The sequence below is a fragment of the Sphingopyxis sp. MC1 genome (genome assembly GCF_000371385.1).
GTDB lineage: Bacteria > Pseudomonadota > Alphaproteobacteria > Sphingomonadales > Sphingomonadaceae > Sphingopyxis > Sphingopyxis terrae.
Genome location: NZ_AOUN01000005.1, coordinates 114,837 through 171,583, shown reverse-complemented (window position 1 = coordinate 171,583; position 56,747 = coordinate 114,837). Strand labels below are relative to the sequence as shown.

At 65.0% G+C, this 56,747-nt stretch carries 49 protein-coding genes, 1 tRNA gene and 1 pseudogene (2 of these 51 cut by a window edge); 24 read left to right on the top strand and 27 right to left on the bottom strand.

Features of this window, described 5'->3' with window-relative positions; all coding sequences use genetic code 11:
* Positions 1-2,509, bottom strand: partial view of a DNA gyrase subunit A gene (gyrA, locus tag EBMC1_RS09070; protein ID WP_231292888.1) — the 5' portion only. Its footprint begins 185 nt before the window's first position; only the first 2,509 of its 2,694 coding nucleotides appear in the window; its start codon is at positions 2,507-2,509; the stop codon falls past the left edge of the window.
* A 116-nt stretch (positions 2,510-2,625) separates the two neighbouring features.
* Between gyrA and EBMC1_RS18645 the strand changes: the two genes are divergently transcribed.
* The 4 genes from EBMC1_RS18645 to EBMC1_RS09055 are packed head-to-tail and all read left to right on the top strand — an operon-like array spanning position 2,626 to position 6,371.
* Complete coding sequence (locus tag EBMC1_RS18645; RefSeq protein WP_196795404.1) at positions 2,626-2,769, top strand: hypothetical protein; 144 nt, start codon at positions 2,626-2,628, stop codon at positions 2,767-2,769.
* 41 nt (positions 2,770-2,810) lie between these two features.
* Entirely contained in the window at positions 2,811-4,025 is a 1,215-nt protein-coding gene (locus EBMC1_RS09065; RefSeq protein WP_003043882.1) for a hypothetical protein, read from the top strand.
* A gap of 58 nt (positions 4,026-4,083) precedes the next feature.
* On the top strand, positions 4,084-4,998 hold the full coding sequence (locus tag EBMC1_RS09060; RefSeq protein ID WP_003043880.1) for a hypothetical protein: 915 nt from the start codon (positions 4,084-4,086) through the stop codon (positions 4,996-4,998).
* Positions 4,995-6,371, top strand: coding sequence for a sensor histidine kinase (locus EBMC1_RS09055; protein WP_003043876.1), 1,377 nt, complete (start codon positions 4,995-4,997; stop codon positions 6,369-6,371). Before EBMC1_RS09060 ends, EBMC1_RS09055 begins: the two co-directional genes overlap by 4 nt.
* Here the strand turns inward: EBMC1_RS09055 and trpC are convergent.
* From trpC to EBMC1_RS09025, 6 genes are all read right to left on the bottom strand, one after another.
* Complete coding sequence (trpC, locus tag EBMC1_RS09050) at positions 6,368-7,153, bottom strand: indole-3-glycerol phosphate synthase TrpC (RefSeq protein ID WP_003043873.1); 786 nt, start codon at positions 7,151-7,153, stop codon at positions 6,368-6,370. The genes EBMC1_RS09055 and trpC overlap by 4 nt on opposite strands.
* On the bottom strand, positions 7,150-8,148 hold the full coding sequence (trpD, locus tag EBMC1_RS09045) for an anthranilate phosphoribosyltransferase (RefSeq protein WP_003043870.1): 999 nt from the start codon (positions 8,146-8,148) through the stop codon (positions 7,150-7,152). The genes trpC and trpD overlap by 4 nt, the downstream gene beginning before the upstream one ends.
* Positions 8,145-8,735, bottom strand: coding sequence for an anthranilate synthase component II (locus EBMC1_RS09040; RefSeq protein WP_003043867.1), 591 nt, complete (start codon positions 8,733-8,735; stop codon positions 8,145-8,147). The genes trpD and EBMC1_RS09040 overlap by 4 nt, the downstream gene beginning before the upstream one ends.
* A 68-nt stretch (positions 8,736-8,803) precedes the next feature.
* Entirely contained in the window at positions 8,804-9,865 is a 1,062-nt protein-coding gene (locus EBMC1_RS09035) for an alpha/beta fold hydrolase (RefSeq protein ID WP_003043864.1), read from the bottom strand.
* Positions 9,866-9,901: 36 nt separating this feature from the next.
* Entirely contained in the window at positions 9,902-11,419 is a 1,518-nt protein-coding gene (gene trpE / locus EBMC1_RS09030) for an anthranilate synthase component I (RefSeq protein WP_003043862.1), read from the bottom strand.
* Positions 11,420-11,424: 5 nt separating this feature from the next.
* Entirely contained in the window at positions 11,425-13,371 is a 1,947-nt protein-coding gene (locus tag EBMC1_RS09025; protein WP_003043859.1) for a peptidylprolyl isomerase, read from the bottom strand.
* Between the two features lie 180 nt (positions 13,372-13,551).
* Here EBMC1_RS09025 and tpiA point away from each other — a divergent pair, with 180 nt between their 5' ends.
* The 4 genes from tpiA to EBMC1_RS09005 all read left to right on the top strand — a co-directional run bounded on the left by tpiA (position 13,552) and on the right by EBMC1_RS09005 (position 17,289).
* Positions 13,552-14,304 carry a triose-phosphate isomerase gene (tpiA, locus tag EBMC1_RS09020; RefSeq protein WP_003043856.1) on the top strand — a complete coding sequence of 251 codons (753 nt, stop codon included), beginning with the start codon at positions 13,552-13,554 and terminating at the stop codon, positions 14,302-14,304.
* 100 nt (positions 14,305-14,404) lie between these two features.
* Entirely contained in the window at positions 14,405-14,836 is a 432-nt protein-coding gene (gene secG / locus EBMC1_RS09015; RefSeq protein WP_040589980.1) for a preprotein translocase subunit SecG, read from the top strand.
* A gap of 110 nt (positions 14,837-14,946) precedes the next feature.
* Positions 14,947-16,578: a CTP synthase gene (locus EBMC1_RS09010; protein ID WP_040589978.1), complete on the top strand. Its 1,632-nt coding sequence runs from the start codon at positions 14,947-14,949 to the stop codon at positions 16,576-16,578.
* 24 nt (positions 16,579-16,602) lie between these two features.
* Positions 16,603-17,289 carry a Crp/Fnr family transcriptional regulator gene (locus tag EBMC1_RS09005; protein WP_003043848.1) on the top strand — a complete coding sequence of 229 codons (687 nt, stop codon included), beginning with the start codon at positions 16,603-16,605 and terminating at the stop codon, positions 17,287-17,289.
* A 275-nt stretch (positions 17,290-17,564) separates the two neighbouring features.
* Here the strand turns inward: EBMC1_RS09005 and EBMC1_RS18385 are convergent.
* The 3 genes and pseudogenes from EBMC1_RS18385 to EBMC1_RS08980 form a co-directional block, all read right to left on the bottom strand.
* Positions 17,565-18,295 (bottom strand): annotated as a pseudogene (locus EBMC1_RS18385) (IS5 family transposase).
* Between the two features lie 496 nt (positions 18,296-18,791).
* Positions 18,792-19,316, bottom strand: coding sequence for a group I truncated hemoglobin (locus tag EBMC1_RS08985; protein ID WP_003043839.1), 525 nt, complete (start codon positions 19,314-19,316; stop codon positions 18,792-18,794).
* Positions 19,317-19,325: 9 nt separating this feature from the next.
* Positions 19,326-20,210: a DUF3034 family protein gene (locus tag EBMC1_RS08980; protein WP_003043836.1), complete on the bottom strand. Its 885-nt coding sequence runs from the start codon at positions 20,208-20,210 to the stop codon at positions 19,326-19,328.
* Between the two features lie 92 nt (positions 20,211-20,302).
* Between EBMC1_RS08980 and EBMC1_RS08975 the strand changes: the two genes are divergently transcribed.
* The 5 genes from EBMC1_RS08975 to EBMC1_RS08955 all read left to right on the top strand — a co-directional run bounded on the left by EBMC1_RS08975 (position 20,303) and on the right by EBMC1_RS08955 (position 25,299).
* Positions 20,303-20,920: a hypothetical protein gene (locus tag EBMC1_RS08975; RefSeq protein ID WP_003043833.1), complete on the top strand. Its 618-nt coding sequence runs from the start codon at positions 20,303-20,305 to the stop codon at positions 20,918-20,920.
* Positions 20,917-23,232 (top strand): putative bifunctional diguanylate cyclase/phosphodiesterase, encoded by a 2,316-nt coding sequence (locus tag EBMC1_RS08970; protein WP_003043829.1) that lies wholly within the window; start codon positions 20,917-20,919, stop codon positions 23,230-23,232. The genes EBMC1_RS08975 and EBMC1_RS08970 overlap by 4 nt, the downstream gene beginning before the upstream one ends.
* Before the next feature lie 168 nt (positions 23,233-23,400).
* Complete coding sequence (locus EBMC1_RS08965; protein ID WP_156001093.1) at positions 23,401-23,919, top strand: sigma-70 family RNA polymerase sigma factor; 519 nt, start codon at positions 23,401-23,403, stop codon at positions 23,917-23,919.
* Positions 23,912-24,709: a hypothetical protein gene (locus EBMC1_RS08960; RefSeq protein WP_003043823.1), complete on the top strand. Its 798-nt coding sequence runs from the start codon at positions 23,912-23,914 to the stop codon at positions 24,707-24,709. Before EBMC1_RS08965 ends, EBMC1_RS08960 begins: the two co-directional genes overlap by 8 nt.
* Positions 24,706-25,299, top strand: a complete 594-nt coding sequence (locus EBMC1_RS08955; RefSeq protein WP_003043820.1) for a fasciclin domain-containing protein — start codon at positions 24,706-24,708, stop codon at positions 25,297-25,299. The genes EBMC1_RS08960 and EBMC1_RS08955 overlap by 4 nt, the downstream gene beginning before the upstream one ends.
* 449 nt (positions 25,300-25,748) lie before the next feature.
* Here EBMC1_RS08955 and EBMC1_RS08950 read toward each other — a convergent pair whose 3' ends face one another.
* Both EBMC1_RS08950 and EBMC1_RS08945 read right to left on the bottom strand, forming a co-directional pair.
* Positions 25,749-27,449, bottom strand: coding sequence for a putative bifunctional diguanylate cyclase/phosphodiesterase (locus tag EBMC1_RS08950; protein ID WP_003043817.1), 1,701 nt, complete (start codon positions 27,447-27,449; stop codon positions 25,749-25,751).
* Between the two features lie 242 nt (positions 27,450-27,691).
* On the bottom strand, positions 27,692-28,690 hold the full coding sequence (locus tag EBMC1_RS08945) for a GlxA family transcriptional regulator (RefSeq protein WP_003043814.1): 999 nt from the start codon (positions 28,688-28,690) through the stop codon (positions 27,692-27,694).
* Positions 28,691-29,066: 376 nt separating this feature from the next.
* Between EBMC1_RS08945 and EBMC1_RS08940 the strand changes: the two genes are divergently transcribed.
* On the top strand, positions 29,067-30,098 hold the full coding sequence (locus EBMC1_RS08940) for an IS110 family transposase (protein WP_003043811.1): 1,032 nt from the start codon (positions 29,067-29,069) through the stop codon (positions 30,096-30,098).
* A 288-nt stretch (positions 30,099-30,386) separates the two neighbouring features.
* Here the strand turns inward: EBMC1_RS08940 and EBMC1_RS18380 are convergent, their stop codons facing one another.
* From EBMC1_RS18380 to EBMC1_RS08905, 9 genes are all read right to left on the bottom strand, one after another.
* On the bottom strand, positions 30,387-30,815 hold the full coding sequence (locus tag EBMC1_RS18380; protein WP_156001091.1) for a hypothetical protein: 429 nt from the start codon (positions 30,813-30,815) through the stop codon (positions 30,387-30,389).
* Positions 30,816-31,000: 185 nt separating this feature from the next.
* Positions 31,001-31,549 (bottom strand): hypothetical protein, encoded by a 549-nt coding sequence (locus tag EBMC1_RS18375; RefSeq protein ID WP_156001089.1) that lies wholly within the window; start codon positions 31,547-31,549, stop codon positions 31,001-31,003.
* Entirely contained in the window at positions 31,546-34,215 is a 2,670-nt protein-coding gene (locus EBMC1_RS08935; RefSeq protein ID WP_003043809.1) for a hypothetical protein, read from the bottom strand. The genes EBMC1_RS18375 and EBMC1_RS08935 overlap by 4 nt, the downstream gene beginning before the upstream one ends.
* A 103-nt stretch (positions 34,216-34,318) precedes the next feature.
* Positions 34,319-34,837, bottom strand: coding sequence for a hypothetical protein (locus EBMC1_RS08930; protein WP_003043805.1), 519 nt, complete (start codon positions 34,835-34,837; stop codon positions 34,319-34,321).
* Positions 34,818-35,300, bottom strand: a complete 483-nt coding sequence (locus EBMC1_RS08925) for a hypothetical protein (protein WP_003043802.1) — start codon at positions 35,298-35,300, stop codon at positions 34,818-34,820. The genes EBMC1_RS08930 and EBMC1_RS08925 overlap by 20 nt, the downstream gene beginning before the upstream one ends.
* Before the next feature lie 17 nt (positions 35,301-35,317).
* On the bottom strand, positions 35,318-35,788 hold the full coding sequence (locus tag EBMC1_RS08920) for a hypothetical protein (protein WP_003043799.1): 471 nt from the start codon (positions 35,786-35,788) through the stop codon (positions 35,318-35,320).
* Between the two features lie 28 nt (positions 35,789-35,816).
* Positions 35,817-39,179 carry an outer membrane protein gene (locus tag EBMC1_RS08915; RefSeq protein ID WP_003043795.1) on the bottom strand — a complete coding sequence of 1,121 codons (3,363 nt, stop codon included), beginning with the start codon at positions 39,177-39,179 and terminating at the stop codon, positions 35,817-35,819.
* A gap of 77 nt (positions 39,180-39,256) precedes the next feature.
* Positions 39,257-39,703, bottom strand: a complete 447-nt coding sequence (locus tag EBMC1_RS08910; RefSeq protein ID WP_003043791.1) for a hypothetical protein — start codon at positions 39,701-39,703, stop codon at positions 39,257-39,259.
* A gap of 39 nt (positions 39,704-39,742) precedes the next feature.
* On the bottom strand, positions 39,743-40,441 hold the full coding sequence (locus tag EBMC1_RS08905; protein ID WP_003043788.1) for a hypothetical protein: 699 nt from the start codon (positions 40,439-40,441) through the stop codon (positions 39,743-39,745).
* Positions 40,442-40,637: 196 nt separating this feature from the next.
* Here EBMC1_RS08905 and EBMC1_RS17825 point away from each other — a divergent pair, with 196 nt between their 5' ends.
* The 6 genes from EBMC1_RS17825 to EBMC1_RS08880 all read left to right on the top strand — a co-directional run bounded on the left by EBMC1_RS17825 (position 40,638) and on the right by EBMC1_RS08880 (position 46,715).
* On the top strand, positions 40,638-43,010 hold the full coding sequence (locus tag EBMC1_RS17825) for a serine/threonine-protein kinase (protein WP_003043785.1): 2,373 nt from the start codon (positions 40,638-40,640) through the stop codon (positions 43,008-43,010).
* Between the two features lie 84 nt (positions 43,011-43,094).
* Entirely contained in the window at positions 43,095-43,694 is a 600-nt protein-coding gene (locus EBMC1_RS08895) for a hypothetical protein (protein ID WP_156001085.1), read from the top strand.
* 3 nt (positions 43,695-43,697) lie between these two features.
* The gene (locus tag EBMC1_RS08890; RefSeq protein WP_003043779.1) at positions 43,698-44,672 is read left to right on the top strand and encodes a hypothetical protein; all 975 of its coding nucleotides are present in this window, start codon (positions 43,698-43,700) and stop codon (positions 44,670-44,672) included.
* 72 nt (positions 44,673-44,744) lie between these two features.
* Complete coding sequence (locus EBMC1_RS08885; protein WP_003043776.1) at positions 44,745-45,269, top strand: ECF-type sigma factor; 525 nt, start codon at positions 44,745-44,747, stop codon at positions 45,267-45,269.
* Positions 45,270-45,493: 224 nt separating this feature from the next.
* Positions 45,494-46,159 carry an Arm DNA-binding domain-containing protein gene (locus EBMC1_RS18085; protein ID WP_003043773.1) on the top strand — a complete coding sequence of 222 codons (666 nt, stop codon included), beginning with the start codon at positions 45,494-45,496 and terminating at the stop codon, positions 46,157-46,159.
* Between the two features lie 34 nt (positions 46,160-46,193).
* Positions 46,194-46,715, top strand: a complete 522-nt coding sequence (locus tag EBMC1_RS08880; RefSeq protein ID WP_040589968.1) for a tyrosine-type recombinase/integrase — start codon at positions 46,194-46,196, stop codon at positions 46,713-46,715.
* Positions 46,716-46,877: 162 nt separating this feature from the next.
* Here EBMC1_RS08880 and EBMC1_RS08875 read toward each other — a convergent pair.
* Positions 46,878-46,953: transfer RNA gene (locus tag EBMC1_RS08875), tRNA-Lys, on the bottom strand.
* 341 nt (positions 46,954-47,294) lie between these two features.
* On the opposite strand from EBMC1_RS08875, the gene EBMC1_RS08870 reads away from it, so the two are divergent.
* From EBMC1_RS08870 to EBMC1_RS08855, 4 genes are read left to right on the top strand one after another with little or no spacing between them, the layout of a single operon-like run.
* Positions 47,295-48,719: an efflux transporter outer membrane subunit gene (locus tag EBMC1_RS08870; protein WP_003043768.1), complete on the top strand. Its 1,425-nt coding sequence runs from the start codon at positions 47,295-47,297 to the stop codon at positions 48,717-48,719.
* Entirely contained in the window at positions 48,716-50,020 is a 1,305-nt protein-coding gene (locus EBMC1_RS08865) for an efflux RND transporter periplasmic adaptor subunit (RefSeq protein ID WP_003043764.1), read from the top strand. Before EBMC1_RS08870 ends, EBMC1_RS08865 begins: the two co-directional genes overlap by 4 nt.
* Positions 50,017-50,739, top strand: a complete 723-nt coding sequence (locus tag EBMC1_RS08860; protein ID WP_003043762.1) for an ABC transporter ATP-binding protein — start codon at positions 50,017-50,019, stop codon at positions 50,737-50,739. The genes EBMC1_RS08865 and EBMC1_RS08860 overlap by 4 nt, the downstream gene beginning before the upstream one ends.
* Complete coding sequence (locus EBMC1_RS08855) at positions 50,739-51,938, top strand: ABC transporter permease (RefSeq protein ID WP_003043759.1); 1,200 nt, start codon at positions 50,739-50,741, stop codon at positions 51,936-51,938. The genes EBMC1_RS08860 and EBMC1_RS08855 overlap by 1 nt, the downstream gene beginning before the upstream one ends.
* 25 nt (positions 51,939-51,963) lie before the next feature.
* Here EBMC1_RS08855 and rodA read toward each other — a convergent pair whose 3' ends face one another.
* The 5 genes from rodA to EBMC1_RS08830 form a co-directional block, all read right to left on the bottom strand.
* A complete protein-coding gene (rodA, locus tag EBMC1_RS08850) occupies positions 51,964-53,070 on the bottom strand; it encodes a rod shape-determining protein RodA (protein ID WP_003043754.1) in 1,107 nt (368 codons plus the stop codon).
* Positions 53,067-54,974, bottom strand: coding sequence for a penicillin-binding protein 2 (mrdA, locus tag EBMC1_RS08845; protein WP_003043752.1), 1,908 nt, complete (start codon positions 54,972-54,974; stop codon positions 53,067-53,069). The genes rodA and mrdA overlap by 4 nt, the downstream gene beginning before the upstream one ends.
* A 61-nt stretch (positions 54,975-55,035) precedes the next feature.
* Positions 55,036-55,557, bottom strand: a complete 522-nt coding sequence (locus tag EBMC1_RS08840) for a hypothetical protein (RefSeq protein ID WP_003043748.1) — start codon at positions 55,555-55,557, stop codon at positions 55,036-55,038.
* Positions 55,554-56,453, bottom strand: coding sequence for a rod shape-determining protein MreC (mreC, locus tag EBMC1_RS08835; RefSeq protein ID WP_003043746.1), 900 nt, complete (start codon positions 56,451-56,453; stop codon positions 55,554-55,556). The genes EBMC1_RS08840 and mreC overlap by 4 nt, the downstream gene beginning before the upstream one ends.
* A 17-nt stretch (positions 56,454-56,470) precedes the next feature.
* A protein-coding gene (locus EBMC1_RS08830; RefSeq protein ID WP_003043744.1) for a rod shape-determining protein crosses the window boundary here: on the bottom strand, positions 56,471-56,747 show its end. The gene runs 770 nt beyond the window's last position; only the last 277 of its 1,047 coding nucleotides appear in the window; the start codon falls outside the window, past its right edge; the stop codon is at positions 56,471-56,473.

The following is a 56,747-nucleotide window of genomic DNA, read 5'->3' as shown; positions in this document are numbered from 1 at the left end:
GCAGGCTGCCGAGTCCCATGCGAATGAGCTTCGCCTGATCGGTCACCAGCATCAGTTGATGTGCCTGCGTCGCCGGGAAGCTTGCCACGACGGGGCCATTACGGCCGATATTGTCGATATTGGTGATCCCCTGGCCGCCGCGGCCGGTGCGGCGATATTCATAGGCGGAGGACAGCTTGCCATAGCCGTTGGCGCAGATCGTCAGGATGAACTGTTCGCGTGCGGCGAGCTCCTCCATCCGGTCGGCCGGCAGCGTCGGCGCGTTTTCATTGTCCTTCCACGGGGCCGCGCGCAGATAGGCTTCGCGCTCCTCGCTGCTGGTGCCGACGCGGTGGAGGATCGAGAGCGAGATCACCTCGTCGCCGTCGGCGAGGCGCATACCGCGCACGCCGGTCGAATTGCGGCTCTGGAATTCGCGTACATCGTCACCGGCGAAGCGGATCGCCTTGCCCTGCCGCGTCGCGAGCAGCACATCGTCGCTTTCGTCGAGCAGCGCGACGCCGATCAAGCGATCGTCTTCGTCATCGCCTTCGAACTTCATCGCGATCTTGCCGTTCGAGGGCACGTTGGTGAAGGCGTCCATGCTGTTGCGACGCACGCTACCCTTCGCGGTCGCGAACATGACGTGGAGCTTGCCCCATTCGCCCTCGTCCTCGGGCAACGGGAGAACGGTCGAGATCGTCTCGCCCTGCGCGAGCGGGAGCAGGTTGATCATCGGGCGGCCGCGCGTGGCCGGCCCGCCTTCGGGCAGGCGCCATACCTTCATGCGATAGACCTTGCCCGCGGTGGAGAAGAACAGCACCGGCGTATGCGTCGAGGTGACGAACAATTCGGTGACGACATCTTCGTCCTTCGTCGCCATGCCGGCGCGGCCCTTGCCGCCGCGACGCTGGGCGCGGAAGGTGTCGAGCGGGGTGCGCTTGATATAGCCGTCGAGGGTGACGGTAACGACCATCTCCTCGCGCTCGATCAGATCCTCGTCGTCGATGCCATCGGCGGCGGGGGCAACCAGCGTCTTGCGCGGGGTGGCGAATTCGTCGCGCACCGCGACCAGCTCTTCACGCATCACGCCATAGAGTTTGACGCGGTCGGCGAGGATCGAAAGCAGTTCCTCAATCTCGCTCGCCAACTCGCCGAGTTCCTTGCCGATTTCGTCGCGACCGAGCGCGGTCAGACGATGCAGGCGCAGGTCGAGAATCGCCTTCACCTGTATTTCGGAAAGACGATAGGTCGCGGCGTCCTCCATCTCGCCCTCGATCGCTTCGACGAGGCGGATATAGGGCGCGATCTCGCCGATCGGCCATTCGCGCGCGAGCAGCGCTTCGCGGGCCGCAGCGGGCGAGTTCGAGCCGCGGATGATGCGCACAACCTCGTCGAGATTGCTGACCGCGACGACAAGGCCGAGCAAGATGTGCGCGCGGTCGCGCGCCTTGGCGAGTTCGAATTTGCAGCGGCGGGTGATGACCTCTTCGCGGAAGGCGATGAAGGCCGAAAGAATATCCTTCAGCCCCATCATTTCGGGGCGGCCGCCACGGATCGCGAGCATGTTCGCGGGGAAGCTCGACTGCGCCGGGGTGTGGCGCCAGAGCTGGTTCAAGACGACCTCGGCGGTGGCGTCGCGCTTCAGCTCGATAACGACGCGCACGCCCTCGCGGTTCGATTCGTCGCGAATGTCGGCGACGCCCTCGATGCGCTTGTCGCGCGCCGCCTCCGCGATCTTCTCGACGAGTCCGGACTTGCCGACCTGAAAAGGAATGGACGTCAGAACAATCGATTGGCGGTCGTTCCTGCCTTCCTCGATGATGTGCGTAGCGCGCATCATGATCGAGCCGCGGCCGGTGGCATAGGCGTTGCGCGCGCCGCCCTGGCCGAGCATCATCGCGCCGGTCGGGAAATCGGGGCCGGGGACGATCGCCATCAGTTCTTCGAGGGTGATGTCCGGGCCGCCCTCGAGCTGGCGGTCGATCATCGCGAGCGTCGCATCGACGACTTCGCCAAGGTTGTGCGGCGGGATGTTGGTCGCCATGCCGACCGCAATGCCACCCGCGCCGTTGACGAGCAGGTTCGGGAAACGCGCCGGGAGCACCGTGGGCTCGTCGCGGCTCGCGTCATAATTGGGCTGGAAGTCGACGGTATCCTTGTCGAGGTCGTTCAGCAGCACCATCGCGGTCTTGGCAAGGCGCGCTTCGGTATAGCGCATCGATGCCGGCGGATCGGGGTCCATCGAGCCGAAATTGCCCTGGCCGTCGATCAGCGGCACGCGGAGCGACCAGTCCTGCGTCATGCGGGCGAGAGCGTCATAAATCGCGCTGTCGCCGTGCGGGTGGTAGTTACCCATGACGTCGCCGACGATCTTCGCCGATTTCTTGTACGGGCGGCCGGGAATGAAGCCGCCTTCCTGCGCCGCGTAGAGGATGCGGCGATGCACCGGCTTCAACCCGTCGCGCACGTCGGGCAGCGCGCGGCTGACGATCACGCTCATCGCGTAATCGAGGTAAGACGTCTTCATTTCGTCGACGATGTTGATCGGCGAAATGCCGTCGTCGGACGGCGGCAAATGCGTATTTTCTTCGGTCAAAGCCCGGCCTTCTGTTGCGCTATCGGGAGATGCTTCGGGCCTAGCCCATGACCGGCGTCTTTGCCAGCGATTCGGTGGCTTTCGGCGCGATTTTTTCCCGGCTCGGCAAGGCTTTTGCGCGGGGCGGGAAGGATGACGTCATGACGGCGGTTCGGAAGATGATCGCTTGCCAATCGGCCCTTCGCGCCTAAAGGTCGGCGGCGATGATCTGTGCTGCAAATGGGGGGCGCCGATGGCCTTGATCGCGCTGGTCGGCGCCAGCGAAATGCTGCCCGACGGCGGACTGCGCGCGCTCGTCGCGATTGCGGGCGAGACGCTGATCGAGCGGCAGGCGGCGCGGCTTGCCGACGTCGGGGTTACGCATATCGCCGTGGCCGTCGCGGCGGTGCCGGCCGATCTGCTGGCGACATGCGACCGTATCCGCCGCCGCGGGATGAAGGTGACGCCGGTGCGCGAGGCGAGCGACCTGATGGCGCTGGTCGAGGGCGACGATCGCATCATCCTGGTCGCCGACGGTTTGCGTGCGGGCAGCGCCCATTATGCGGCGATTGCCAAGCCGGGTTCGCCGGCGATCCTCGTCACCGCCGACACGCTGCTGACGCAGGGGTTCGAACGCATCGACGCGACCCGGCGCTGGGGCGGGCTTGCCTGTATTTCGGACGCGATGGTGCGCGATCTGGCCAATATGCCCGGCGAATGGGACGTAATGCTGACGCTGCTGCGGATGGCGGTGCAGACCGGCGCGCGCCGCCTCTATTGCGAACCCGCGCTGTTTGAGCAGGGCGACATCGCGATCGTCGCCGACCGGCCGACCGCGGCGCTGATCGAGCAATCGAGCCTGCAGCAGGTCGATTATGGCGGCATGGGGCTCGGCCGCTCGGCGATCATGATGCCGTTGATCCGGCTTGCGGGGCCGCTGCTCGTGCGATCGCCCAAAACCGCGCGCTATCTGCCCTATGTCACCGCGCTGCTCTGGATCGGCGTTGCGCTGCTCGCCGCAAGCGGGCTGGCGGCGGCGGGCGCGCTGGTCGCCGTGCTTGGCGGCCTCTGCCTCGCCGCGATGCGCTTTCTCGCCTCCTTTCGCGCCCAGAGCGCGGCGCACGACCGGGTACGCGCGATCATCCGCAGTTTTGCGTGGCTGTTGCTGGCGGCTTTTCCCTGGCTGCTCTCGCTCGGCGGGGCGGCGCACGCGATGCCGCGCTTTTCGGAAGCGGCGCTTGCGCCATGCCTTGCCGCGACGATCCTGCTCGCGCGCCTGCTCTATGAAGATGCGGGCGAAAAGCGCCGCTTTCACTGGCTGCTTCCCGACGCCGATCAGGCATGGATCATGCTCGCGCCGGCGTTGGTTTTCGGCGTGGCGCCGCTGATGTTCGCGATCCTGCCGCTGTTGGCGCTGTTCCAGATTTTGCTCTGGATGCGCCTCGCGCGGCGACCGGAAGCCAAGTAGAACAAAGGCCTTCAAGGTTTAATGCCTATTAACGACATGCTGCTATCCGCGAGCGTGCATGGCTGAATCCTTCCCCTCGACCGGTCCCGATCTGCCGTCGCCGACGCTGTCGGCGCGGCTGCGCGAACTGGCGGCCTATCTGGCGGCGCCGACCGCGGGGCATCTGACCGAGGAACAGCGCGCGCTGTCGCTGGGAATTGCCCGGCGGCTCGTCACGACGCTGGCGGCCGAACTGGATGTCGGGATCGATGTTACGGCGCTGTGGGACGACTGGCTCGCGGGCGGAATCCCCTCGGCCGAGCGCTTGGCTCCGGCCTGTTTCGCGCGCGGGGAAGAACATCGCTGGCGGCAGCAGTCGGCGCAGAGTGCGCCGACGGTGTCGCCGGGCACAGCCGAAACCGCCGACGGTCCGCCGGCAGCCGGCGAAAGCGAGCTCAGCGATACCGATCGGGCCTTTCTTGCGCTGCGGATTGCCGACCGGCGCCGCTTTGACGCGCTCGGAAACCCGGCGATCGCGGTCGCCGATCTCGATCCGGACCTGCTTCGCGCGCTGCTGCTTGATATTGCGGCGTGGTGGCTGGCGCGGGACAAGGGCGACGGCAATCGCGCGGCGGCGCTCGGCGACGCGGTACGAACCACCGGCGAGGCACAGCAGAGTGCAACGGGAATCGACGCCGAGGCAAAGGCTTACCACGCCACACTGATCGCGAATGGAGATTTGTCCGCGGTGGCGGCGGGAGCCATCGCGCGGCACGACTGGACGACGCTTGTTGCGCTTGCCGCGGCGGCGGGCAAGCGGCGTTATGCCGACATGGCACTGGCGCTGATTACTGCCGAGGCGGCCGCGTTGCCGGTCCTTCTTGCACCGTTGCGGCTCGATTCGGCTGCGCTGGCGCCGCTTGAGGCGTCGCTGGCGATGCTGCCGGCGCGGGCGCTGGCTGGCGATGATGCCGGTTCGGGGGCCACGGCATGAGCGGCGAACGCATCATTCGCGGCCGCGTCGATGCTGGCGGAGCGCTCGTCAGCGCCGATCCGTCGCTGCTCCGCCTGCAACAGCGCGCCGGGGCGGGCCTTGGCCGTCCGCTCGCGCTGCCGCAACTCGCGCGGCTCGTCGCACTTGCGCAGCGGCTTCAGCGCGACATCAGCCGGCCGCTCTATACCGCCGACGATCATAGCGACATTCACGCGCTGGTACGCATCGCGCCCGATGCCGATGGCGCGACGATCGTGATCAGCGACTGGCGCACACGGCCCGTCGTGATGCCGCAGACGCCGCCGGTCGCCGACGTGGGGATTGTGCCGCACGGATGGGCGTGGGAATGCGACCAGCATCTGCGCGTCGTGGCGCTGCGCGCCGGGGCGGAGGCTCCGTCGATCCCCGCCGGTTGGGAGGGGCGGTCGCTGTCTGAATTGTTCGAGCTTCAACCCGATGCCGACGGGCGCTTTGCCGTGCTGCGCGCGCTCGCGCGGCAGGCAAGCTTCGAGGGGCAGCGCGTGCGCGTCGAGATCGGCGGCACGCCGCTGACGATGACCGTGGCGGGCGAGGCGCTGTTCGACGCGACGGGGGGCTTTACCGGTTTTCGCGGCATTGCGGTGCGCGATCCCGAAACGACGGGCGCTGCGCCGACATCCGGCACCATCGATCCCGCCTTTGGCTCGCTGCCGCTGTCCGACCCGCAATTCGGGCGCCGGATCGACGGTGCGCTGCGTGGGCCGCTCAGCCGCATCATCGCGACTGCGGAGACGATTCATGGTCAGTTCGACGGCCCGATCCGCGCCGACTATGCCCGTTATGCCGGCGATATCGCGCATGCAGGCCGGCATTTGCTGGGACTGGTCGATGATCTTGCCGACTTGCAGAATATCGAACGCCCGGGGTTCAAGGCGGCGCGCGATGAAATCGACCTGGGCGATCTGGCGCGCCGCGCAGTCGGCCTGCTTGGCATGAAAGCGGAGGAAAAGGGCATCCGTATCGACGCGCCGCGTACCGACGACCGGATGCCCGCCTATGGCGAGTTCCGCCGCGTGCTTCAGGTGCTGCTCAATCTGCTCGGCAATGCGATCCGCTATTCGCCCGAACAGTCGCAAATCTGGATTCGCGTCGACCGCGAAGGCGACCGCGCCATGGTGACGGTCGCCGATCAGGGGCAGGGGATTGCCACCGACCAGCAGGCTGTGGTGTTCGAAAAATTCGAACGACTTGGCCGCACCGACAGCGGCGGATCGGGGCTTGGCCTCTATATCGCGCGCCGCCTGGCGCGCGCGATGGACGGCGACCTCACCGTCGACAGCGCCCCCGGCCAGGGCGCCCGCTTCACCTTGAGCCTGCCCGCGCGCGAAGCTTAGCCGAGCAGCAGCGCCCTGGTTGCCGCTTCGACATCGGCGTGGCGCATCAGGCTTTCCCCGACCAGAAAGGCGCGAACGCCGCTCCGCGCAAGCCGTGCGCAATCGGCGTGGCTCGCGATGCCGCTTTCGCCGACGAGCAGGGTTCCGGCGGGAACAAGTTTCGCCAGCCGTTCGGTGACGCCGAGATCGGTTTCGAAGCTGCGCAAGTCGCGGTTGTTGACGCCGATGAGCCGCGACCTGAGCTGCGTCAACGCGCGGTCGAGTTCGGCCTCGTCATGCACTTCGACCAGCACATCCATGCCGCGTTCGACCGCCGCCGCCTCGATCTCGCGCATCGCGCCATCATCCAGCGCCGCGACGATGATCAGGATCGCATCGGCGCCGATCGCCCGCGCTTCGGCGACCTGCCACGGATCGATCATGAAATCCTTGCGCAGCACGGGTAGCGCGCAGGCGGCGCGCGCGGCGACCAGATAATCCTCATGCCCCTGAAAATAGGGCGCGTCGGTCAGCACCGACAGGCAGGCCGCGCCGCCGGCGGCATAGGCGCGGGCATGGTCGACGGGAGAAAAATCTTTGCGGATCAGCCCTTTGGACGGTGATGCTTTCTTGACTTCGGCAATCAGGCCATAGCCGCCCGCGTCGATCTTGCGGCGCAGCGCGGCGGCAAAGCCGCGCACCGGGCCGGCATCGACGGCATCGAGATCGGCGAGCATGCGCTGCGCGCGGCGCGCGGCGACTTCGCCGGCCTTGGTTTCGAGGATCTGGGTGAGCTTGTTCATTTATACGCGATCCAGCAGTTGAGCAGCGCGTTGGCGAGCCCCTTGTCGATGGCTTCGGCGGCCTCCTCGACCCCCTCCGCCAGCGTGTCGACCGCGCCCGCGACCATGAGCGCTTCGGCGGCATTGTAGAGAACGGCATCGCGATAGGCGCCGGTTTCCCCCTGGAGCAGCGCGCGCAGCGCCTTGGCATTATAGCTTGCGTCACCGCCACGGATCGCCGCGACCGGATGCGTCGACAGTCCGGCGTCGGCGGCGCTGCTGCGCTGCATCTGCACCCCGGCGCGTGTGACCACCGCCACCTCGTTGCCGCCCGCGAGCGACAGTTCGTCGAGCCCCTCGTCGCCCGATACGACCCGCGAATGATCGGTGCCAAGCTGGTGCAGCGCGCCGGCATAGACAGGGACATAGGCGGGACGCGCGATGCCGACGAGCTGGCGCGTGACGCGGGCCGGATTGGCGAGCGGCCCCATCAGGTTGAAGATGGTGCGGCGGCCGATAGCCTTGCGGATCGGCTGGATACGCGCCATCGCGGGGTGGTGGTTCGCCGCGAACAGGAAGCAGATGCCAAGGTCGGCGAGCTGCGCCTCCGCCATCCGGCCCGCGCGCGCCATGTCGAGGCCGAGCGCCTCGAGCGTGTCGGCCGCGCCGGCTTTCGACGAAGCGGCGCGATTTCCGTGCTTTGCAACGGGCACTTCGCATGCTGCAACCACCAGCGATACGGCGGTGGAGACGTTGAGCGTGTGGTGGCCGTCGCCGCCGGTGCCGCAGACGTCGATGGCGTCCTTGGGCGCGGCGATCGGAATCAGCCGGTCGCGCATCGCCTGCGCGGCGGCCGCGATTTCGACCGTCGTCTCGCCGCGGTCGGACAGCGCAACCAGAAAGGCCGCGACCTCCTCGTCGCTGCCGCCGCCATCGAGCATCGTCGCAAAGGCGTGCGCCGCCTCGTCGGGCGCGAGCTGTCCCGTCGGGTCGGGAAAGGGACCGAAGCGGCTCATGCCGCCTGGCGGGCGCGAACCGGCAGCCCGGCGATCGTGAGAAAGTTGGCGAGCATCGCATGACCATGCTCGGTCGCGATGCTTTCGGGGTGGAATTGCACGCTATGGATCGGCAGGTCGACGTGCCGGAACCCCATCACCGCCCCATCGTCGCTCGTCGCATTGATCGCGAGGCAGTCGGGAATGTCGACGACCTCTAGGCTGTGATAACGGGTCGCGGTGAAGGGCGAGGGCAGGCCGGCGAACAGTCCCGTGCCATCGTGGCAGACGGGCGAGGTCTTGCCGTGCATGAGATGCCCGCGCTGGACGGTCGCGCCGAAATGCTGGCCGATCGCCTGATGCCCCAGGCAGACGCCGAGCAGCGGTCGCCGGGCGGCGGCGCAGGCGGCAACGAGGTCGAGACTGATCCCGGCTTCGTTCGGCGTGCACGGCCCCGGCGAGATCAGCATCGCTTCGGCGCCGGTCGCCAGCGCCTCGGCGGCGGTCAGATCGTCGTTGCGCACCACGCGCACCTCGGCACCGAGCTCGATCAGATAATGAACGAGGTTGAAGGTGAAGCTGTCGTAATTGTCGATGACCAGGATCATGGCGCGGCCCTAATGCTTTTGCGTAGCGGGGGGAAGGGATAGAAGCTTCGGCGGCCCCAAAGCGGGCTTTATTCGGCCATCAGCTTCGCGAGATCGTCCTTCCAGAATTTCGCCCAGCTATGCGTGCCATGCCCCTTGGTTTCGGGTGACGCGGGGATCAGGACATAGCGGGCCCTGGGCATGCGTGCGGCCGCCTGTTCGGCGATGCCATAGCCCGGCGGATTGATGAAATCGTCAGCCGAATTGACCCACAAAAGGGGCACGTCGATCTTTTCGAGCCCCGCCCAGGGATTATAGGTTCGCGAGGCATCGAACTGATAAATAACGTCATTGGCATCGTTGCGGCCATAGCTGCGCGCAAAGGCGGCATCCTTATAGGCTTCGGCGGCGGCGCGGGTCGGATATTGCGCCTGCAGCGCATAGGGGTTCGATCCCGCAATCAGGCCGATCGAGGCGGCGGTCCGCAGACCCGCGGCAGGCTGCTGCGTGTAATTGCCTCCGTTCCACGCCGGGTCGGCCTTGATCGCATCGATGATCAGCGTCCGCCACATCCGGTTTTCGCCCGCTATTTCGACGGGCAGGCAAGCGAAGGGCGCAAGCCGTTTTGCAAAGCCCGGCCAGCTTTCGCCCCAGACAAAGGCGTGCATGCACCCCATCGAGGTGCCGAGGATGAGCTGGAGCTCGCCGATTCCCAGCTTTTCGGTGAGCAGCCGGTGCTGCGCTGCCACCATGTCGTCATAGTCATATCTGGGAAAAGCCATGCGCATTCCGTCGCTCGGCTTCGACGATCCGCCATGACCGATATTGTCGGGCAGGATGATGTAATATTTTGCGGCGTCGAGCGGTTGGCCGGGACCGAATAATTCGCCCGCAAATTGCGGCTGGAGAAATTGTTTTCCCGTGCCGCCGGTGCCGTGGAGGATCATCACCGCATTGACGATTGCGCCACTCGCGTCGCGCTGCGGCTTGCCGAGCGTCGTATAATGCATCCTGAGTTCGGGTAGCTTTTCGCCCGAACGGAAGGTGAAATCCTTCAGTATTGCATCGCCGTCGGTTGCCCCCTCGACCATCTGGGCCTGAGCGGGAAAAGCGGCGAGCAGCAGGGCGAGCGGGAGGAGGCGTTTCAGCATGAGCGCGACGCTAACGCACCGCACCCGCCGGTCAAGCTATTGTCCGTAACCTGGCGTGCCGGCCAGCTTCACCGCCTCGCGCGCGGCGGCGAACAGGGCGCCGGCCTTGGCCTCGCATTCGCGCTGTTCATAGGCGGGATCGCTGTCGGCGACGATGCCCGCGCCGGCCTGCGCATACATCGTTCCGTCCTGCACGATCGCGGTACGCAGCACGATGCAGCTGTCCATATTGCCGTCGGGCGCGAAATAGCCGACGCCGCCGGCATAGGGCCCGCGCGCTTCGGCCTCGAGTTCGGCGATGATCTGGCACGCGCGCACCTTGGGCGCGCCGCTGACGGTTCCGGCCGGAAAGCCCGCGAACAGCGCGTCGATCGCATCCTTGTCGGGCGCGATGCGGCCGATGACGTTCGACACGATGTGCATGACGTGGCTGTAGAATTCGACGCTATAGCTGTCGGTGACGGTCACGCTGCCGCCGACCGCGGCGCGGCCGACGTCGTTGCGGCCGAGGTCGAGCAGCATCAGATGCTCGGCGCGCTCCTTGGGATCGGCGAGCAGGCTTTCGCGATTTTCGGCGTCTTCGGCGCTGGTCCGGCCGCGCGGACGCGTGCCCGCGATCGGGCGAATGGTGATCTCGCCATCGCGCACGCGCACCAATATCTCGGGCGACGAACCGATCAGCGCAAAGCCCGGCAGGTCGAGAAAATAGAGGAAGGGCGATGGGTTGATGCGCCGCAACGCCCGGTAGAGATCGAAGGGCGGCAGGTCGAAGGGTGTCGAGAAACGCTGCGACAGCACCACCTGAAATATGTCGCCCGCCGCGATATATTCCTTCGCCGCCGCGACCATTTCGGCGAAGCGCTGGGGCGTCGTTGCGGGCTGCGCCGCGACCATGTCGGGGATCAGCGCCGTTTCTGCCTTCGCGCCGTGCGCGCTCGCGCTCGACAGGCGGGCGGCAATGGTGTCGAGCCGGTCCTGAGCGCCGTCGATCATCCGGTCGATCGGCGCGTCGGGATTGGGCCAGATCGGCGCGATCAGGAACAGCTCGTCGGCCAGCCGGTCGAAGACGAGGATCGTCGTCGGGCGCACGAAAACCATGTCGGGCAGGTTCAGACCCGCCCCCGCGGCGCGCGGGATCCGCTCGACGAGGCCGATCGTTTCATAAGCGAAGAAGCCGACGAGCGTCGCAAGCGCCTTTGGCAGCGCTTCGGGAACGTCGAAGCGACATTCGGCGACCAGATCGCGTAGCGCTTGCAGCGCCCCCGCCTCGACCGGGCGAAAGGCCTCGCGGTCGTGGCGCCAGTCGCGGTTGATCCGCGCCGTGTCGCCGGTGACTTCGAAGAGCAGGTCGGGGTCGAGGCCGATCAGGCTGTAGCGTCCGCGCGTCTCGCCGCTTTCGACCGATTCAAGGACCCAGTCGCCGCGGCCCGGCTCGATAAGCTTGAGCGCAGCCGAAACCGGGGTTTCGACGTCGGCGATCATCCGTTGCCAGACGACGGCGCCGCGCCCCGCGGCCAACGCTTCGAGCGCGGCGGCCCTGCCTTCGAGCGCCACCGGGGTTATTCGCCGACCGGCGACGCGCCGGTCAGCTCCCTGGTGAGCTGGGTGACGAGATCCTTGTTGATCTTCACGCCGACGCGGCGCTTCGCCTCGGTAGCGAGCTGTTCGACCAGTTCGTTGCCGAAGGCCTGCGACAGCGGCTGCGCCATCGCGGCGACGCGCGCGGGTTCGATCTGCTTGGGATCGGGGCGGTTCACCTCGGTCAGCGACAGGACCATCCAGCCGCGGTTGCCGGGGATTTCGAGCGTCTTGACGCTGCCCTTCGCCATCGAGAAGAGCAGGGCGAGTTCGGGCGGCACTGGCTTGCCATCGCGGCCCATGTCGCCGCGCAGCCCGCCGATGGTCTGGACATTGCCCAGATTGGGGCCGGCGGCGCGCGTTGCATCGGCCAGACTCTTGCCGCCTTCGACCGCCTTCACGATCGCGCGGGCCTTGTCGCGCGCGATCTTCTGGCCTTCGGACAGGCGCCATTCGGCGAGCAAAGCGCTGCGGATCTGGTCGAAGGGCGGCGGTGCAGCGGCGACGACCGACTTCACCGAATAGACGGCGAATTTCTCATTCTCGACCAGCGTCGCAAGTTGCGATTCGCCTTCGCCGGCGACCTGGAAGGCCTGACCGACCATCGGCGCCAGTTCGGGGGGCAGCGCGAAGCCGGGTTCGTTCGGCGCACGGCCGCTCGGCAGGATGGCGGGCGTTTGAACCAGCTTCAGCTTGCGGTCTGCGGCGATCTCCTCGATCGACGCACCGCTGTTCACGGCGTCCTGGACCTGGTTGTAATAATCAACGATCGCTTCATTGGCCTTGTTCTTCGCCAGTTCCTCGCGAATTTCGGGGGTCGCATCGGCCAGCGTGAGCGCGGGCTTGGCAATCACATCCTCGACGCGCAGCACGGTCCAGCCAAGCCCGGTCTGCAGCGGCCCGACGATTTCGCCGCGCTTGGCCGCAAAGGCCGCCTTGGCGATCGCGTCCGACGTCGCGCTGGTGAAGGCGGCCAGCGTCTGTTCGCCGGTTGTCGAAGCGGCGAGGCCCGAACCCTGAGCCGCCGCCGACAATGTGGCGCCGCCGCGGGCCTTCGCCGCGATGCTGTTGGCAGTCGCCTGATCGGGCGCGATGACCTGCGCAAAGCGCCGCGTCTCGCTCGCTGCATATTGGGCGGCATTGGCCTTGTAAGCGGCGGCGATTTCGGCGTCGGTGACCGCCGGAACTGGGACCGCACCACGGTCGAACAGCGCATATTGCAGCACGCGGCGTTCGGGCACGGTGAATTTGGATTTGTTCTGCGACAGGAAGGCCTTGAGCGCGGCATCGCCGGGGTCAGCGGTCGGCGCAAAGGGCGCAGAAGGGATATAGACGGCCTGACCGGCGCGCTTTTCGAGCAGCAGCGCGGCATAGGGCTGCGCGACGCCCGGCGCGATCGTCGGCAATTTGCCGATCGGCGCGCCCAGCTGTTCGAGCAGCAATTGCTGTTTGATCTCGGTCCGCACCTGCGCCTCGCTCAGATTATTCTGGCGCAGGAAGGCTTCGTAACGGGTCTGGTCGAACTTGCCCGACACGCCGGCGAAGGCGGGAATATCGGCAATGCGTCCGTCGATCTGGCGCTTGCTGACGCCGAAGCCCAGCTTGTCGGCGAATTGTTCGAACGCCAGACCGTCGATCATCTGGTTGAGCACCTGATCGACCGCGCCCGATTCGACGAAGCCAGCCATGGTCAGCGTCGGCTGCTGCTGGCGCGCCTGATTATAGGCGTTGCGAACGCGCTCGCGCAGTTCGCCGATGCCGATATTTTCCTTGCCCACGCGCGCGACATTGGCGCCGCCGAGGCCGCCGAAGCTCGAATTGCCGGTCACATCGGCAAGCGCAAAGCCGACGCCGATGAGGATGACGAAGCCCAATGCGAGGGCCTTGCCCAGCCGGGATCCGAAAAGGCGACGGATTGCGGTAATCATGGAGGAACGTTTCTTTCGGCGTGGCGCATCGCGCGCGGTTTCGGCGTTGCTTTAGGCGGGGAGGCGGCGGGCATCAAGGCGGGAAAGTCCCTTTTCTCGCCGGGGTGCAGTGCAGCTTGCCTTTCGATCCCCACCGCCGCTAGGGCTCGGCGCAACGGCTCGATCGCAGGAGAGGAAACGATGGCACGGCGCAAATATGTGGTCGGCAACTGGAAGATGAATGGTCTTGCGGCTTCGATCGACGAGGCGCGGGCGATTTTCGACGGCGCGCGTGCGCATGGCGCGGTCGATGTCGCGCTGTGCCCGCCCTTTACGCTGGTGGCCGCGATGGCGACGGCAACGCCCGAGGGCGCAGTCGGCGGACAGGATTGCCACAGCGCGGCAGCGGGCGCCTACACGGGATCGGTGTCAGCGCCGATGCTGGCCGATGCCGGGGCCGCACTCGTCATCGTCGGCCATAGCGAACGCCGCGAGGGGTTCGGCGAGAGCGACGCCGATGTCCGGGCCAAGGCCGAGGCGGCGCTGGCGGCCGGACTTGCGGTAATCCTGTGCGTCGGTGAACCGCGCGGCGTGCGCGAATCGGGCGGTGCGATCGACTATGTGCTGGCGCAGGTCGCGGGGTCGCTGCCCACCGAATTCGATCCGGCGCGGCTCGCTATCGCCTATGAACCCATCTGGGCGATCGGCACCGGGCTGGTGCCGACCGTCGGCGATGTCGCCGCGATGCACGGCGCGATCCGCGCGCAGCTCGATGTGCAGGTCGGCGCCGATGCGGCGGCGGCGATGCGGCTGCTCTACGGTGGTTCGGTCAACGGCGACAATGCCGCCGAACTGCTCGGCGCGGGCGACGTCGATGGCGCGCTTGTCGGCGGGGCGAGCCTGGCCGCGGAGAAATTCCTGCCGATCGTCGCGGCGGCGGCGACGCTCGGCTGACGCGCGGCGCACGCTGTGGGTTGAAGCGGAGGCGCTTCGTCTCTATGTGCGCCGCAAGCACGGCCCATCCGGCGCCAACCAACGCTTTCGGGAAAATTCGATGTCCAGCCTCTTTACCTTTCTGCTCGTCGTTCAGGCGCTCGTCGCCGCCGCGATGATCGGCGTCATCCTGATGCAGAAGTCGGAAGGTGGCGGCCTGGGTGTCGGCGGCAGCCCGGCAGGCCTGCTCTCGGCCCGCGGCGCCGCAGACTTCATGACCCGCGCGACGACGGTGCTGGCGACGCTGTTCGTCGGCCTTTCGATCGTTCTGGCCGCCATGGCGTCGGTCGGCAGCGCCGGGACCACGGCGCTCGATACCTCGCTGTCGAAGACCGCGCAGCAGCCGAGCGGGGGCGCTGCGCCGCTGACCGGCCCGGCGCAGCAGCCCGCTCAAGGTGCTCCGGCCGCGCCGGTAAGCGACGATCCGCTTGCCGCCGCCGCCGCCGCTGCAAATCAGAACGCTCCGGCCGAGCAGGCTCCCGCCAAGAAATAACCGGAAGCTCCGGCTTCCAGCTTCGTCCCCGCATGCTGCGGAATTTTTTCCGCGGGATGCGATTCGACGGCTTGCGCCGTCACCCACCCTTTGAGTAAGTCTTTCCTCCCATGGCGCGGTTCATTTTTATCACCGGCGGCGTGGTCTCCTCCCTTGGCAAAGGTTTGATGGCGGCTAGCCTTGCGGCTCTGTTGCAGGCGCGGGGTTATCGCGTCCGCATTCGGAAATTCGATCCCTATCTCAACGTCGATCCGGGCACGATGTCGCCCTATCAGCACGGCGAGGTCTATGTGACCGACGACGGGGCCGAAACCGACCTCGATCTCGGCCATTATGAACGCTTTACCGGCGTTGCCGCGCGGCAGAGCGACAATGTCACCTCTGGCCGTATCTATCGCGACATCATCACCAAGGAGCGCCGCGGCGACTATCTGGGCGCGACCGTGCAGGTCGTCCCGCACGTCACCGACGCGATCAAGGCCTTCGCGCGCGCCGAAACCGACGATCTCGATTTCGTGCTGTGCGAGATCGGCGGCACCGTCGGCGATATCGAATCGCTGCCGTTCATCGAAGCGATCCGCCAGCTTCGCAATGAAGAGGGGCGCGACAAGACGCTGTCGGTGCATGTCACGCTGGTTCCGTATATTGCCGCCGCGGGCGAATTGAAGACCAAGCCGACGCAGCACAGCGTCCGCGAACTCGCGTCGCTCGGCGTCCAGCCCGACATCCTGCTCTGCCGCTGCGAAAAGCCGCTGCCCGAGGGCGAGCGTGCGAAGATCGCGCAATTCTGCAACGTGCGGAAGGAAGCGGTGATTCCGGCGCTCGACGCCGACTCGATCTATTCGGTGCCGGTGCAATATCATGGCGAAGGGCTGGACAGCGAAGTGCTGCGCGCGTTTGGCCTGCACGACGTGCGCGAACCCGACCTGACCGCCTGGTACGACATCATGGACCGCAAGCGGCACCCCGAAGGCGAGGTGACGATCGGCGTGGTCGGCAAATATGTGTCGCTGCCCGATGCCTATAAATCGCTCAACGAGGCGCTGGCGCATGGCGGCATGGCGAACCGGGTGAAGGTCAATATCCGCTGGCTCGACGCCGAAATGTTCGAACGTGGCGACGATCTCGCCGCGCAGCTCGAGCCGATGCACGGCATCCTCGTGCCCGGCGGTTTCGGCGAGCGCGGTTCGGAAGGCAAGATCGAGAGCGTCAAATTCGCGCGCGAGCGCGGCGTCCCCTTCTTCGGCATCTGCCTGGGCATGCAGATGGCGTGCATCGAGGCGGCGCGGAACACGAGCGGGATCGAAAAAGCCTCGAGCACCGAATTCGGCCCGACCGACGAACCCGTCGTCGGCCTGATCACCGAATGGATGAGCGCCGAGGGGCTGCAGAAGCGCGGCGCGAACACCGATCTTGGGGGGACGATGCGGCTTGGCGCCTATGAGGCGAAGCTGTCGCCCAACAGCCATGTCGCGACCATCTATGGCGCGAACGACATCAGCGAGCGTCACCGCCACCGTTACGAAGTCAACGGAGCCTATCGCGACCGGCTCGAAAGCGGCGGTCTCGTCTTTTCTGGCATGTCGCCCGATGGCATGTTACCCGAAATCGTCGAACGTCCGGACCATCCGTGGTTCATCGGGGTGCAGTTTCACCCTGAACTGAAGTCGAAGCCCTTCGATCCGCATCCGCTGTTCAAGGGATTCATCGAGGCCGCGGTAAAGCAGAGCCGGCTCGTCTGACGGATCAACAGGGGAAGGGGGCCCATGGATCACGCGAAACTCGCCGAGCTTCAGGGGCCTGACAGCATCTTTTCCGGCCTGTCGCTGGAGGACTGGTCCGATATCGCCAGCCGCGCGGTGCAGATCAACTTTGCGAAGGGCAAGGAACTGCTCGTCCAGGGCGATCCCGGCGACATCATGCTGATCCTGACCGAAGGCACCGCGCGCGTGTCGATGCTGACCGCGGGCGGGCGCGAGATCGTGCTGGCCTATGCCGAGCCGGGTGCCGTCCTGGGCGAGATCGCGTTGCTCGACGGCGGCGAACGCACCGCGTCGGTCGTCGCGACCAGCGCCGGCAGCGCGCTGCAACTCGGCCGCAACGCGATGCGCGATTTCGCCGCCAGCCATCCCGACTTCGCCTGGTCGCTGCTCCAGCAGCTTGCGCGCCGCCTGCGCACCGCCGACCAGACGATCGAAAGCGATCGCGCCTATGCCTCGGGACCGCGCCTGGCGCGCTACCTCAAGCGCCTGATCCGCAAGGACAGCGTCGATGCCGAGCATAAGGTCGAACTCAGCCAGACCGAACTTGGCAATTTCGCTGGCATGAGCCGCGAACATATCAACCGCCAGCTCCGCAGCTGGGAGGAATCGGGGATCATCGCCCTCGAACAGGGGCGCGTACGCGTCCTCGACGCCGATCTGCTCGAGGACATCAGCGAAAGCGAAGGCTAGCGTTCAGCGCCCGGATCGTCGCCGGAGCAATATATGCGGAGAGGGCTACGTCGGGAAATCGGTGTTCGGTTTATAGCTCTACCGGCGGCGTTCGGACGATATCGCGCGCCGGCACCCGGTCAAACTTGGCAACCGACAATGAAGGCTCCTTGCCCGCGCCGAGGAACCTAATGCTTGCCGTTGCCCATTCGGAACAGACTACAAGCCAGCCCGCGACAGGCGGGTTAATTTCCTATCAAGTGTCTGGAAAATGGTGGACGCACTAGGGCTCGAACCTAGGCGGCGTGGACAAATTTGAGCCAGTATCTGGCGGTGGCGATATGGACTATGCCGAGGAAGCTGTTGGCAAGCTGGTCGTAGCGCGTGGCGATGGCGCGGTTGATCTTGATGTGGCCGAACATGCGCTCGATCCGGTTGCGTTGCTTGTAGAGCGTCCGGTTGTGTTCGATCTTCACGCGGCGGTTTGAACGTCCGGGAATGACGGCTTCGATATTCCGTGCGGCGAGGTCGGTACGCATGGCATCGGCGTCGTAGCCCTTGTCGGCGAGCAAAGCGTCAGGTGCGCGCTCGGGCAAACCTATGAGCGCATCATAGGCTTTGCAGTCCGCCGCTTCACCGACCGTTAGATGGAAGGCGAGCGGTCGTCCGAGGGCATCAGCCAGGCAGTGAAGCTTACTGGTGAACCCGCCCCGCGAGCGGCCAAGAGCGCGTCGATGAGTCCCCCTTTTCCGCCCGCTGCCGAGACGTGGGCGCGAACGGTGGTGCTATCGATACTATAGTGGTCGCAGTCCGCCATGGTCTCGGCCAGCGTCACGGCGACCGTCTCCCATACCCCGGCTTCACTCCATCGTCGGAACCGCCGATAGATGGTGTTCCAGCTGCCGTATTTGGGCGGCACATCTCGCCAAGGAGCACCGCACCGAAGCCGCCAGAGGATGCCGTTGATGATGGAGCGGTTCTGCTCGGGTGGCCTGCCAGGGCCACGGTTCTCGGCGTCGATGGGCAAAATGACCTTCAGAACCCGCCATTCCGCTTCGGTGAGATCGCCCCGGCTCAAATCTGCCTCCCAAAAGACAGCCTTGAATCAATCCTGAGTGATCAGGTCAATCAGGTTGCGAATGAAACTTCGAAGAAGGAAGGTTTTCGAATCCGCCGTTTGCGGCTTCAGTGAAGTTCCGCCCCGCAGGTTTTGTGACGACACATGTCCCAAGTCACAACGCCAGTTCTGCAATACTCGATATGCGAACCGCCGTCTTTCAGCAGCCTGTCACCGCAATTCCAGCACCGCAGGCGGGCGAGTGGGATCATTGATAGAAGCACGAACGCGCCCCAGCCTATGAACGTTTCGCGGGGACAGAAGGGTGTCAGGACGAACATGAGCAACGCAGCGCCATAGAACGTGAGGCGTAAGCGCTTTGACCGCCGAACGAATGTGGACTTCTCGACCATTCATCGACCTTACTCCGCCGCCCTTTCACCGCAACGGAATTTGTCCACGCCGCCTAAGGCGTGATGACATCGCCAGACATCGGCGCGAGCTTGCTGAGAAAGCGGCTTTGCGCCGCAAAGGGTATTTTTTCCTCGCGCATCGCGGCCTGCAGATTTTCAACGAGCGCGTTCATGTCGCGCATCCGGATGCCGAGATCCTTGTGCGAAGTCGCCATGTCGCGGCCGCTGTAATAGCATCCAGCGTTCAGGATATAGCAGAATTGTTCGAACAGGGTGCGCTTTAGCCGGACCATGTCATGCGATACGAAAATCGCGGCGATGCGCAGGTCGGCTTCCGACAGTTCGACGGTCCGGTTGGCGATGCGCCTGATCCCGTCCTGCCCGCCAAAGGCTTCGGCCATGGCCGAGCCCGAAAAAGGCGTCGCGCCGGCGTGGCGATTGTCCCGGACATAGGGATCGACCGGAAACTCCCCGGTCACCGGATCGCGCACCTTTTCCTCGATTCCGAATTCCTTGTCCCAATCGGTTTGGGGCTCGATGGCGGGTTGGATGAGAAGGGCGGCAGCAAGCAGGAACATGGCGGACCCCTAAAAGGCGAATTGGGCGGACAGCATGCCGCCGCGTTGCTTGTGGAAAGTGGCGATCGAGCCGAGATCGACATAGGCGGCGGTGACGGTCAGGTTTTTCGTAAGCGCATAGGCCGCGAACAGGTCCAGCCAATCATCCTCGCGCGCGAACGCAAGATTGTCGGGCTTGGTGCGATATTCGGCGCCAATTACCGCGCGGCGCGACAGTTGATAGGCGATCGATCCTTCGAACTGCAGTGAGTGATCGTCCTTTCCCGCGGCGCCGAAGCCGAGCAGACCGGTCTGGTTCGCCTTGGTCAGCCGAGCGGTCGCATTGACCAGAACGCTGTGCGAAAGGAAAAGTTTGGTGGCGCTGATCGTCACGTCCGTACCCTTTCCATGGGCCGCCCCGACCGCGAGCGCCACGGGCGTGTCGCGGTTGCGCTTGTGCTCGATGCCAACGCTGATCTGCGGGAGGAGAGGATCGCCATAGACGACGTCGCCCAGCAAGCGGACCTTCGCCGCGAAGATGTCCTGGTTCAGCGTATAGCCTTCGCCAAGGCCAAGCGCGGCGCCGACGTCGCGGGTATCGAAATTCTGCCGCGCATAGCTCAGCTCGATGCGGTTCGCGATACCGACCGCAAAACCATGGCTCTGCCAGCCATAATCGGGAAGCTCGATCAACGTGACATGCCCTGACAAGCCGATACCGCGATCGGTCTCGCGCCCAGTGATCGTCGACCAGGTGGCGACGCCGCCGCCGCTCGTTCCCTCGATTGTTGCCACGCCATTGGTGAGCAGCAGCTTGCCCCCGTCGATCAACGGCGTGTCTTCGGCCTGTGCCGGAGCGGCAGTGGCGAGCACGAGCAGCAGCGCTGCAGAGAAGCGAAGAAGAGGCTGGTCCATAGTGGCGCAATCGCAGCAAAACGCAAAGATTGTGTTAACCATGCATCTGAAAACTTGAGAGAATATTAAGCTCTGTCCCGTAGCCGGACAAAATGCGGGGACCAATTCTCATTTCGACGGCGTTCGCGCTGGCCGTGCCGCTGGCCGCCTCTTGGGCGGCCGCGCCCGCGGTCGTGCAGGTGCAGGTCGTCGACGAACGCGGCCTGCCGGTTCGCGACGCCGTCGTCGAGTTGACGCCTAATGGCGGATGGCGCGGCGGCGCAATCCGGTTCGGCTGGAAGTCGGCGATGGCGCAAAAAGGCGTCGCCTTTGTCCCGGGAACACTGGTCGTCGCCAAGGGCACGGCGGTTGCCTTCCCCAATCTCGATAGCGTCCGGCACAGCGTCTACAGCTTCTCCAAGGCGGCGCGGTTCGAGATCGATCTCTATGGGCGCGACCAGACGCGCTCGCAGAATTTTCCGATCGCGGGCACGGTGGCGGTCGGCTGCAACATCCACGACCAGATGCGCGGCTATATCCGTGTCGTCGACACGCCATTCGCGGGCAAGACCGACCAGAACGGCATCGTCCGCCTGACCGGCATGGCGGCGGGCGGCTATCAATTGACCGTCTGGCATCCCCGGGCGCGAACGCCGGGTGGCGAACTCAAGCGTGCGCTCGCGGTGGGCGCCGGCCAAGGCAACCAGAAGATTGCGTTGAAACTGAAATGACGAGAATCCCGTCCTGGCCCGCACAACTTCGCTTCCGGTCGCTCAAGCTGCGGATCGCCGTGGTCTATGCCGCGCTGTTCGCCGCGATCCTCGCCGCCGTGCTTTTGCTTGCCGGCAACGGCATCGCGCGCTTCGGCGAGGACAGCGCCTCGCGCGACCTCGCCGCCAATGCGCGCGTCTTTGACGAAATCATCGAACTGCGCGCACAGCAGATGCGCGGATCGGCCGACGTGCTGTCGCGCGACTTCGGGTTTCGCGAAGCCGTTGCGACCGGTGACGAGCCGACGATCGAGAGCGCACTCGTCAGCCTGCGCGAACGGTCGCGCAGCGATGCGGCCTTCGTCGTCGGCCTCGACGGCGTAATGATCGGATCGGCGGAGGCGGCGCTGCCCCCCGTCGCCGAGCTATGGGACGCGCTCGAGGGTGGACAAGAGCATGGCATCATCCGGATTGGCGACAAGCTGGCGCTCGCAGCGGCCTCTCCGATCGAAGTTCCCGATACGATTGGCTGGCTCGTCCTCGCGCAGCCCCTCGACGCGGCCGAGATGCAGCGGCTGAGCAAGCTGGCCGCGGTCGATATCGATGCACGGGTCCTGCGCGCCCGACAACTCCCCACCGGGCTGAAGAGCGCGTCGCTCGGGAAGGTGGTCGAAAGCGGCGACAGCGAACGCGTCCTCCATCATGTGACCGCGCTCCCGGCGCTTCAGCAGGGCCTTCGCCCGCGGCTCGTTCTCGATCACTCGCTCAGCAAGGCGCTTGGCGAATATTCGGGGCTGCAATGGCTGCTCGCGGCACTTGCCGCCGCCGGACTGACGCTCGTCATCATACTCAGCTGGCGTGTCGCGCGGACGATTACCCGCCCGCTGAGCGCGCTCGACACCGCAACCCGCCTGCTCGGCGAGGGCAAGGATGCCAAGGTCGAGGTGACCTCGGATGACGAACTCGGGCGTCTCGGCGCCAGCTTCAATGCGATGGTCGCCGCGATCGAGGAACGCGAGCGCCAGATTACGCATGTTGCGCTCCACGACGGTCTCACCAACCTGCCCAACCGCAAGCTGTTCGTCGAACAGCTCGATCAGGCGCTCGCGCGGCGGCGCGGCGATGCACAGCTGATGATCGTCTATGTAGATCTCGACGATTTCAAGGTCGTCAATGACACCCTCGGTCATCCCGCGGGCGACGCGTTGCTCCGCAATGTCGCGGCGCACCTGCAGAGCGTGCTGGGCGAGGCTATTGTCGCCCGGCTCGGCGGCGACGAATTCGCGATCCTGCTTGGCGATTTGCCCGCGAACGAAAATCTCGCGGCGCTTGCCGACAAGCTGCAGGGCTGTTTCGGCCGCCCGATCATGATCGACGGGCAACAAGCCGATGCCTCCGCCAGCATGGGTATCGCGGTCGCCCCGGGCGACGGGGTCGATGGCACGACGCTCATGAAGAATGCCGATCTTGCGCTCTACCGCGCGAAACGAGACGGCAAGGCGACCTATCATTTCTTCGAACAATCGCTCGACGAACAGGCGCGGCACCGCCGCCAGATGGAACTCGACCTGCGGCTGGCGATCCGCGACGGCGGGTTCGAGCTCTATTTCCAGCCGCTCTACAGCATGCACGAGGAACGGCTGAAGGCGTTCGAGGCGCTCATCCGCTGGCCCCATGCCGAGGCTGGCATGATCAGCCCGGTCGACTTCATCCCGCTCGCCGAGGAGACGGGCTTGATCGTCCAGATCGGCGAATGGGTGATCCGCGAAGCGTGCCGCCAGGCGGCGTCATGGCCCGACGATCTGTCGGTCGCCGTCAATATCTCGCCGAAACAATTCCAGTGCCCGAACCTCGCCACCATCGTGCTGTCGGCTCTGGCGTCGTCGGGACTGCCTGCCCATCGGCTCGAGCTCGAAATTACCGAGAGCATCTTCATCTCGAACCTCGAAAAGACGCTCGAGGCGCTGCACAGCCTGCGCGCGCTCGGCGTTCGCATCGCCCTCGACGATTTTGGGACCGGCTATTCGTCGCTCAGCTATTTGCGCTCCTTTCCCTTCGACAAGCTCAAGATCGACCAGAGCTTTGTCCGCGACCTGACGTTGGACGGCAACGCCAACGCCATGATCCGCGCCATTACGACGCTGGCGGATGCGCTGGGCATGGAGACGCTGGCCGAAGGCGTGGAAGACGAAGCGCAGGCTGCGATCTTGCGGCAGGAAGGGTGCCATCAGATCCAGGGCTATCTGCTGAGCAAGCCGATCGATGCCCGTGCGGTCCATGTTTTCATCGCCGCTATGGCGGACGAGGCGGACGGGCAGCGCCGGAGGGCGTAGGGTCACGCATTTTGCTTACGAGCGCCCGCCGATCCGCATATCCGGCGATGGCGCCCCACCATCCGCTTGAGTAATCTAGCCTTTCCTATAGGCTGGCGGGGTGACGGCACCTATGCCTCCATCCCGGACCGGTGAAGCCCGCGAGGCGCTGGTTGCGGCGCTGGCGGCGTGGCGCGGCAAGACCGCGCCGCGCTGCGGCAAGTCTATGATCTGACGTCGGCGAAACTATTTGGAATCTGCCTCCGTATCTGTGGTGACAGGGGGAGTGCGGAGGATGTGTTGCAAGCCGTTTACCTGAAAATATGGGACCGCGCGGGGCAGTTCGACGCGGCGCGGGCGAGCCCTATCACCTGGCTGGCGGCCATTGCGCGCAACAGCGCGATCGACTGGCGACGCTCGGCGGCGGTGCGCGGGTCGGGGGCGGTGGCGGGCGACGGCGGTGCGCTAGCCGTGGCCGACGAGACCCCGCTCGCCGATCAGCAACTGCTTGCGGACGAAGCGGACGCCCGGCTGCACCGCTGCCTCGGCGAACTCGACCCGCGGACACAGGGCTGTATTCGGTCGGCGTTTTTCGACGGCCTGACCTATGCCGAGCTTGCGGCGCGCGAAAATGTGCCATTGGGGACGATGAAGAGCTGGATCCGGCGCGGACTGATGCGCCTCAAGAATTGTCTTGGCGATGGATGAGCCGCTGACCCCCGAACAGGATCGCGAGGCGCTCGCTGCCGAACTCGCGCTCGGCCTGCTCGACGGGCAGGCGCGCGCTGATGCGCTGCGTTTGCGGCTGGGCGATCCGGTTTTTGCCGCGCTGGTCGAAGCGTGGGAGGTGAAGCTGTCGCCGCTTTACAGCGAATGGCCGGCGGCCGATCCCGGCGGAGACGTCTGGAATCGGATCGATGCGTCGCTCGCCGATGCGCCCGTTAAAGACGTTGCGGTGATCGAGACGCGTCTACGCCGCTGGCGCGCCAGCGCATTGCTGTCGGGTGCCGTCGCCGCGGCGCTCGCGCTGGTATTGCTCGTCCAGCCCGTTCCCGCGCCGGTGCCCGCGGCGCCGCAGCTTGCCGTGGCACGGATCGAAAGCGCCGCGGAGGGGCCCGTGGTGCTCGCACGCTACGACCGGACGAGCGGCGTCATGCGGCTGCAGATCGCGGGGATCGATGCCGGTGCGCTGACGCCCGAATTATGGGTTATCCCGGCTGGCCGCGATCCGGTGTCGCTCGGGCAGATCCGGACGCGCCGGTACGGCCGAGATCGCATTGCCGGCGTCGCACCGCCCGCTGTTGCAGGATGGCGCCACGCTGGCGATCACGATGGAGCCGATGTCGGCGACCCCCCACGCGGCGCCGAGCAGCGCGCCCGTCGCAGCCGGAAAAATCATCAGCATCTGACCCGCTGCCGCATCCGCGGCCGCCTTTGTTCCGTAGCTGGGACACATTCCGATTCCCCGGGGTGCAAAAAAGAGGGAAAAGTTCGATGAAACTTTCCAGAAAATCCGTGTCGCTCGCCGCTGTCGTCCTGCTCGCCTCGGGCTGCATGATGTCGGGCGAAGAGCCCATGGCCGCCGATGCTGCTCCAATGAGCCGTACGAACCCGATGGTGGGCGGGGCAGCCATGTATCCGACGAAGAACATCGTCGAAAATGCCATGAATTCGAAGGATCACACGACGCTGGTCGCCGCGGTGAAGGCCGCCGGCCTAGTCGATACGCTGATGAGCCCCGGGCCCTTCACCGTCTTTGCGCCGACCAATGCCGCGTTCGACAAGTTGCCGGCGGGAACCGTCGATACGCTGTTGATACCGGCGAACAAGATGAAGCTGACCAGCGTGCTCACCTATCATGTGGTGCCCGGCACGATGACGTCGACCGACCTTGCCGCCATGGCGAGCGCGAACGGTGGCCGCGCGGTTCTGACCACAGTTCAGGGCGCGAAGCTGACCGTTTGGGCAAAGAACGGCGACTGGTATGTGACCGACGCCAACGGCGGATCGGCGAAGATCACGATTGCCGACGTGATGCAGTCGAACGGCGTCATCCATGTCGTCGATACGGTGCTGATGCCGGGCTGATCGCTCGGACCATGTCCACCGGGGGGCTCTCCGGTCTGTCTGAACGATTCCCGCAGGCAGGCCGGATGAGTGGCCCGCTCTTATTTTCCGTGACAGACGGGGTGGTCTAGCTGCGCGATATCCGAGCATGTTTATCTAGTGCGCTTGTCGAACTTCTCGCCAATTCTATCGACGAATAGAGAACGGAATGTCTGGTTCTCATCATTCGCCCCTGGAAGCGGACAGTCCGCTAGCGGCCACATATTATCGTTGCGAGCGCCGTCCCAAATATTGGGCGCGACAGCGGGGAGGCAACTTTAGACCGCCGACGCATCGAATGCTCGGCGGTACCATAGACAAATGTCGATGCCCCGGCGGTGGGGCGCCGGGGCATCATTTTGGACGGCAAGGGACCAGCCATACAGCCCAAAAGCCGGATCGCGTCACGAGGCGAGTTCCGTCGGTCTAACCTAGGTGCCAGCACCGTCGAGCATCGTCAGCAGACGTTGCGCATTCCACCCCTCCCGCAAGGTCAACCCTTCTTCGAGCAACCGTTGAAACTCTGAGGCTTCCATTGGCGCGGCAAAGAGATAGCCTTGGCCCACCGAACAGCCGAGGGCGCGCATGATGGCACGTTCGGCCTCGGTCTCGATCCCTTCGGCGACAACCAGGATGTCCAGCGCCGCGCCGAGCTTGACGATGCTCTCGACGATGACCCGCTTCGCCGTGCTGTGCGCCAGGTCGTGTACGAAGCTGCGATCGACCTTGATCTCGCTGAGCGGAAAGCTCTCAAGATATCGCAGATTCGAATATCCGGTGCCGAAATCGTCGATCGAAATCCCGACCCCCAAGCGTCGCAGGTTCGCAAAGGCGCGCCGAATCTCGCCGGGTTCGGGGACCATCAGATTCTCGGTCAATTCCAGCGTCAGCCATTCGGCCCGGCATCCGGTTTCGTCCAGCACCTGTTCGACAAAGGCCACCATGTCGCGCCGAGTGAATTCGACCACCGACACGTTGATCGAGAAGCGGACCGGCACACGGCGACCGCGGTTGACCGCCACCGCATGCGCCGCGAGCGCCCGCAAGCCCCAAGCTCCGATATTAAGAATAGCGCCGGTTTCCTCGGCCACCCCGATGAACCGTCCGGGCAGTTGGAGTCCGAACGCCCCATGGTTCCAGCGAAGCAGGGCCTCGGCGCCGACCAACTCGCCCGAGCCGAGATCGACCTGGGGCTGATAGTGGAACAGCAGTTCCTCGTTCGGAACGGCGCTCTGGAGGTCGCTCGCCAGCCGGATGCGGTTGCGGGCATCGCGCTCGTCCGCTTCGGCATAGGGGTGCGGCAGATGGGCGGGCATCGCCTTGGACCGTTGCAACGCGGCGCCGGCCTGCCGGATGAGCTGGAGCGGGTCCGCGCCCGTGAACCCGATGGAAAAACCTGCAGCGAACTGCGCCGCAATCGACGCACCGGGCAACACGAAGCGCGCCCGCAGCAGCGCCATGACATCGTCGACGACGCTTGCGGCGCTACCGGCATCGTCGAGTTCGAACGCGAGCGCGAAGCAGTTCGTGCCTGTGCGAGATACGGCGACCGCCGGCAACGTCGCGAGACGCGCCGCAACCGAACGGAGCAGCGCGTCGCCGACATCATAGCCGAACCCGTTGTTGACATCATGAAAGCGCAAGATGTCGAGCTTGACCACCAGCACCGCGGCGCTTGAAGGGGTGCCGGTCGCAGCCAGTCGGTCGAGCAGGCCATAGCGGTCGAGCAGGCCGGTCAGGCGATCGATGCCCGGCGCGTGGGTGACATCGCGAATGATACCGACAAAATGCGTCACCTGTCCGCTGCCATCGCGAAACGGCATGAGGCTTAGCGCGTTGCGGAACATCGTTCCGTCGCGCTGATAGTTGCGCAGCGTCACCGAACATTCGCGGCCTTCGGTCAGGGCGGCCCGCACTTCGGCGATTTCGGGCTGCAGGCGGTCGCTCCCTTGAAGATAACGGCAGTTTTTACCGATCGCCTCGCCCGCGGTGTAGCCGGTCACCGCCTCGAACGCCGCGTTCACTTGGACGATGGGGTGTCCCCGCAGCCGCATGTCGGCAACCAGCACTGCGTCGCTGATATGGTCGAGCGCCAACAGGGACGCCGCGGTCGGTGCGGCGCGGTCGTCCACCCGCCTGGTCAGCCGCGGCCACCGTGTCGGCGTGAATGATGAAACACCCCGCTCTGGGTCACCGCTTCCAACTGTTTGAAGCGTCATGGCGCAGCGGAACCTCGGCTGTTGGCGAAGTTCGTGTGCTTTCCGGGTGGATAGTTCTTTGTGCTAAGCTCGGCGGGACGAAATCGCATGGGACGGCCTCCGGTGTTGACGATGCGGCGCTGGCGGCGGCGCTTCAACCTCGGGGGAGGGGCAATTCAGGACAAAGTGGCAGCACTTTCGTCTTCGGTCGTCTTTCCGGACCCTGCGGTCTGGAATCGTGATCGATACTGCAGCGGCGCGACGCCGATTCTGCGCAGGAAAGCGCGTCTCAGCGTCGTCGTAGATCCGAAGCCCGCAGCATAAGCAATTGCCTTGATCGGCGCGGCGCTGTCTTCGAGCAAGCGCCGCGCGATATCGACCCGCGTCAGTTCGACATAGGCTGCCGGGTTCATGCCCAGCTCGGCTCGGAACAGCCGGGAAAGGTGGCGCGGGCTTATGCCGGCAACCGCGGCAAGCGCCTCGAGTTCGAGATCGGCATTGGGATTCTCGAGAATATGAAGTCTGATCCGGTCGATCGGGCTGGTTGTCGAGGCCTGCGCCGTCAGGGCGGCGCTGAACTGTGACTGGCCACCGGGGCGCTTCAGAAAGACAACGAGACGACGTGCGACCCACAGGGCGAGCGCCCGCCCATGATCTTCTTCAATCAGCGCAAACGCAAGATCGATTGCGGCTGTCACCCCGGCGGAGCAGAATACCGGTCCATCGCGTACGAAAATGCGGTCGGACTCGATCCGGATGTCGGGAAACTCGGCGGCCAGCCGGTCGGCATATTCCCAATGGGTCGTGGCGCGGCGCCCGTCCAGCAGTCCGGCATGTGCCAGCAGGAAAGCGCCCGTGCAAGTTGAGCCGTAGCGCCGCGAGTTCTTAGCCCGTTCTTGTAGCCACTGGGTGACGGCCTTGCTGGGCGGCGCGGGGACGCCGTAAGGCCCGGCGACGATCAAAGTGTCGGAGGGTCGAGTCGCATCGCCGATGCCACTATCGGGCAGATATTTCACGCCCGAAGCGCTCTCTGCCGCGAGCCCGTCTTCGGTCACTAACTGCACGCAATAGGGATCGCCGGACGATATCTTGCAGTTCGCTTCGAACAGCGCGTCGCGAATGCCCGCGATTTCAAGCAGATGCACCTTGTCCGGGGCAAAGATTGTGATGAGCATTGCGGAACTCCGCTCGGCGGCAGCTCGGGCCGACGATCTAGGACAGAGTACGCGTCTATTGGCCGATTACCTAGAGCATTGGTCCGCATTCCGCCATTTTGCGCTCCCGCCGCGACCAATCCTGGTGCGACATTGATGGCGGGAGCGGCGGACCAGACACCATGTTTGAAGCTAGGGAATAATCCGCCGCGTTCGATGGCAGCTTATCGGTGTTAGCTGCTGCAAGCGGTCGGTCTCCTAACGGCCAGAGTTGGCGGTTTCAGGCGCTGGCCGGACAACGCTTCCGATGGCCAGATTGGGGTGATGGGGTGGACGCCCCCCGGCGGCATCGATGTGCCATAGTGGAGGTGTTGTCACACCACTGGAGGAGGCGTCCATGTTGGAAGTTAGCATAATCGGTCTGGATATCGCGAAGAATGTTTTTCATGCGCACGGCGCTGATGCGAGCGGGCGAGCGCTGTTCAGCCGCAAGATCGGGCGAGGGAAGCTGCTGGAGTTCTTTGCTGGGCACCAGCGTTGTACGGTGGCGCTGGAAGCCTGTGGGGGCGCGCACCATTGGGGCCGGGAGCTCACACGGTTGGGCTACGAGGTGAAGCTGATCCCGCCGGCGTATGTGAAGCCGTTCGTGAAGCGGAACAAGAATGATGCGGCGGATGCGGAAGCGATTTGCGAGGCTGCCCAGCGCCCGAGCATGCGGTTCGTGGCGATCAAGAGTGAAGAGCAGCAGGCGTCAGGCCTGGTGTTCCGGACCCGTGACCTGTTGGTGCGGCAGCGCACTCAGCTGATCAATGCCATCCGAGGCCATCTGACCGAATATGGCTGGGTAGCGCCCAAGGGTCCCTCGCATGTCGCGATGCTCGGCGACCTACGTGAGGATGAGATGGCTCTGTCGCTACCCGAGGCAGCCAGGGCGATGGTCCGCACGATGCTCGATCTGCTGGAGGAGCTGAACGAGAAGATCGGCGATCTTGACAAGGAGATTGCGCGGCGGGCTCGTGAGGATGCCGTCGCGAGGCGGCTGATGACGATCCCTGGGGTTGGACCGATTACGGCCACCGCATTGGCGGCTCTGGCGCCTCCAGCAGAAACCTTCACCAAGGGACGGGACTTTGCGGCGTGGCTAGGTCTGGCGCCAAGGCAGATGTCGACGGGCGGCAAGCAGAAGCTGGGCTCGATATCCAAAATGGGCGAGCGCACACTGCGGCGATTGCTCATCATCGGTTGCAGTGCGGTGGTCCTGCAGGCCAGCAAGCGAGGCGCGCCTCAAGGCTCCTGGCTCGAGCAGATGATGGCGAGGAAACCGCGTATGCTGGTCACGGTTGCCCTTGCCAACAAGACAGCGCGGATTATCTGGGCCGTGCTTGTAAAGGAAGAGGATTACAGAGCTCCGGTCGCAGCCGCGGCGTAAGCCAGGGCGGACCAGAGGTCGCCGGAAGGCGCAGTCGGTCGCAGGAGAGTATGGCACAACAGTCGGCGAGACGGGGCTGGAAGAACCAGGACTTCCCACTGTGCCGCGAGCACGCTGTGGGTGATGTGGTGCCGGTCCGCGAACTCCCATGCGGGCCCGCAGCCTCCGATGCTGCATTGCAAGGCCGGACAGATGGCAGCATCCGACTACTTGCACTACCTCCAAAAATCGCTTGCGTCTTTTGGGGCGTCCACAGATGGGAAGCGGACGAAACCTCGACGACTCTTATCAGCGATTGTAGCGAAGAATTACTGACGAAAAGCCGCTCCGCTCGTCAAACCCCGACCAAATACTTCCCCAGTCGAACTGGTGTGTATTGCGACCCGCACCTGCCTCGCCCAATGCGTTTGCAAGCCAAGCCGCGTCAGCATCTGCGATGGACCGCTCGCGCTCAAAGGAAAAACCCTTCCAAGGGCTTCCGCCTTCGATATTTGGATCGGCCCAAGTCAGGTGAACCGATTCGAGTTTCCCATCATTGAAGTAGGCGGATGGATTGAAGGTACGCCCTTGCAAGGTGGTTTGAGGAAGCAAGTAGGACCGATACGGACCGTTATGCACAAGCGGTCGGGCATGCTCCACCATAGCGCTTAAAAGCGCGGCCTCACTGGACGTAGCCTCCAACGTGAAGCCGCCGACATCGATATGCTCAAAGGTCATCGCTTAAGCGTAGCAGAAGCGCCGGTGTCCGCAATCGGTCGCGAGCTGTCACCGTCGCCCCATCGGTTTCGAACGTCCGCTTCTTGAGGCTGGCCGGCTGAAAGCCGCCAGGCCGAAGCCGGCCAGAAGTCGAGGTCGCACGTCGACCGAGTTAAGGATGCGGCCATCACTCAAGCGGGTCGCCGCTACTTATTGCACATCCGGCCCTTGCTCCATTCCAAACCCCGGTTGGCGCGGACGACGCCGCGCATTGTCTCGCGCTCTTCCCCGGAAAGCAGAGGGATGGTTACTCCGGCTGCGACGGCATCGCCGAACAATTCGCCAAGCTCGCGATCCAGCTCGGCGTCGCTGACCGGCGGTCCCCAGCAAGCATAATGGCCCTGGCAAGCGACGTCGCACGTCCGGCTTACCGGCTTGCGGGCATATTCTTCACAAGTACAGGCGCATCCCGTGCCTGCCGAGGCTGCTTCGAATTCGGCTTCGCTGATGCAAGCGCGAGCGGGTGGAGGGCCAAGGACGGGGAGAGGTCCGGGCGTATCCGGACGAGGTGAAATCCCGTTACTGTCATCGGTGGCGGTGGCGGTGGGGCGTTCGCGCAACGGCGGCGGCGCGGGCAAGCGATGCAGTGTTACATTGCCGTCGTAATCCGGCTGTTGTCCGGCCAAGCCGCCCGCCACCGTCAGCGATATACTGGCGGCAGCTAGCGACAATACTGCGGCGATTTTGCGCTTCATTCCAGATTTTCCAATGCGAAAGTGGAAGGGCGACCGCCTCCAATCCATCGACAGACAGCCATTGCGAGCATGGCAGGTTCGAGTGCCCTCATGCTCTGGGCGATCTGCGCGGATAATTGTGGATCTCCTTCACCCGCTCCGGCAGCGGTAGCGCGGATGAAGGCATCAAGATCGGCGTCGCTGACCGTCGTTCCTTGGCACTGGGCTACGGTTCCGGCTCCGCCCCCGGCCCGGCTGCCGACGAACCTGTTGCCTGCTGCCGGATCGATTTCGTCGTCGGCAGGTGTGTCTGATCGCTCCTCCGGCGGCATAGCTATCATGGCGGCCATGTCCTGGATGATCAGCTGTTGAAATTCGGACCGTGCGGGATCAACCTGATATCGTCCTCCCGGGCCGACGGGGAAGACGCCAGGTGTGGAGAAAGACACCTGAACCGTCCCGGCGGCGACGATCGGCTCGCGACAGGCGGCTTCATCGTCGGCATTCGGTTCGTAGAGCGTTGCCGAAACCGAACCCATCAACAAGCCAGGCTGATTTACGCTTATCTCGACCGTTGCGTTGGACTGATAGGTGAGCACGTCGACGCAGCCATTGCCGATCTGGCGCGTCCGACCGGTAGTCAGCGATGTCAACGGATCCGAATTTTCACCGGGACGCCGATCGAGGGGTTCGACTTCGACCCGCGCTGGAAAGCGGCCGACGACCCCTTCATCAGGTCGTTTCATGGCAATCGAGATAGTCGCGCCGTTCAGATTGCCGCCGATAGCCCTCGCCTGAAGTGCACCGGTCTTTGCCTCGATCTGCTGACCATCCTGATATAACTCGCCAAGCGTTTTGATGCCGTAAGGGCCCAGGCCGCCCTGTGGATATTGCATGACGATGCCGGCTGACAATATTTCGCCGGCGCGGGCAATCTCGCTTGCGTCACCCGAGACGATCGGCAGCGTCAAGATATCTCCGCAGGCGAAGATCGCCGCTTGATCGGCATCGCAGGTCGCATCGGGCGTCGGGTCGACAAGGAGCGGATCGGCCTGCTGAATCTCCGGCGCCCCCTTGAGTTTCGGCAAGGGCTTCTTGCGTTTCTTTTCTCCAGCGCCATCGACGCTACGGGTTCCGGTTAATGTGCTGGCGGCGACGGGCCGGACAAAATTGAGCAGCACGTCGTGGGTCTTTTGCCGATCCGGGTCCGACGGCGCATTGATCAGGAGCACCGTTTGCCAACCGCGCAGGCCATTCGGATCGTCGGGTCGCAGCGGTGCAAAACCGGCGTTCCAAACCAGCGCGCAATTCGTGCCGCTCGCCCCGGCTTTCGCCTTGAAGGATTTCGGCTGGGTGAGCAATTGTCCGCGTGTTCCAAGCTCGAGATCATCGCAAACACTCTGGCCGGATGCCGCCACGCTGAACGGTGTGGGGGGAGCTGCGGCATCGGTGCCGGTGGCGCTCTCGATCGGCATTTTGACGCGCATGCACTGTGCTGCGTAAGGGTGGACCGTCACCCTCAGCGACGCGGCCGTCGCCTGGGTGAGGTCGATCTTCTTGCAAGAGCGCGTCCAGAGCAATGCGTCGAAATAGGGTGCAGCAAGCTTGTCGGTGCGGTTTTTGACGACGATGTCGGGTAGGTCGGCCAATTCGGTGACCATCTCCGAAAAGACCTGCCGCAAGCCGCCGCGCCAGATGGGAACCGTCGTCCCGCGCCTGGAGTAAGTTGCCGCCTTGAGCCCGGAATCGGTCCATTTCAGCCAGGCGTGCGAATTTGTCGGATCGGACGGTCCAGGCCGATCGAGCATCTTTTTGTAAGCAAGAAGTCCCGCAGGTCGGCCGCGCATGACATGGCGCCAAAATGAACCCGTCTGATAGCCGGCATAATCGAGATATCCGTCCGAATGGAGATTTCCGTCCTCATCGCGCAGGAGCTCTCTGAAATATTCGGGATGATCGATCGGATACAGGCTTGTATCGCGATTGATATCCAGCGGGACATCATAACGGCGAAGTCCAAGAAAAAAGGAGAAATTGGCGTTTTTCAGCCCCTTGGTCTTCAGCGCGATGGCCTTGCGGCTGAAGCCCGGTTCGCGTTCCAGCAAGCCGTAGCCAATGCCGTTGGCCTGCCCTTCGACCAGCCAGAACGGCGCCCTGTCCGCTTTCGTGCCAGGTATCTTTTCATATTGCCGCAAATGTATGAGTTCGTGCGAGATCAGCAGTTCGGCATTCCAGGCTGATATGGCGTCGGCGAACATTCTGAAGCTGAACTGCCCGCTCTTGCACCAATTCTCCGCTCCCTTGGCTGCTCCGCCGTCGCACAGGTCATATTTTGCGGTCAGGGGAATCTGGAAAGGCCCCTTGTAGGGCAGGTTGTCGCCTGCGCTGGCGGCTGCGGGTGTGGACTTGGCGCGCTTGACATAGAATGCGTTGATCTTGCCGTTCTGGCGGGTGTCGATGTGCGGGGAGCTTCCGAACTTATCGCGATGGAGGCCGAAAATTCCGCGTGCCTTGGCCTTGACCTCGGGGGGAACGGCGATCTCCTTGTCGGTCGTAAGATCGACGCCGAAGATTTCAAGCTCGGCAGGCGGAGCTTGGCTGCCTTGCGCGGCGGCAAGGCCGCTCAACGCGGTCGAACCCGCCATGGCGATCCAAAAGGCGTGCATGGTTGATCGGCTCGAAACCATCAGGCGTCTCCTGCTGTGCTGCAAGGCCACCGCGATTGGGTGGCTGGTCGGCAAGGAAACCGCACCGGAAAGGGGAGGCCGAGCGCAATTTCGAAGTCCGCAATCACGGGGTATCGGGCGCGTCGGAATAGGAAAAATCGAACCCGAAGTCGGCCTTGCTGTTCATCGCCTGGCCGTGCCGCGCTCGCGGGCCGGAGCCATGGCGGAGGATGACGATCAGAGAATCTTCGGCGTCGGCCGACAGCGGTAGCGCAAAGACAAGATCCTTTTGCAGCACGCGGCCCGATACCGTACCGCCAGCCCCGATCCATTCGCACGGCTCGGCCGCCGGATCCTCGCAAATGCCGCGCCCCGCAACCCAGCTGATCGTTGCGACCGGTGCGCCCAGCGAGTGAATGACCTGGATTCGCAGCATGTCCGCCCCGCCGCGCGTGCGAATGCGCGGGTCGTTGCGATCGAGTTGGAACGTGCCATGCCACGCGCCGACCGCTTCGCGGCCGACCTCTTCCTGCGCGACGGCGGCCAGCGGCGTGAAAAGGAGCGCGAGCCCTGCCGCAAGCGACACAGCGCCTTTCGCGCGGCGCCCCGGAACGATCGCCGCCTCAGGTGAGCGGAACGACATAATTCATCTGCACGGTTGCTTCCGCAGGGGATTGTTCGATCACCACGACCGTAAGCGACCGGCCGTCGGCGGCCGTCCCTTCAATCACCGTCTCGTTACGGTCACGCACGACGCGCTTCTTTGGCCCGGCGACTTCGAAGCGAAGTCTCTTCATCGACGCCATATGAAAGCCGACGACGTCTGCGGGCGCAGCCGCCACTGTATAAAGCAGCGTTCCCGACTTGCGCTTCTCGTTGCTGCCGAAGAAGGAGGTGCCGTATCGCCCGCCTTCATAGGTTTCGACGAAATCGGGCAGATTGTCTCGCGGGATCGGGTTGCCCTTGGCGGCGGATTTGACGATTTCGGTGATGCCCGATGCTGCCACCTCCGTCGGGCCGCCGCCGGTCTTCGCTGCCGGCGCTTCGCCGCCGCATCCGCCGAGCAACAAGGGCAGAGCGGCAATAGCAAGATGAGGTTTCATCATTCTGTCCTCTCGATCAATCAGGATATCACGCGTGAATGGACGAGGTTCAACGTCGCGGTGCCCGCGTCATCGGTCAGAACCGTGACCATAAGCGTCCGCGCCTTGTCTTCGCTTTCGCCCATCAGCTGCACCATCTTGTCCGCTGTGTTTTCCAGACCGATCTTCAGGCCGTGCCGGGCCATCGAGGCGCGGTAGAAGGCGATCAGGGCAGCCGGCGTCTCCGCGGTTTCCAGGGTCAGCGTCCCGCCGGCCTTGTCGCCATCGTTCATCCGCATATTCGTGGTCACTCGCGCGCTCTTTGGCAGCTCGACGAAATCGGGCAGATCGTCGGTAGCGATGCCGAGGGCGCCCGGACCGTTGGCGACCGGTACCGAATTGTCGGCGGCCGCATCGGCGGGTGCCGCGGAGCCGTTCTCGCTCCCCTTTTGCGCTTCGCTGCACCCCGCGAGGGCGATCGCTGCGATCAGGATCACAAGGTCTTTTCTCATTTCGGGTCTCCTGCCAGTCCGCTGGGGCCTACCATCCGAACGTCATGCCGATACGGCCCCCGGTCGATCCCTTGACGGTGGACCCGGCGACCCCGCCCGAGACCCACACCCGCTCGCTGATCCGGCCAACCGCGACGCCCGAAAAGCCCTGCTCGCCGCGGAAGGTGGACAGGTTGAACGACAGGGCGACCGTCATGTCGGACGGGATGACGGTGCCGCCCATCGCCATCGCCGCAGCAATCCCGCCGTTGGCGCTGCGTTCAATCCGTTCCAGGCCGGCACCGAATTGCGCCAGCCGCGCGTCGAAAGCGCTGACCTGGCTGGAGAGAGCGCTGACCTGTCCGGGCAGCGCATTGAGCCGGTCAAGGTCGAAACTCGTCGTGCCGAGATTGCCTGCGCCGTCGGCGGTCACGAGGCGCAGCGCGCCCTGCTGCGCCGCGCGGCTGGCGTCCGAATTGATCCCGGCGAGCGTATAGCTGCTGGCAGCGGAGCCGATCGCCACCTGATCGTCACGGACCGATTGCGCACCGTTGCCGATCGCGACCCCGTTGGCGCCCAGCGCACTCGCGCTATTGCCCAGCGCAATCGCATTGTCCGCGGCAGCGTTGGCACGCAGCCCCGCGGCGATTGCCGACACGCCATTGGCTGTGCTGGTGTCGCCGAACGCGATCGCGGCATTGCCCGTCGCAACATTGTCCTTGCCGATCGCTATTGCGCCTTGCCCGGTCGCGATATTCGGATCGCCGATCGCGACCGCCCCGTCGCCGCTTGCCTGATTGCCAAGGCCGATAGCGACCGCGGCGCCATCGCTTGCCGTCGCACCGGTGCCGATCGCCACGGCGTCATCGCTCGTTGCCATGGCGCCGCTCCCGAGCGCGAGGGCATTGTCGCCTCGGGCCTGCGATGGAATGGCGCCGAACAATTGGGTTACGCTGGCCTCGACCCCGTCGAGGCGGGTGGCATTCGACGCCGCGAGGGCCTCCACGCCGGTCAGGCGGCCGTCCTGCTCCTCATTGCGTGCGATCGCCTGATCGGCGCGATTAAGGGCGGTGGCCGCGTCGCCGGCAGCGGAGGCGGTTTGCGTTTCGAGCGCCTGTATGCGGCCGTCCTGAACGAGATTGGCCTCCTCGACGGCATCGATCCGCTCACCCTGAGCCGCAACGGACGCTACCGCAGTTGCCGAAGCGGCGAGCGCGGCGTCGGCCTTGCCATCGGCTGCCGCTGCCGCTGTCAGTGCGGCACTGGCATCGCCCTGCGCGCCCGAAGCGGCGGCAAGCGCCGCGCTGGCATCGCTTGCCGCCTCGCTCGCCGCCGTCAGCGCCGAATCGGCCACCGCGCCTACGGCGTCGAGCTGCCCGAGATTGACGGCGTCGGTCGCGGCGGTGCCGGCGGCGACTTGAGCGATCTGGCGCATATTCCCTGCAGTGCCAACCGATACCGTATTGTCGCGGTCCGCGATCGATCCATTGCCGAGGGCGACGCTATTGGCACCGCTCGCCACGGCATTGCCGCCCAGCGCGGTGGAATTGAGCCCCGCCGCATTGCTGCGCCCACCGAATGCTACCGAGAAATCGCCAAGCGCCAGGCTTTGGGAGCCGGCCGCCGTCGAGAAATTGCCGCCCGCATAGCTGCCGGCGCCGGTCGCGGTGGAATCGTCGCCGAAGGCTTGTGCATAGCCGCCGGTCGCGGTGGCATTGCTGCCTTGGGCAGACGCATTTGCGCCGACGGCAACGCTGGTGGCGCCGCTCGCGCTCGCGCTGATTCCCAGCGCGCTTGAGCTTTCGCCATCGGCCTGCGCCCCGCTCCCGACGGCGGTTGCCGTCGCGACCGCCCGGCTGGCTTGACCCAGCGCGGTCGCGAAATCGCCTTCGGCCAGTGCCATATTGCCGAAAGCACTGCTTTTAAGGCCGGCGGCGCGGGCGCCGGCACCGGTCGCGGTGGCGCCATCCTGCTCTGCCGCGGCATAGCCTCCCAATGCAATCGCTCCGTCACCGCGGGCCGTGCCGCCGAGGGTGATAGCAAGCTCCCCATCGGCGATCGCCTCGGCGCCGATCGCAATCGCCCCGAAGTCGGTGGCGCCTGCCTGGAAGCCGATCGCCACGCTGCTTTCGCCTTCGGCGCGTGTCTGGGCGCCATTGGCGACCGCGCGCTCGCCGCTTGCGTTCGCGAAGGCGCCGGTCGCGGTCGCATTCGTGTTCGTCGCCTTGGAGAGTACGCCGATGCTGGTCGCGTTCATGCCGGAGCCGGTCGCATAAGAACCGATGGCGCTGCTGTTGTCGCCGCTGGCCAGTGCGCCGGTGCCATTCGCCGTGGCAAAATCGCCCGCCTGCGCATCCGCCCCGATCGCAACCCCATATTCGCCAGCAACATAGGCGCCATAGCCATCGATCAGCCCGTCGAAGTCGAGGTCGCGCTGCGGTCCAAAGCCATTCGCATCGGGGCCGTCGCCGCCAATGGCAATGCTGCCCACGCCGGATGCGAAAGCCGCGTCGCCAACCGCGATCGACCGGTTGCCGGAGGCATCGCTGTAGAAGCCGTTTGCGACCGATCGCGTGCCGGTGGCGCGCGCCTGCGAACCCGCTGCGAAACTGCCGAACTGCGATGCTTCGGAAGCATTGCCTACCGCCGTGCTGCCAGTTCCGGTTGCCGCGGCATCGGATCCCAGCGCAACCGCATCTTCTCCTGCCAAACTGTCCGATCCCATCGCGAGTGCCGAGGTGCCCGCCGCCGAACTGAAGGCGCCGACCGCGGTTGCGCGATTTCCGTTGGCGTCCGCGTCGGTACCGATCGCGATGGCGTCGTCGCCGGCGGTCGTTGCGCCGCGCTCGCCCAGATTGTCGGTGACGCTGCTCCCCATCGCAATGCTGCGGGCCCCGTTTGCATAGGCATAGGTGCCGACGGCGATCGCCTTATCTTGGACGGCGATGCTGCCCGAACCCACGGCGGTGGAGGAGACGCCGGCGGCGCGCGATGTCGCACCGACTGCGACGGCATAGTCGCTCGCTGCATCCGCGCCAAAACCGACCGCGAGCGAATTGAAGCCCGACGCCGCAGCGACATGCCCGATTGCCGACGATTGAACGCCGGTTGCGCTGGAGCGGGTTCCCAATGCCGTCGTGTTTCCGGCCGTTGCCGTGGCGCCAACGCCGCAGGCCAGCCTGTCGTCGCCGTTGCCGTCGTCGGCGGTGGCGCCGCCGTCATTATCGACCGCTGGCTCGACGGTCCCATTTTCATTCCGGTCGAGCAGGCATGTTTCCGCATGGGCTATCTGCGGCGCCGCGAACAGCGAGCCGCAAAGCAGCGCGGCGGCAACCGCGCGGAGGCTGCTGCCGCCCATCCCGCGGGAAAGCGTGCCGGCGGGGCAGGGAAATACTGCAAGGCTCTTGGTCATAACATTCTCCTGGCGCACGGCCTCCCGCACGTGGCGACGCGTTGCGGCGATCAATCGGCGGGAAAAAACGCGATTTGTCAGCTGTCCGACGGCCACGAAGGGTCGGGCTCGCTCGTCGGGGGCGGGACCGTGTCGATGCAGGTCTGCACGGCGGCTGCGCGCTCGGGATCGACGGTCAGCGAATAGATGCGGACATCGCCTTTTGCCTTGTCCTTCATTTCATTGAAGGCCTTGAACCCCATGCCCTTGTTGAATGACAGGATCGCCAGCTTCTTGGCCCAACCGGTGTAGATCGCCTCGTCGGGTTTGGGCAGGTTGCCGGTCTCGCCAGCCATCGCCATGTGCTGGAAATAGGCGCTGCTGGTCAAAGCCCAGCAGCGCAGCGCGGTGTCGAGTTCGCTGCCGTTACCCGCCAGCGCTTTGGCATCGCCGTCGCCCGGCGTTTCTCCATCCTTTTGGCCACAGGCGGACAGGAGCAGCAAAGCGCTCGCCAGGCTCGCAATATGTTTCGGTGCAAATTTCATGATCGTCTCCGCGAGAATATTGTCTTGATTGCGTCGAGATCAGAAAAGCCGGTCGAGAATGCCGCGCGCGGCCTTGCGGGCCGCCTCTTTGGCTTTGGCGTCGGCCTCGTCTTCTGCTGCGCGGGCGGCACCGTCGATGATGCGGCCGACCGGGTTGGCGCCCGGCTTCGCGGGTGAGCCGGGCCGGGCAGCATCGGCCTTCGCCTGTGCGGACGCCGCGTTGGGGGTGGCGGCTATCGCCTGGCGGCGAAGGAACGTGCCCGTCCAGGTGTCATAGCTATGCTCATAGGCGTCGGGGACGATCTCGCACCCGGTCCGCAACCCGGTAAAGGATTTGCGATCGGCGCTGAACGTCAGGACGAAGCGGCCATAGACGCGGGTGCCGTTGCGTTCGGTATCGCAATAAACCTGAAGCCCCGCGTTATAGGCGGTTTCATACCAATAGCCGGTCAGCGTGTTCCCCGAAAATTCCCCCTCCAGAGTGCCGCTGGTGATTCCATAGGTGCCCGTGCGGTAAATGGCGTCGAGTTCTTCTTCGTTCTGCGTCGCGGTGTAGGTGCCGGTGACGGTGCCCTCCAAAGTGTCCAGCACCAGTTCGGGCTTTATCTTGTCGAAGCCGACGGTCGCATAGACATGCGCCTCGGGCGCGGCCGTCTGGGCAGAGCCGGAGGCAGCGCCGAGTCCGGCTCCCACCACCAGCATCGAAGCCGTCGCCGCGATTTTCGTAACCAGTCGCATCCGTAAATCTCCTCATCCTGCGCCGGCCAAGCCTTGCGAGCCGGTGCCTTTCGGAGGTGAAAACAGGATCGGTGCCGCGAACCGGACATCGCAATGCGAAAAAATGCGCTTGCGTCGCTCGGTTAGTCTGGGATGCTAATGCAGGATCGGGCGGCGGGGGCATCGTGTGACAATTGAATGGAGCAGGCTGTCGGCATTGATCGACCGCACGCAGGACTTGTCCGAAGAGGAGCGCGAAGCCGAACTGGCCGCTGCCGACCCGATACTCGCGGCCGAAGCCCGGAAATTCCTGGCCCGCATGGAGGCCGCTGCGGATTTTCTGGAGCCGTCCAGCGCACCTTTTGCCGCGGACCATCCGATCGACCCGGGTCCGCAGGTCGGCGACCGCTACGGCGCATGGCGTATCGAGGGGCTGATCGGCAGCGGCGGTATGGGCTCGGTCTACGCGGTCGGCCGCGCCGACGGGGGGTTCGAGCAGGCCGGAGCGTTGAAGTTGATCCGGCGCGGCCCCGGGGTTGATGCCGAACGACTGGCCGCCGAGCGGCAAGTGCTTGCGGCGCTCGACCATCCGCATATTGCGCGCATTCTCGACGGCGGCTTGGACGATGCGGGCAATCCCTGGATGGTGATGGAGCGCATCGATGGTCCGCCCTGCAACATCTGGTGCGATACCAATCAGGCGGACCTCGCGCGCCGGATCGCGCTCGTAATCGATGCGATCGGCGCGGTGGCGCGCGCGCACCAGGCGTTGATCCTGCACCGCGACCTCAAGCCCTCGAACGTGCTGGTCGACAGCGGCGGGCGCGCCCGCGTGATCGATTTCGGGGTCGCCAAGCAGATGGCGTTGCCAACCCAGACACAAAATCCGCTGCCGGTTTCGGCGCCCTACGCGCCGCCCGAACTGTTGACCGGCGCCCCCGTCGGTCCGCCGTGCGACGTCTATGGCGCGGCGGCGCTGCTCTATGAGCTGGTGACGCGCAAGCCACCCATCGAACTTGATGGCTTGCCCTTCGTGCTCGGCGTCGGGCGCATCCTCGATGCCGCACCCAAGGCGCTGACGGCGCACCGCGACGTCGACATCCTTGCGGCTGCCCCGGACACTTTGGTTGCCGATCTGAACGCCGTGCTGGCGAAAGCGCTGCGCAAGGAACCGGCGGATCGTTACCCGACGCTCGAAGCCTTCGCGGCCGATCTTCAGCGCGTGATAGACCGCGCGCCCGTGACCGCGCGGCGCGGCGAGCGCGGCTATGCCGTGCGCCGCCGCCTGTGGCGGTGGCGCTGGCCGATCGCCGCGGGCGTCGCCATCGCGCTGAGCCTGGTCGGCGGATTGGCGGCGACCCTGTGGCAAGCGCGCGAAGCCTATGCCGCCCGCGACGCGGCGCTGGCCGAGGAAGAGCGATCGCAGGCGGTTCGCGAATCGCTCTATGTCATGTTGTCCGAAAGCGCCGACGTCGCTGGCGACGATGCAGACCGCCGCGATATACTCGAACAGTCGACCCGCCGGATCGTCGAGCGCTTCGCCCGCTCGCCCGCCGATCAGGCGCCGGTGCTGCACGCGCTGGGCGAGCTTTATTTCTACCTCGGCGATTACCGCGGGGCGATCACGGCGTTGCGGCCGGTGGTGACCGCCGGCGGTACGAACGGAATCGATCCCGAGACGCTTGCGCTTTCGCGATACGATCTGGCGCAGTCGCTTGTCCGCACCGGCGAAATCGAAGAGGCGCGGCCCCTGTTAGCGCAAGCGCAGCAATATTGGTCCAGCGCTCCCGACAAATGGCGCCACCGGCTCATCGACAGCCGGCTGCTCGAGGCGCAAATCATGCGCGGCGCCGATCCCTCGGCGGCGGCGGCGCTTCTCCAGAAAGCTACGGATGATCATGTCGCGATGCTGGGAACCGGCAATCGTCTGGCGGGCGTGTTCCAGAACAATCTGGGCGTCGCCTTGCAGGCGAGCGGTGACCTGCCGGGCGCACGGAAGGCGCTGCAACAAGCGCGGCTCATCTGGGCGCAGACGGGTCTGACAGATACGCCCGATGCCTTGAACACCGCGAACAATCTTGCGGCCATCGAGGTTTTGTTGGGGCATCCCGACAAGGCCGCGCCCATTTTTGCAGAAGCTGTTCGCCTGCGCGAAAAGCTGTTCGGCGCGTCGGGCGGGACCGCTGCCTTGCTCAGCAATTATGGCAAGGTGCTCTTGCAACTTGGCGACGCCCCGAAGGCGCTTTCGCTGCTGGAGCGCGCCGAGCCGATGGCCGAACGCTTCGCCGGCGCGGGATCGATCCTGCATGTGTCGGCACTGGCGGGGCTATCCGAAGCCCATATCGCGCTGGCGGGCAAGGACGAAGCCTTGGCCGTCGCCCGGAAATCGGTGGCGGCGGCTGGCAGCGCGCCTACGCCGCCGCGCGCCATCGCCCATATTGCGCTTGGCCGGGCGTTGGCTGCCAGCGGAGACAAACCGGGCGCGCGAGCCGCACTTGGCACCGCCGAGCCGATCGTCGAAGCGATGGGCGCCCCGGCGGCCCGCCTGAAACAGGGGATCGCCGACATCAAGGGGCTCTACCGCCTGTAGCCGCGGGCGAACGCGACCGAATAGTCGCGCCGTGATGTCCGCTTTCGCACTCCATTGCTGTTTTTCCTCCTGAGGCCCGCGCCCATGCGGCCGATGCCAAGGGAAGGACAGATCATGGCAGTGACACGCAGGAATTTCATCGCCGGGACCGCCGTGCTCGTCGCCGGCGCAACGAAAGCCACCGTGGCCTTTGCCAAGGGCGGCGGGACGATCGAGCTCGAAGTGGTCGGCGCGCGCCGCCTTGCCGGCATGTCGGGTGAAAAATTGCGCGCGGCGCTCGTGAAATCTGTGCGATTGCAATCGCGGCTCGAGCAGCCCGTTAAAATGCAGTTTCTCGCCGCGCGCCTCGTCGATGGCGAGATCGCCGACCTGTTCGCGTCGGACGGTTTCGAGCTCGCTTCCGGCGCGCAAGCCTTTCCGGGGGATATGCTGTTCCCGGGCGACATGCTCTTCCCAGGCGATATGTTTTTTCCCGGCGATATGCTGTTTCCAGGTGACATGCTTTTCCCTGGCGACATGTTGGTGCCGCCGGGCGAACCGCGCGCGGCACGTGGGCTCCTTGGCCGCGTCGCGAAGGACACGTTGCTGCGCGGCGGCGCCGGGAATGGCATCGTCTTCTTCGTGCTCGCCGAGAGTCGCGCTGTGTCGAGCCGAGGGCTCGGTGTACCGACCCGGCGCGGCTGAGCGATGCGCACGGCGCTGGTGATGGGCGACGGCCCGGCGGGGCTGTTGGCAGCCATCACCTTGCAGCGTGCGGGCTGGATGGCCAAAATAGCGCCGGGCCGCCGGGGCGCCCGCACGCATCACGGTCACGTTCATCAGATCAGCTTCGCGACGATGGCGAAGATCGAGGCGGTTGCCGGGCAGGGGTTGGCCGGATGGTCCGCCGCCGATTTGCTCCGGATCGATGGCGCCGCGCCCCCGGTTATGACGCAAGCCCCGATCGTCGATCCCGCGGCGCTGGTCCACGCGCTGTCGCGGCGGGCGATCGAGCTCGGTGCAAAATTGGTCGAACCGCGCATGGCGATCCCCGTGGAAGACAAAGCCTTCGACCTGCTGGTCGACGCGAGCGGCAGCGCCGTTCTCGCCGGTCGTACCGCGGGGCTCGACGTCGCCATCGACGAAAGCGACGCGATCGACGAGTGCTGGACGTGGCGCGGGACGGCTGGCAGCGGCGACGATCGCTGGACGATCGCCGCGCGCGATGTCGCGGGTGCGGCAGGTCTCTGGCTGACGCGCGCCGTGGACGGGCGCTGCATGATGACCCTCCGATGTGCGGATTGCGGCGAAAGTCCCGTCTCTCCTTTCCGCCTCCTCGACAGCGTGATGCTGGCGGCCGGCCACGACTGGGGCCGCCGCATGGGCAAGATAGGCTTCGACCCCAATCCGGTGCGCCACCGGGCACCCTTCGCCCGGCGCGTAGAGGTCACGCGGTCGGCGGGCGGCCCGCCGCTGCTGCGTATCGGCGATGGCCTGATCCAGACCGCTCCGCGCTTCGGACAGGGGTTCGCCCAGATCGCCGAGCAGATCGAGCTTATGCGTGCCGCCTTGGCCAGCGGTTCCTCACCGGCGAGTGCTGTCGCGACCATCGAAGCCAGCGCCGACCGGCGCTGGCTCGCGGCGATGATCGGCGCTGCTAGCGAGCCATTGCTCGCCGCCTGAGCCCGATGCGTTCCTCGGCGCCCGTGTGACCCAACGCATAGATATGAAAAGAATAATCCGCATAATGGCGCCATGCTTACCGATTCATCCGATTCGCTCGTGGCAACGCTCTATCCGCAGCTAAAGCGCCTCGCGCGCGACATGCATTGGCGTTACAGCGCCGGCGAAACGCTGCGCTCGACCGCGCTGGTCAATGAAAGCTTTCTCAAGCTGAGAAGCGCTGGCGGCTTTGCCGACGAGAAGCATTTCCTGCGCACGGCGGCGCGCGCCATGCGCCAGATTCTGATCAATCATGCCCATGCCCGTCTTGCCGCAAAACGCGGGGGCGGAACGCATGCTGCTACGTTCGAAGATGATCTGCCGGATATCTATTGGGAAAGCGACGAACGGCTGCTGGCGCTGAACGATGCGCTCGACCGTCTGTCACAAACGGCCCCGCGGCTTGCCGAGATCGTCGAATATCGCTTCTTCGGCGGCTATTCAGAACAGGAAATCGGCAACCTGCTCGACATTACCGAACGCACGGTGCGCCGCGACTGGGCAAAGGCCAAAGCTCTGATGCAGATCGAGATGGAACAAGGCGACGCGGTGGGCTGATGGGCCTGAGAACCGTCGGACAATTGGGACCGGCCTGTGATTGTGTGCCCGGCGCATTCATGATCGGTGCTGAATGCTCTTGGCAGATCGGACGCCGATGACCGCCTCTCCTGTTCCCTGGCTGAATGCCGCCCGTCCGCAACCGGCCAAATCAACATACACAGGTCGGTAAGCGTTTCTCTCGGGTCGGGACGTTTTCCCGAGTTAAGAGAGGAGGACGAGCCATGCCCGTCGGAAACGTAACAACTATCGAAGTCGATCATCTCGCCCCGCAGCGCGGTAACACTTTCCTTTGGGATAAGGTGCTTCCTGGATTTGGCGTCCGCGTGACGCAAGGCGGCACAAAGTCCTACATCTATCAATATCTGTTGGGAGGTAGGGGCTCGATCTCGTGGCGCTTTACTATTGGCCGCCATCGCGCGCCGTGGACGGCCCAAAGCGCGCGAAACAAGGCGCTTGATCTCGCGAAGCAGGTCGCAAAGGGTAAGGATCCGCTAGAAAGGCGTCGCGAACGCCGTCGGAAGCAGGTTGAGCTTCGATCTGATCGGTACGTCGAGCATTTCACCGAAGAGTATCTCAAGCGGCGTTGGAAGGACTGGTCGCGCATCCGCTCGATGCTGGTTCATCATGCGGTGCCGACGATCGGAACCAAACGGATTTCAGACGTTCGGCGGTCAGACCTTACCGCAATCTATCGACGCCTGGAAAACCGACCGTCTGTTGCGCGGGCGATGCACGCGACGCTCCGTAAAATGTTCAAATGGGTGATGAGCCGGGACGATCTCCAGCATTCGCCGACCCAAGGGGTGGATGCCCCCCCCGCCGCCGAAACCCCGGAATCGATACCTCTCAACCGAAGAACCGCGTTGCGCATTGAAAACAAGTTTTGAGCTTACGGGGCAATATGGCCCGGCATTTCGGCTGATGATTTTGACCGGACAGCGGCGCGGCGAAGTGACCGGGTTGGACTGGTCGGAACTGCGACGTGAAGGCGGCCGATGGGACTTGCCAGCCGAGAGATCAAAGAATGGCCGTCCACATCTCATCCCGCTGAGCAAGCAGGCAATCGCGCAGCTCGATGCCGTCGCAGGTGGGAAAGATTGGCCGGCACATGGTTTGGTGTTCCAGTCGAGCTCCGGCACGCGCCTGAGTGCGTTCTCGAAAGCTAAAGAGAAATGGGACGCCATGATCATTAGAAAAATGAGGTTAGCGGGGGAGGAGGGCGCCGTTTTGGCGCCTTGGCGGCTTCACGATATTCGCCGGACGGTGGCGACAGGCATGCAAGCCTTGCAGATCAGGACGGAAATCATCGAGTCCGTTCTCAATCATCTCTCCGGGACGAAGAGCGGCATTGTTGATGTGTACCAATGCCACCCGTATCAGGAGGAGAAGCGCCAAGCGATGAAGCGATGGGGAAGACACATCAAAAAGCTGACCGCGTCGTGACATTTCAGCCCGCAAGTGGGTGGTGAGAATTGGCGTAAGCTACCGATAACGTTTGATAAGATTTGACGGGCGCCGCCGGTTGCGTGCTTACCCGGTGCTTACACGGCATCTGGAGCGTTTGATAAATTTTCTCAAGACTGACTGCCAAGTCCTTGAAAGAAATGGTGGACGCACTAGGGCTCGAACCTAGGACCCGCTGATTAAGAGTCAGCTGCTCTACCAACTGAGCTATGCGTCCACGTGCCGGTTTTCGGCGGACTTCGCGGCGGCCACAAAGGCTTTGTGCTGCGAAGAGAGCGGCCCGCTATCATGCTCGTTCGGGCATGGCAATGGGCTTCGGCAATATTTTTTCACAAAAGGCAATTTACGTTGCTTGGGCGAGGCGTGCGATCGGGCTTTTGCGTTGAGGGCGTCGGACGGCGGCGCCGCGAAATGTCGGGCATGGGGAGCGTCGGTGAGCAAAATGGAGGCATCGGGTGGCTCGCGCGGCGCCCGAAAGCTTGCGCATTCCAGCAATTTATGGTCTGCCGTCCAGCAAGCGCGGCGATTTTGCATCCGCGGTGGGACTTTGAGGGGCGCATGCAGACGGGACGGCGCTGGCTGACAATAGCCCTGTTGGCGGGCGGGCTTGGGGGCTGCGTTTCGGCGCCGACCGAATATCGATCCGGGCCGGGCCTTCCCGTTCCCGAGCAATGGTCGGTGGAATCGGGAAGCAGTCCGGCCGTCACGGCGTCCTATTGGACGCGGCTGAACGATCCACTGGTCAATTCCTATGTCGCGCGCGCACTGGAGAATAATCGCGATATTGCCCAGTCGGCGGCGCGCCTGGCGCAGGCGCGCGCGGGTGTGCGCGCAGCGCGCGCGGGCTATTTCCCGCAGGTTACGGCCTCCGGGGGCGTGCAGCGCGATGTCGGCGATCTGGCCGACGAGCGGCTGCAATATTCGCTCGGCGCCGACGCGCAGTGGGAGGTCGATCTTTTCGGACGGATCGGCGGCAATGTCGCCGCCTCGCGGGCCGATCTTGCCGCCGCCGGCTATGGCCTTGCCGATCTGCAGCGCCTGATCGTGGGGCAGGTGGCGCAGACGACCGTGTCGGCGCGAACGCTCGCGGTGCAACTCGCGATCGCGCGCGAGACGCTGACCATTCAGGACGATAATCTCCAGATCGCACGCTGGCGCCGCGAAGCGGGGCTGGTATCGAGCCTCGATGTCGAGCAGGCCGCCGCGCAGCGGGCGCAGACCGCGGCGAGCATTCCGGCGCTGGAACGCGATCTCGCGCAAGCGGCGAACAGCATCTCGACCCTGATCGGTGAAGCGCCCGGCCCGGTGCGGACGGCGATCGAGGGCGAAGCAAAGCCAATTCCGGTTCCACCAGACGCGGTGGGGTTCGACGCGCCGGCTCCGGTGCTACGCCATCGCCCCGACGTCCGCCAGGCGGAAGCGACGCTGCTCGCCGACACGGCGCGCATCGGCGTTGCACGCGCGCAGATGCTGCCGCTGGTCAACCTCACCGGAAACCTCGGCACCGCCTCGTTCGGCATCGGCAATCTGTTCGATGTGATAACCGGGCGGCTCTTTGCGGGGATCAGCCAGCTGATCTTTGACGGCGGCCGCGCGCGCGCGGGTCTCGACGCCGCCAACGCAGCCGCGCAGGCTTCGCTTGCGGCATGGCAAAAGGCGATCCTTGCCGCGCTGGAAGATGTCGAGAGCGCCGCCGCTGCCCAGCGCGCGGCAGGCGAGCGCGTTGGCCTTTTCGAAACGGCGCGCGATGCGGCGAGCAATGCCGCGCTGCTGGCGCGCAGCCAGTATCAGGCGGGGCTGATCGACTTTCAGACTTTGCTGACCGCGGAGAACCAGTTGCTCGCAGCTCGCAACGCGCTGGCGGCGAGCGAGGCCGAGCGCGCCAACGCCTTTATCAGCCTCAACCAGGCTCTTGGCGGCGGCTGGGACGGGGCCAATTTCGATCCGGACGCCGGTGTTCGGACACAGGGGATTAGCGAATGACCGATACCGGCACTGCGCCGCAGGAGCTCGACGATTTTCTGGGCGCCAAGCCGCGTCCCAAATGGCGGCGCTGGATGAAATATTGGCTCCCCGCGGCGCTGATACTCGTCATATTGCTGGCGATGGCGACTTGTTCGCGCGGGAAGGGCGAGGCCAAATATATCACCGAGCCGGTGACCGAGAAGTCGCTGACGCTCAGCGTCACGGCGACCGGGAATCTGCGGCCGACCAATCAGGTCGAGGTCGGGTCCGAAGTGTCGGGCAAGATCGATCACATCTATGTCGATGTGAATGATCGCGTCTCCAAGGGGCAGATCCTCGCCCAGATCAACACCGACGTGATCGAGGACCAGATCACCCAGGCCGAGGCCAATCTCAACGCGGCGCGCGCGCAGGTGGCGCAGGCGCAGGCGACGCTGGACGTCGACAAGGCGCAGCTCGCGCGACTGGAAAATGTGTTCAAGATCTCGGGCGGCAAGGTTCCCTCCGGGGTCGAACTCGATCAGGGCCGCGCAGCGGTGAAGCGCGATACCGCCGCCGTTGCCGCGGCGCAGGCGAATGTCCGCGCGGTCGAGGCGCAATTGTCGTCGTCGGTGACCAACCGCAACCGCGCGGTGATCCGTTCGCCCGTTTCGGGTGTCGTGCTCGCGCGCCAGGTCGAGCCCGGGCAGACTGTCGCGGCAAGCTTCAACACCCCGACCCTCTTCATCATCGCCGAAGATCTGTCCGCGATGCAGCTTCGCGTCGAGATCGATGAAGCCGACGTCGGACAGGTTCAGACCGGACAGAAGGCCGATTTTACGGTCGATGCCTATCCCGGTCGCCGCTTTCCCGCGGTCGTCGAGCGCGTCGATCAGGCGTCGAGCAACACCGCTTCGCAGGCGAGCCAGCAGACGGCCACCGCAACCGCCAATGCGGTCGTCAGCTATGAGGCGAGGCTGGCGGTGGCCAATGGCGACGGGCTGCTGCGTCCGGGGATGACCGCTACGGCGACCATCGCAACGGGCAGCACGGCCAAACAATTGCTGGTTCCGAACGGGGCCTTGCGCTTTCAGCCCGATGCGAAGGAAAAGGAAAAGGCCGGCGTACTCAATCCCGAAATCGGGCTGGAAAAGAATGAACAGCGCGCGACGATCGGCGTGGGCAGCCAGCAACGCGTCTGGGTGCTTCAGGCCGACGGGACGCTGAAGCCCGTCGATGTGGTGACGGGGCAGAGCGATGGCCGCCTGACCGCGGTGACGGCCAAGGGACTGCGAGCCGGCATGAAGGTGGTGACGGGCAAGGGGGCGACGGGCCAGTGACGCCCCCCGAGATCCCGTTGATCGAGCTCGAAGGGATAACGAAGACCTTCGGCCGGGGCGAGGCGGCCTTTCAGGCGCTCAAGGGCGTCGACATGCGGATCGAGCGCGGCGATTTCGTCGCGGTGATGGGGCCGTCGGGATCGGGCAAATCGACGACGATGAACATCCTCGGCTGCCTGGATGTCCCGACGAGCGGCGTTTTCCGCTTTCGCGGGGTCGAGGTGCAGGCGCTCGATCGCGATCAGCGCAGCCTGCTGCGGCGGCGATATCTGGGTTTCGTCTTTCAGGGCTTCAATCTCCTTGCCCGCACCAGTGCCGTCGAAAATGTCGAATTGCCGCTGCTCTATCGCGGCGAAAAGAAGAGCGAGCGTCACGCCGCAGCCATGCGCGCGCTCGATCAGGTGGGTCTTGCGCCGTGGGCGGATCACACGCCGGCCGAATTGTCGGGCGGGCAGCAGCAGCGGGTGGCGATCGCGCGCGCGCTCGTCACCCAGCCCGACGTGCTGCTCGCCGACGAACCGACCGGCAATTTGGACACCGAACGCTCGATCGAGATCATGCAGTTGCTCACGCGCCTGAACGGCGAGGGCATCACGATCCTGATGGTCACGCATGAGGAGGAAATGGCGGCCTTTGCCAACACCATCGTGCGCTTTCGCGACGGGCTGGTCGAACGGGTCGAGCGCGGCCGGCGCACCCGCAGCGAGGAACCCGCCTGATGTTCGGCGCGACGCTCCTGCTCGCCTTTCGGGAGATACGGCGCCATCTGCTGCGTTCGTTCCTGACGACGCTCGGCATCATCATCGGGGTCGCGGCGGTGATCACGATGGTGACGCTCGGCAATGGCGTTACGGCATCGATCAAGGACCAGATATCCTCGCTGGGGTCTAACGTGCTGATCGTCTTTCCCGTGCAGGGCGATCGCGGCAGGCCGCGGCCATTCAAGCAAGCCGATGTCGATGCGGTGAGCAGGCAGATCGCCGGCGTCGTCGATGTGTCGGGCAGCGTGTCGTCCAGCGTCACGGCCTTTCATAACGGGCAGAGCTGGCGGACGACGGTGCAGGGCGTCGGCAATGACTTCCTGCGCGCCCGGTCGGTCGAGGTCGAAAGCGGCCGCGCGTTCACGAACGAGGAGGAAAGCGCGCGCAAGAATATGTGCCTGATCGGGCCCAAGGTCCAAAAGGCGATATTCGTCGCCGGGAGCAGCCCGCTCGGCGAAAATATTCGGTTGAACAATGTGTCCTGCACCGTGATCGGCGTCCTCAAGGAACGCGGCGAGGGCGGCGGTCCCGATCAGGACAGCGACAATGTCGTGATGGTCCCGCTGAAAATGGCGCAACGCCGGTTCACCGGTAGCGACGACATCCAATATTTCGTGATCAAGTATGACAGCGCCTACGCCAGCACCGCCATTCAGGATTCGCTCGTCGGCCTGCTGCGTGAGCGGCGCCTGTTGCAAGGCGCGGCCACCAACGACTTCAACATCGTCGATACCGCGCAGGTCAATCAGGCGCTCGGTGCGGCGACGGGCGCGTTGACCGCGATGGTTGCGGTGATCGCGGGAATCAGCCTGCTCGTCGGCGGGATCGGGATCATGAATATCATGCTGGTGTCGGTCACCGAACGGACGCGCGAGATCGGCATACGTCTCGCCATCGGGGCGCTGGCGCGCGAGGTGCAGCTCCAGTTTCTGACCGAAGCCGTCGTGCTGTGCTGTTTCGGCGGTGCGGTCGGCATCGCCCTCGCTTTCATCCTGTCCTGGGGGATGGCGAGCGCGATCGACGTGCCCTTCATCTTCAATCCGGTCGTCAATGTGATGAGCTTTCTGTTCTCCGCCTTGATGGGGATAACATTCGGCTATTATCCGGCGCGCCGGGCGTCGAAGCTCGATCCGATCGACGCGCTGCGGCACGAATAGGCGGCGCGCGCGGTCGCTGCGGTCGTCAGCTCAGCCGGCTGTGCCGCTTCTTGCTGTCATTCTCGATTGCGAGGATGATGCCGATGCAGGTCATGATCGTCAGCATCGACGATCCGCCATAGGAGAAGAGCGGCAACGGGATACCGACGACCGGCGCGAGGCCCATCACCATCCCCAGATTGATGGCGATATAGAAAAAGATCGTCATGGTAAGGCCGGTTGCGGTCAATTGGCCGAAGCGCGTCCGCGCGTTGAGCGCAACGCGCGTGGACCAGCGCAGCAGGAAGAAGAAGCCGAGGAGCAGCAACAAACCGCCGACCAGCCCCCATTCCTCCGACATCGTCGCGAAGATGAAGTCGGTATGGCCTTCGGGCAAATAGTCGAGGTGGCTTTGCGACCCGTTGAGGAAGCCCTTGCCGAAAATGCCGCCCGATCCGATCGCAATCTTCGACTGGCTGATATGATAGCCGGCACCGAGGGGATCGCTTTCGGGGTCGAGGAAGATCAGCACGCGCTTCTGCTGATAGTCGTGCAGCATCGAAAAGAGGATCGGCAGCGCGGCCAGTCCCGCGAGCGCGGCGCTGCCGAACCACCACAGCGGAAGGCCGGAGACGAACATCACGATCGCTGCGCTGGCGCAGATCGCCAGCGCCGTGCCGAGGTCGGGCTGGAGCATCACGAGCGCCGCGGGGATACCGATCATCACCAGCGCGGGCCACAAGGCGTTGAAGGTCCGCGTGCTGCCCGGCGGCAATTGCGCGTAGAAGCGCGCGAGGGCGAGGACGATCGCGACCTTCATCAGTTCCGACGGCTGGAGGTTCATGAAACCCAGATTGAGCCATCGCTGGCTGCCGCCGCCGACAAAGCCGAGCGCCTCGACCGCGAGGAGCAGAAGCGCGACGCCCAGATAGCCGAGGTAGGAGAAATCCTCGAAAATGCGGATCGGCATGCGCCCGATTGCGAGCGCGACGAGCAGGAAGACGATGAAGCGCACACCCTGTTGCAGCGCCCAGGGCGTCACGCTGCCGCCAGCGGCCGAATAGAGGACGAGCAGGCCGAAGCCGGTGATCGCCGACAGGAGCGCGATCAGCTTCCAGGGGATGCGCTGGACGGCGGGCGGAACCGGGATCATTGCGCGAGCCCCGGATCGGGGCGCGCGATACCCGCCTTCCATGCGGCATAGTCGCGGTCCATCCGCTCCTTGATCGTGCCGCCCCAGCCCGCCTCGAAGGCGGTCAGTGCCTCCATCGCCTTTTCACGGTCGTAGAGGAAGGTGAAGATGTCCTTGGCAACGGGCGCAGCCGCGCGGCTGCCGCCCATGCCATGTTCGATGATGACCGACGCGGCATAGCGCGGATTTTCAACCGGCGCGAAGCAGATGAACAGGCCGTGATCGCGAAATTTCCACGTTCCGCCCTTGCCGTTGCCGGTGTTGAGGCCGCGAACCTGTGCCGTGCCGGTCTTGCCCGCCATCTGGATACCGTCGAGCGGCAGGCGGCTGCGCCCCGCGGTTCCGCCGGGGGCGTTGACGACGCGGTTCATCCCCTCGCGCGCGGTCGCGAACGCCTCGGCCGAGAAGGGCAAAGGCTCGTTCGAGAATTGCCGGCTGACGAGGCGCGGGTAGAGTTTGCGGCCCGAGGCGATACGTGACGCCATGACGGCGAGCTGGAGCGGATTCACGCTGACATAGCCTTGGCCGATCACCGCATTCAGCGAATCGGACGCCGACCAGGGTTGGCCGTATTTCTTCATCTTCCACGCGCTGTCGGGGATGGTGCCGTAACGCTGGTTGCTTCCGGCAAGCTGGAATTCCTCGCCCAGCCCCATCATCTTCGCGGTCGGCGCGATGGCGTCATAGCCCAGCCGGTCGGCGACCCAATAGAAATAGCTGTTGCAGCTTTTCATGATCGCGGTCGGCATGTCGACGCTGCCGTGGGTGCCGAGACAGCGGAAGAAACGGTTGCCGAGGCGATAGCCGCCGATGCAGGTGTGGCGCTCGCTCGGGTCCATGCCATGTTCGATCGCGGCGATCGCGGCCATCGGCTTCAGCGTCGATCCCGGCGGGTAGAGGCCGCGGGTCGCCTTGTTGATCAGCGGCTGATGGTCGTCGGCGCGTAGCCAGCCATATTCGGCATTGCTGATCCCGTCCGAAAAGCTGTTCGGATCGAACGACGGCATCGAGACGAAGGCGAGGATGTCGCCATTGAGGCAGTCGATGACGACCGCCGCCCCCGATTCTGGGCCCATGCGGCGCGCGGCATATTCCTGCAGATCGGCGTCGATGGTCAGGTGGACGGTCTTGCCTTGCGTATCGGGCTGGGTGCTGAGATCGCGCACGACCTTGCCCCGCGCGGTGACTTCGACGCGCTTGGCGCCGGCCTTGCCGCGCAACAGTTCCTCGAAATATTTCTCCAGCCCGTCCTTGCCGGTCTTGAAGCCGGGGGTGATGAAGAGCGGATCCTTGACCTTTTCATATTCCTCGGCGGTCGGGGCGCCGACATAGCCGATCAGGTGGCCGACCGCGGCGCCGGTGGGATAGTTGCGGGCAAAACCGCGCGTCGGGGCAATGCCCGGCAGGTCGGGGAGGCGGACGAGGATCGATGCATATTGCTGCTCGGTCACGTCCTCCGCAACCGCAACCGGCTGGAATCCAGATGCCGCCTTGAGGTCGCGTTCGATGCGCGCCATTGCGTCGCCGTCGAGCTGCAACAGCGTGCGGAGCTGGCCCAGAACCAGTTCCTTGCTGTGCATGCGATCGGGAATGATGTCGATGCGGAGCGACACGCGGTTGTTGGCAAGCGCCTTGCCGTGGCGGTCGACGATCCAGCCGCGGCGCGGGGGGATGAGCGTCAGATTGACGCGGTTGCTTTCGGATTCGAGGACGTAGCGATCATTGTCGATGATCGAGATATAGCCCATCCGCGTCGCGAGCGCGGCGCCCACGGCGATTTGTCCGCCGCCGACGACTAGGGTGCGGCGCGTGAAGGTGAGGCCCCTCCAGGCTTCGGTAATGGGCGGACTTTTCTTGCGGGACATGAAAGCGGAAATTCGTTGGCAATCTGGGGCGAAGGCTAAGGCGGGGGCGGGAGGCGGGCGATTATCGGCGCTTGAGACGGAAATTGTCAAACTTGCCGGTCAGGCGGAGGAACAGCGGCATCAGCAGCACCGAAATGATGATCTGCGGCAGGACAAGGCCGAGCATATGCCCGGCGGGAGCGTGTGGAAAGGTGATAAGCACCGCAAGCGCCTGAACAGCGGCGACGAGCAGGGCGCCGATCGCCCAGTCGTGCAGGAAGCCGCGCCAATAGATGCGCTGCGACAGATAGGCGATCGCGATGCTCGCGGCGGTCCACAGCGCGATGGCGGTGCCGATCGGCGCGCCGCTGAACAGATCGTCCCACAGGCCGAGCGGCAGGCCGATCCACACCGGCCACATTTCGGTGCGCAGAAGTTGCCAGCTCAGGAAGAAGAGGAGGCCGAGCGGGGGCAGCACGGGCGAACTGGCGACGAGCGGCAGCATCAACGGCAGCGCCGACGCGATCATCACCGTCGCGATCGGCACGATCTGCATCCGCCAGCGCGAGGCCGGCTCGCCAATCCGCTGTCCGTGCCGGTTCATGGCGCGCCGGCCGCCGGGGAGGATTGGGCGGGCACGGCCTGCGCCTCGATATTATCGGGCGTATAGGGGCGCAGCACCGCCACCGCATCGACCTTTGCCGGGTCGGCAAGCGGACGCGCGAGCGCACCATCGTCCTGGCGCCGCACGACGATGGCGACCGGAATGTTCGGCGGATAAAGGCCGCCGGTTCCCGACGTCACGAGGATGTCGCCGGGCTTGAAGGGATTGTTCGCGATGTTGAGCGTGCGGACGTCGAGATCGCCGTTGCCGCGGCCCGTTGCGAGCGCCGGCAGGCCGTCACGCGCCCGGCGCACCGGCACGACATTTTCGACGTCGGTAAGGAGCAGCACCTGCGACACCGATGGCCCGGCGGTCAGCACGCGGCCGATCAGACCGTCGGCGCCGCGTACGGGCTGGCCCGCGGAAACACCCCGGTTGCGCCCGAGGCTGAGCAGCGCGATGCGGCGGCTGCTCGTCGAGGTCGAGGTGAGCAGATAGCCATGGGCGAGCGCCGAGCGATCGGTCTGTTGCAATCCGAGCAGCGACTTGAGCTGACGATTTTCCTCTTCGAGCGCGCTGGTCGCGACGAGACGGCGGCGCGCCTCGGCCAGTTCCTTGCGCAAGCGGCGGTTCTGCGATCCCGCGCCGACGTAGGCCGACACAGTGTCGTCGACGCCGGAGATCGACCCGATCACCGACCGCGTTCCGCGCGCGACGGGCGCGGTTATCTCCTGACTGGCGACGCGCAGGGCGGCAAAGCCGACGGGGTCGGCGACCGAAAGGATTGCCAGCAACAGCCCCGCAAGCGCGCCCGTTATCGCAATAACATAGGCGGCGAACAGGCTGTACTGGGCCTTTCGGGATTGCCCCGGACGCCGATGTGCCGGGCGAACCATGGACCGTCTGTCCGCGATCAGGCTTGCTGCAGCACGCCGCGGAAGGCGGGATCCTCCATCGCGCGGCCGGTGCCGATCGCGACGCAGGTCAGCGGATCTTCCGCGACCGTCACCGGCAGGCCGGTTGCGTCGCGCAGCAGTTCGTCGAGTTCGCGGATCAAAGCGCCGCCGCCGGTCAGCACGATGCCCTGGTCGACGATGTCGGCCGCGAGTTCCGGGGCGGTGTTTTCGAGCGCGATGCGCACGCCTTCGACGATCGTGCCGATCGGTTCGGACAGGGCTTCGGCGATCTGC

What these genes read in the sequence shown, in the direction of transcription:
- EBMC1_RS18085 (WP_003043773.1), top strand. Translation starts at nt 45,494, where the DNA reads ATGCCCGTCGGAAACGTAACAACTATCGAAGTCGATCATCTCGCCCCG.
- EBMC1_RS09055 (WP_003043876.1), top strand. Translation starts at nt 4,995, where the DNA reads ATGAGCGGCGAACGCATCATTCGCGGCCGCGTCGATGCTGGCGGAGCG.
- EBMC1_RS08910 (WP_003043791.1), bottom strand. Translation starts at nt 39,703, where the DNA reads ATGAAATTTGCACCGAAACATATTGCGAGCCTGGCGAGCGCTTTGCTG.
- EBMC1_RS08885 (WP_003043776.1), top strand. Translation starts at nt 44,745, where the DNA reads ATGCTTACCGATTCATCCGATTCGCTCGTGGCAACGCTCTATCCGCAG.
- EBMC1_RS08935 (WP_003043809.1), bottom strand. Translation starts at nt 34,215, where the DNA reads ATGGTTTCGAGCCGATCAACCATGCACGCCTTTTGGATCGCCATGGCG.
- EBMC1_RS18645 (WP_196795404.1), top strand. Translation starts at nt 2,626, where the DNA reads ATGACCGGCGTCTTTGCCAGCGATTCGGTGGCTTTCGGCGCGATTTTT.
- EBMC1_RS08925 (WP_003043802.1), bottom strand. Translation starts at nt 35,300, where the DNA reads ATGATGAAACCTCATCTTGCTATTGCCGCTCTGCCCTTGTTGCTCGGC.
- trpD (WP_003043870.1), bottom strand. Translation starts at nt 8,148, where the DNA reads ATGAGCCGCTTCGGTCCCTTTCCCGACCCGACGGGACAGCTCGCGCCC.
- EBMC1_RS08955 (WP_003043820.1), top strand. Translation starts at nt 24,706, where the DNA reads ATGAAACTTTCCAGAAAATCCGTGTCGCTCGCCGCTGTCGTCCTGCTC.
- EBMC1_RS08980 (WP_003043836.1), bottom strand. Translation starts at nt 20,210, where the DNA reads ATGGACCAGCCTCTTCTTCGCTTCTCTGCAGCGCTGCTGCTCGTGCTC.
- EBMC1_RS18380 (WP_156001091.1), bottom strand. Translation starts at nt 30,815, where the DNA reads ATGACCTTTGAGCATATCGATGTCGGCGGCTTCACGTTGGAGGCTACG.
- mrdA (WP_003043752.1), bottom strand. Translation starts at nt 54,974, where the DNA reads ATGTCCCGCAAGAAAAGTCCGCCCATTACCGAAGCCTGGAGGGGCCTC.
- EBMC1_RS08915 (WP_003043795.1), bottom strand. Translation starts at nt 39,179, where the DNA reads ATGACCAAGAGCCTTGCAGTATTTCCCTGCCCCGCCGGCACGCTTTCC.
- EBMC1_RS09025 (WP_003043859.1), bottom strand. Translation starts at nt 13,371, where the DNA reads ATGATTACCGCAATCCGTCGCCTTTTCGGATCCCGGCTGGGCAAGGCC.
- EBMC1_RS09040 (WP_003043867.1), bottom strand. Translation starts at nt 8,735, where the DNA reads ATGATCCTGGTCATCGACAATTACGACAGCTTCACCTTCAACCTCGTT.
- EBMC1_RS08870 (WP_003043768.1), top strand. Translation starts at nt 47,295, where the DNA reads ATGCAGACGGGACGGCGCTGGCTGACAATAGCCCTGTTGGCGGGCGGG.
- EBMC1_RS08905 (WP_003043788.1), bottom strand. Translation starts at nt 40,441, where the DNA reads ATGCGACTGGTTACGAAAATCGCGGCGACGGCTTCGATGCTGGTGGTG.
- EBMC1_RS09065 (WP_003043882.1), top strand. Translation starts at nt 2,811, where the DNA reads ATGGCCTTGATCGCGCTGGTCGGCGCCAGCGAAATGCTGCCCGACGGC.
- EBMC1_RS08940 (WP_003043811.1), top strand. Translation starts at nt 29,067, where the DNA reads ATGTTGGAAGTTAGCATAATCGGTCTGGATATCGCGAAGAATGTTTTT.
- EBMC1_RS08945 (WP_003043814.1), bottom strand. Translation starts at nt 28,690, where the DNA reads ATGCTCATCACAATCTTTGCCCCGGACAAGGTGCATCTGCTTGAAATC.
- EBMC1_RS08880 (WP_040589968.1), top strand. Translation starts at nt 46,194, where the DNA reads ATGATTTTGACCGGACAGCGGCGCGGCGAAGTGACCGGGTTGGACTGG.
- EBMC1_RS09035 (WP_003043864.1), bottom strand. Translation starts at nt 9,865, where the DNA reads ATGCTGAAACGCCTCCTCCCGCTCGCCCTGCTGCTCGCCGCTTTTCCC.
- EBMC1_RS09060 (WP_003043880.1), top strand. Translation starts at nt 4,084, where the DNA reads ATGGCTGAATCCTTCCCCTCGACCGGTCCCGATCTGCCGTCGCCGACG.
- EBMC1_RS08985 (WP_003043839.1), bottom strand. Translation starts at nt 19,316, where the DNA reads ATGTTCCTGCTTGCTGCCGCCCTTCTCATCCAACCCGCCATCGAGCCC.
- mreC (WP_003043746.1), bottom strand. Translation starts at nt 56,453, where the DNA reads ATGGTTCGCCCGGCACATCGGCGTCCGGGGCAATCCCGAAAGGCCCAG.
- EBMC1_RS08920 (WP_003043799.1), bottom strand. Translation starts at nt 35,788, where the DNA reads ATGAGAAAAGACCTTGTGATCCTGATCGCAGCGATCGCCCTCGCGGGG.
- tpiA (WP_003043856.1), top strand. Translation starts at nt 13,552, where the DNA reads ATGGCACGGCGCAAATATGTGGTCGGCAACTGGAAGATGAATGGTCTT.
- EBMC1_RS08895 (WP_156001085.1), top strand. Translation starts at nt 43,095, where the DNA reads ATGCGGCCGATGCCAAGGGAAGGACAGATCATGGCAGTGACACGCAGG.
- EBMC1_RS08975 (WP_003043833.1), top strand. Translation starts at nt 20,303, where the DNA reads ATGCGGGGACCAATTCTCATTTCGACGGCGTTCGCGCTGGCCGTGCCG.
- secG (WP_040589980.1), top strand. Translation starts at nt 14,405, where the DNA reads ATGTCCAGCCTCTTTACCTTTCTGCTCGTCGTTCAGGCGCTCGTCGCC.
- EBMC1_RS08930 (WP_003043805.1), bottom strand. Translation starts at nt 34,837, where the DNA reads ATGTCGTTCCGCTCACCTGAGGCGGCGATCGTTCCGGGGCGCCGCGCG.
- EBMC1_RS08960 (WP_003043823.1), top strand. Translation starts at nt 23,912, where the DNA reads ATGGATGAGCCGCTGACCCCCGAACAGGATCGCGAGGCGCTCGCTGCC.
- EBMC1_RS08840 (WP_003043748.1), bottom strand. Translation starts at nt 55,557, where the DNA reads ATGAACCGGCACGGACAGCGGATTGGCGAGCCGGCCTCGCGCTGGCGG.
- EBMC1_RS08890 (WP_003043779.1), top strand. Translation starts at nt 43,698, where the DNA reads ATGCGCACGGCGCTGGTGATGGGCGACGGCCCGGCGGGGCTGTTGGCA.
- rodA (WP_003043754.1), bottom strand. Translation starts at nt 53,070, where the DNA reads ATGATCCCGGTTCCGCCCGCCGTCCAGCGCATCCCCTGGAAGCTGATC.
- EBMC1_RS18375 (WP_156001089.1), bottom strand. Translation starts at nt 31,549, where the DNA reads ATGAAGCGCAAAATCGCCGCAGTATTGTCGCTAGCTGCCGCCAGTATA.
- trpC (WP_003043873.1), bottom strand. Translation starts at nt 7,153, where the DNA reads ATGAACAAGCTCACCCAGATCCTCGAAACCAAGGCCGGCGAAGTCGCC.
- EBMC1_RS09005 (WP_003043848.1), top strand. Translation starts at nt 16,603, where the DNA reads ATGGATCACGCGAAACTCGCCGAGCTTCAGGGGCCTGACAGCATCTTT.
- EBMC1_RS08865 (WP_003043764.1), top strand. Translation starts at nt 48,716, where the DNA reads ATGACCGATACCGGCACTGCGCCGCAGGAGCTCGACGATTTTCTGGGC.
- EBMC1_RS08970 (WP_003043829.1), top strand. Translation starts at nt 20,917, where the DNA reads ATGACGAGAATCCCGTCCTGGCCCGCACAACTTCGCTTCCGGTCGCTC.
- EBMC1_RS08855 (WP_003043759.1), top strand. Translation starts at nt 50,739, where the DNA reads ATGTTCGGCGCGACGCTCCTGCTCGCCTTTCGGGAGATACGGCGCCAT.
- EBMC1_RS09010 (WP_040589978.1), top strand. Translation starts at nt 14,947, where the DNA reads ATGGCGCGGTTCATTTTTATCACCGGCGGCGTGGTCTCCTCCCTTGGC.